The sequence below is a fragment of the Bacillus cereus group sp. Sample62 genome, assembly GCF_036851315.1.
Lineage (GTDB): Bacteria > Bacillota > Bacilli > Bacillales > Bacillaceae_G > Bacillus_A > Bacillus_A wiedmannii.
In genome coordinates, this window is the sequence record NZ_JAFLPK010000001.1 from 2,539,015 (window position 1) to 2,596,685 (window position 57,671).

The following is a 57,671-nucleotide window of genomic DNA, read 5'->3' on the forward strand; positions in this document are numbered from 1 at the left end:
TAATGCGTTAAACGAAGGTAAAACTGTCACTACATCACAGCCTAACATAGGGGAAATGGTAGAGTTATTTTCGAAATGCAAAGAAGAATATGAAGAGGGATTTGCAGTTGCTATTAGCGGAAAAGTAAGTGGAACTTATCAAAACATGAAGTTAGCTGCAGACATGGCAGGTTTCCCATTAACGGTATTGGATAGTGAAACAACAAGTTATCCAATGGATGAATTAATTAGAAAAGCGAAATCGTTATACAATGATGGTATGACGTTACAAGATATACACAAAACATTAGTAGATGAAAAAAGAAGACCTTATTATGTATTCCCGAAAAGTTTAAAAGGTCTTTACGCAAGTGGACGTGTAAAGGGAGTTCAATTTTTACTTGGAAGTTTATTAAGTGTCAACTTAATATTAGAAGTAAAAGGTGGAGAGCTTTTACTTGAAAAGAAAGTTCGCAAAATCCAAAAATGTCGAGAATACATTAAAAATGAACTTGAAAAAGAATTACCAAAAGTACTTCATATGTTCCATGCTAATGATAAAGATGGAGCTGAAGAATGGATTTCAGATATTAGACAAGCATTCCCTGAAATGGATTTCAAATTATATCCATTACCAATTTCATTTGCGGTTCATGCAGGTGAAGGTACAATAGCAATTAGTTATTAAGAGGAAAACCCGTGAATGATTCGCGGGTTTTTTTATTTAATTAAATTGAAAATGGAGGTATATTACGTCGCCATCAAGCAAAAAGTCTCATTTTATTGTTTTTAGGAGCAACCAATTCCTCAACTTGATTTCAAATTAAAAATATAAACCTTTGCCTACTGGCTGAACAGTTTCGAGTACAGTATCGACCATTTCTTCATTGATTAGGGTTCTTATAATCCAAGCTGAGAGATCTTGAGCAGCAAAACATCCTGCAGCAGTAGAGATATTTCCTTCGTTTACGAAACTTTGTTCAATAACATCTACATCGAATTCTTTAAGCTGTTCTACTACGGATGGATATGTAGTCGCTTTTTTACCTGTTAGCAATTTTTTAGCTCCTAGTAGTAATGAACCAGAACACATAGATCCTATTAATTGTCTTTGAGGATCTACATGAATGCTATTAATATATTCTTGATTTTTATATAAATCTTGTACCCCCTTACCGCTTGCAAATATTACTGCGTCAGCAGTAGGAATATCAGATATGCATCCTGTCATAGGAATACGTAATCCAGACATGGATATATGAGTTTTTTCCGTTCCTAATAGTTGAACGTTCCAATCAGAAACACCGCCAACTAGACGTACACGATTTAATAAATCCCATGGTAAAAAAACATCTATATCAGTAAAGTTATCGAAACAGACTATTGCAATTTTCATTTTCTAATCCCTCATTCCGTATGTATGTCCCCTTATTTAGAATATAAACTTCTCCTTTTTATGTTCTATATTAAGTTATAAATTCCTGTATATTTCATGCGTATGAAAGAGATGTTAGCGGTTTTTTAACTTCTCTAAACATAAAAAGCAATAAAAGTTTTTTCTCGTTTTCTATCAATTTGTTGTACACAACTAAGAACTGTAGCAATAACTCGCAAGGTATTTGGATATGAAAATCTTTTAAATTCTTGAGGGTTTACTTTTTCAGTAAGTGCCTTGAAAAGGATTATACACCTATAAAATAAGTGGCATTTAAATATCCCATACCTAACGTAAATAATGTTGTTTCGAAAGTTTAAAGGGTTTTTAAATATAAAAATAGAAATCTATATAAAAAAATATATAAATGGTAGTGATGCTATGAAAATAGGTAAATTTGTAGAATTAAATAACATTAGTATAGATACAATTAGACATTATATGGATCTCGGCCTCATTATTCCTGAAAGAAAGGGATCGCATTATTTTTTTGATGAGTATTGTCAAACAGATTTAGAACTTATATTACATTACAAAGATCTAGGGTTTAGCTTGAATGAAATTAAAAAACTATTTTTTTATAAAAATTTAGCGAAATCTATGAATTACGAAAAAGATACTTTTTACCAATCTTTATTTAAATTGAAATATGACCAGATGGAACAGGAAATAGAGATTTTGGAAAAGAAACGGGATAAATTAAAGGAAGCGTTACATGATTTATTGTTAACAAATGAAATTTCGAATTCAATTATAGGGATAGATTTAAGTGTACTTCATTTGCTTACATGTTCTAAGTGTAGCAAAAAACTAATTCTTCAAGATGGAATTATTAATAACAACCAAATTACTGAGGGGAAGTTAATTTGTAATTGTGGTGAAGAATACATTATTACTTCAGGAATTATAACTGCTAGTAAATCATTTAAAGCAAATGAGCAAACGTCACTTGAAGATACTATTTCGGATTATATTCATGAAACAGATAATGCGTATTTGGAAAATATGCATAGGGAAGGGGAATGGGCGAAAAAGAAACTAATACATTTAAATTTAAATAACAAATTAATACTGGATTTAGGATCGGGACTTGGATTCTTTTTGAGAAACATTTATGAAGAACTGCCCGAAAATTGCCTATACATTGCAGTGGATCGAGATTTAAATAAACTTTTATTTTTAAAAGATGTATTAGCGAGAAGAAATCCGAAAAGAAACATTCTCTTTATCTGTGCTGATTTTTTGAATATCCCTATTCAGGATAGGTCTGTTGATATTGTAATTGATCATTCTGGTACGAGCAATTATAGTTTTGACCATGAGAATTTTTTACTTCACGAATTAAATCCGCTTTTTAAAACGGATTGTTATTTATTAAGTTTATTTATTTTATTTAAAAATTTCAGCTCAAATAGCCAAATTACAAATAACTTTCGAGCAAATTTTACACTTTCAAAAGTAACGAAAGAAATCCAAAATTTACACTTTCAATCCATTGATGAAAGTACTTCAATTTATTTGAAACGAGGAGGAAAGTACGAGGATTTCTTTGTTCAAGGAGAAGAAATTTATACATATTCATTTTTCGGAAAAAGATGGGGTTAACCCCATCTTTTATTTGTTTTCCCTTAAAACTTTTCAAATAGTACATATTGCTATTGGGTTGACCCAAGAACTTACAATGTACGTAACACAAAGTTAGGCAGGGGGGAAAGTGATGGGAAGTTTACGATTATATATAGAAAATAAAAAAAGAAACCAAGAACTAAGAAATATTTGTTTATATTCAATTGCAAAAACAGTATCAATATTCGGTAGCTCTATGTATAGTTTCGCGCTAGGATTATATGTTTTACAAATAACTGGATCTGCGTTAAATTTCGCGATTACGCTCATATTAGGAACGATTCCAATGATTGTTATGAATCCATTTGCCGGTGTAATTGCTGATAAAGTTAATAAAAAGAAACTCGTCGTTTGTATGGATTTACTAAGTGGGTGCTTATTAATAACTGTTTATATATTAAGCAGCTATTATGGATTAAACTTATTCATCATTTATACTACAACCTTTCTTATGACCGTGTTTACAACCTTTTTTGGAATAGGATTAGAAGCTGCAAAACCAAATATCGTCTCTAAAGAGAGGCTTATGAGTATTAATTCTATAAGTAAAATTATCGATTCTGTATCTTTAATTCTCGGCCCTATGTTAGGTGGCATCGTTTTTTCAGTATTTAATATTAAGACTTTTATAATTATAAACGGTATTTCTTTTATTCTTTCAGGGATAGCATTACTATTTATTCATTTTAAACTGTTCGAGTACAACATAAATGAGGAAAATTCAAAAAGAGGAGTTAATTTTATTATAGATATAAAAGAGGGGTTTTCTTACTTACTTGAAAAGGAAAGCTTAAAGAATACGTTTCATATTTTAATTTCGTTTAATTTCTTCTTAGGCTTTGCTGTAACTGTTCCATTGCCATACATTATTAACACAGTACTCAATCTTGGTTCTAAGCAATTTGGTATCATTCAAGGGACTTTTCCAGTAGGGATGATAATTGGTGCAATTGTAGTAAAAAAGATAATTGATCGTTTTTCTTACTCTTATCTTTTGAAAAAGCTAAGTTCTATGTTGGCAGTTTGTATGATTATTTTAGGGATTCCAGTTTTATTCAAAAGTTTTGAAGTGAATGATTTAGTATTCGTTATTACATATTGTGTTGTTATGATCTTTTTAGGGTTTATTATAGCGCTAATTGATATTCCTTTAATTTATTTCATGCAAAATGAGATTCCCGATGAATACAGGGGAAGGGTTCTCAGCATTGGATTAAGTATAGGTAAAATGATGCTTCCTATAGCAATGGCACTATCCGGTCTATTATTAAATTATATCCCAGCCTACACCATTCCAATTGTAGGTGGATTCTTATATTTAATAGTAATTAAAGTTTCATCAAATCGTTTCATATTAGAGGTTCATTCAAAAGATTATAGTGCTTAGTAGATTCTTAGCTGATTTATAGAATGGATATTGCTACATCTTTCAAGGCAAGAAAAGCGAATACTATAAAACGAAAAATGGACTGATTTCCTATGGACAATGTTGAAGAGATTACACATTGGTTTTAGGGGGCTAAATACAATAAGAAAATTTAGCTTTATGGATTGACCTTCCACCTACAGGAAGCAGTATATTTAAAACATTAATAACAGGAGGTGAGTGGTATGCTTTCAATTGGGGAGTTCTCAAAAATATCTCATCTTACAATGAAGACGCTGCGCTACTATGATGAAATTGGGCTTTTAAAACCTGATTTCATAGATGATAAGAATGGCTATCGCTACTATAATATTTCCCAATTAGAAACAGCTTTATTGATTACACGATTAAAAACTTATTTATTTTCGCTGGAAGAAATTAAGGATATTTTAGCAAAGTGGGAGAATACTGAGTTGCTCAACTCTAAAATGAAAGCCAAACAAGAAAAACTAAAACAACAGATTACATTTTATTCTTCTTTATTAAATAAATTAAAGTTTGATATTCAACAATTAGATGAAGAGGAAAGTATCATGGATTACTTAAATCACATTGAGATTAATCTTGTAAATCACTTAACCTATCATATAGTATCTCAGCGAAAACGAATAAATATCGCTGATTTCCTAACACACTTTAATGGGTTGTTTAGTAAAATTTTATTTGAAAATTTATCGCCTATTGCAAAACCACTTGCTATATTCCATAGTTCAGAATATGTCCCTGAAAATTATGATGTAGAAATTGCGATTCCTCTTGCAAAAGCCACAAATAAAACAAAAGTGTTTCATCCCGGACTTTGCGCAATGGCTATGCTTAATGGATCTTACGATGAATTGCCTTCTATTCATACAAAGCTACATGTTTGGGTTAAAGAAAATAACTATAAACTGAATGGCGCTCCGTTTGAAGTTTATAAAACGAACCCTTATAGCACAGCGAAGGAGAATAATATTATAGAAGTATATTTTCCTATAAAATGAATAAAGGAAGGGATGTATCAAAATGTATGGTATAAACCGGCCAACGATAAAAGAAAAAATCTTGATTGTAGTTGCTGAGATTATTTATTTAATCATTGCATATTACTTACTTTTCATTACTTATTTTAACCCAGTCATTTCAATAGGGCTTTTTATAGCTTTAATTATTACCGCTTTACGATTAACAGCTATGATGTTTATATGGTTGCCTAGAGGGATTGCATGGCAAGAAGCCATTATGAACAGTATTGCTTTTGGAATATATTATGTAGGTTTTCCAATCTTAATGATTACTAGTAATCAGGATTCAAACTTAACAGTTCTTATTATAGGCTGGACATTGTTTTTAGGAGGAAGTATATTAAACACAGTTTCAGAGTTACTTAGAAAATCTTTTAAAGACAATCCTATAAATCAAGGTAAGCTATATACAGGCGGTTTATTTAAATATGCGATTCATATTAATTATCTTGGGGATTGCATTTGGGTACTTGGTTTAGCGTTAATCTCTAGTAACATGTATAGTTTATTTATCCCGCTAAGCCTATTCTTAGTATTTATTTTTGACTATATTCCAAAATCTGATGTTTACTTACAAAACAAGTACAGGGAACAATTTACAGTTTATAAACAGAAAACAAAAAAACTAATACCGTTTATTTGGTAAATCAGCTTCATAAATTATAATAAGCGCAGGATAATCATCCTGCGCTTATCTATCGTAGTTCAGCTGTCTTTCTAATAACAATCTTATCAATATCATCTTCTTCATCACCGATAAATAAACCGCGTTCTTTTAAATACGCCTCAAAATATAAATCTGCTTCTGCACGTTCATCGTATGGTTTTACAGATAGAACGAAACCTAATTTATTTTGTTCCTCTAAATGAGAAGTGGAGATGTAGGCCGGTACATTGTGGCGTAAAAAGAGTTCTTTAACCGGAATAATCATATCTTTCATTAATTTCGTTAACATACTCATTTCAAACTCGAAATTAAAGCGATCTATGCTACATAAATCAGCGAATACTACACCGATAAAACCTGTATTAAATACTTCTTGATATTCTACTTCTTCGTTACCGTAAAAATTCTTTTCGATTAAATAATTTATAAAGTAAGAAACACCGTCACTTTGTTCAAATGGTTTCGTTGAAAGAACAAAACCGATTTTCTTTTGTTTATGTAAATACACACATGACATGTATGCTGAAATGTTATGTTCTTTAAATAGAGAACTTGTTGCTCCAGAGAGGCCATCAAGTACGTGATGAACAATTTGAAGTTTTTTACGAGCGAAATAATAGGATTTCTTTTGTAACTCCAATGTATCAATAAAGACAGAGCCGATAAAGCCTGTATTTGAAATAATAGGTGTTTGCTTTTTTCTTCCTCTGCGCTTTGCTTGAGCCATTGTAAAAATCATCCCTTCATGTACAATTAAAATAAAAAGAACGTTTGTTCGTATATTTATATTTTACTATTAAAACGCTCTAAAGTAAAGGGTTTTTGATGAAAAAATAACAAAAAAGACACCTATAAAAGGTGCCTTAAACGCTGTAGGGAAGAGGGTTCATCCCAACTATTTATATTATGATACAGAAACGATCTCTTCTGTATCTTCTACATCTAAATGACAGTCCATAGTACGAACATCTTGATCTTCATGACTTCCGAAATAAATAGTAATTTTCATATGTATCGCTCCTTTATTCTAGGAATACCTAAAATAATTACTAGTAATGTTACTGTTTATTATATACCACTTTTTTCATTCCGACAACGTTATATCATTTTTAATTCTTTTAGGGAAAAAAAGAGTAATGTATAGAGATATTTTTATAGAAATAGATACATTTCTTATGTGTTATATTTAATACTGAAGAATTCGAAAATGAATTTTTATGAAAGGAGAAAAATGAATGAATTATAAACAGTTACTAATAGATAACTTCACATATAAAACCTCATATATTGCGCGGCAGTTACATGGAATGAATGTAAAAGAATCGAAGGATTACATTGCTGTGGACTGTGGTTTACCGGCAGATACATTTAATATCATTACTATACTAAACAATAATTTAACGGAAGGTATTGAGAAACTATATAAAGTGGTAAACAACTATAATCAAAAGAAACTTCCAATGAGTGTTTGGTTTTGGGATGATAGGCATGTACAGACTATAAAAAGCGAATTAATAAAACTTGGCTTAAAAGAAGCAGAACAAAATATCGCGATGGTAGCAGACTTACAAACAATTCATCCGACAATAAACATGCCAGAAGGTTTTACGATACAAAAATCATCTTCGTCAGGACAAATTAAAAAGTTTGGGGAAACATTAGCTAATCTATTTGGTACATCAGAGGAAGGTACACATGTACAAGCGTTCTACAATCAAACTGCTTCTTTCGATTTATGGAATAGTGAACAAATGAAGCTGTACTTAGGATTTTATAAAGAAGAAGTCGTATCGGTTGGTTCATTAGTATGTACAAAAGATAGTATTGGTATTTATGATATAGCAACTAAAGAAGAAATGAGAGGGCGAGGATTTGGCTCCACTATGTTTAATTACTTGCTACAAGAAGCGAAAGAATTGAAAGTTGCTCAATGCGTATTACAAGCTTCACCTGATGGCATTAATATTTATAAAAAGACTGGTTTTCAATCTGTAGGACAAATGACTGTTTTTGAAAATCGACATTTAATAGAATAAATCATCCAATTCAAATTGCTTTCATGTAGGAGTTAAAACATCATTATGAAGAAAATATATATCAGTACAATCATTTGCACCTTTATAGTAATAGGTACTTTTGTTTTTCATAAAGTAAATGAACTTAAGTACACGAAAGCTATTGATCAATCAAATCATATAAAAAACATTGCACATAGAGGCGCTTCTGCGTATGCGCCGGAACATACAATATCAGCGTATAAATTAGGACAACAATTAAAAGGAGATTATATAGAAATTGATCTCCAAATGACAAAAGACGGACATTTAGTAGCTATGCATGATGAAACAGTAAACCGCACTACAAATGGTACGGGGCTAGTTAAGGAACATACATTAGAAGAAATAAAGCAACTTAATGCAGGTTCTTTTTTTAATGAAAAGCATCCAAGTTTAGCGAAGAAAGAATTTGAAGATGCTAAAGTTCCAGCAATAGAAGAAATTATTGAAACGTTTGGGCATAATGCTAATTATTACATTGAAACAAAATCGCCAGATGAATATCCTGGTATGGAAGAAAAGCTATTAGAAATTATAAAGCACTACGAAATAAGTGATAAAGTTATTATTCAATCATTTAGTGAAGCAAGTCTGCAAAAGATTCATAGTTTAGATGTTAATATACCTCTAGTACAATTACTACCTTACAAAAAGACAGCTCAATTAACTGAATTAGAGATTAAAAATTATAAAACATACTGTATCGGTCTTGGGATGAACTATAAATATATTGATTCAGCTTATGTAAAGAGAATAAAGAGACACGGATTAGAAGTTCATCCATTTACTGTAGATAATCAAACAGATATGAAAAAGCTACTTTTATGGGGAGTTGACGGGATGTTTACGAATTACCCAGATCGTTTACATTCATTATTACAACCTTAAACTATAATGGTGTAATTCTCACTGAATCAATAATACAAATACCCACAAGTATACAAAGATAGTTTGTCATCCAAATGGTAACATCATTGAATACATAGAGCCGATATTGAAATGAAATGCGAAAAAGAATCCAATATTTTTATTGGATTCTTTTTATTTAGCTCTAAGTGACGAACTTAAAGCAATATGAATTTGAATTTGTTAATAAAATATTACATTGAGTATAATTTTTTGTAATTACCATCAGAAAGTAACGAAATTGTAATGAATTTTAACTACGCTTTTTATATTTTTTTGATACACTGGCTACGAGAGGAATACCAATTAATGTAGGTAAAAACCAAAACCATATAGGCGGCAATAAATTAATTATGGGAATATGAATACCGACGTTTACTAAAAGTGCGGTAACGGCACCTATATAAGAACCTAACATACCTCTAATATGGTGATGGAGCCAATTTTTCCAACGTTTTTTTCGTGCGAGGTATCCATATAACGCAAATGAATAAGATAAAATCGCTACATAAAATAAATATGCGATTTTATCCCAGTTTATAATGGATAATATAATTGCAGTAACGGTGATCACAACATAGGATGCATGGTATATTTCACCCCATTCCGTATGTTTTCCTTTCTTCTTTTGAGCAACCATCGCTACAATACCGGTTATTAAACATATCGTTCCAAATAATATGTGGATGGTTAAAAGAATATTGAAAATGCTCATAATAATTCCTCCTTTTTTATTTTTATAGTATTGCAGTATAGGAGAAAAGTTGAAACATATTGTTTATTCACCTTAATATACTGAAATGAAGGTACTCCTAGAACAAATTTAAACGGACAAATTTTTCTTGAATTTAGTGAGTCACGTATTACGTGAAATGAAGGAGAGACTTCCATGTTTACATCTATTACATATTTACAATCTGGGAATGACAAGCAACAAAAAGTGTATGATGTTTTGAATAAATTAAACATTATGGAGGATTTAACTTTGTATAGTCCGGTTCTTTGCGGGACAATTCCTATTAGAATTGATACTATTCAATCTGACTTAGATATTGTAATGGAAGTACATAACTTTGATGTTTTTGAACAGGAAATGAGATCTTTATACGGTTCTTATAAAGGATTCAAAATAAAAAAGAAAAAAATTAAAACTACAGAATCGATAAAGGTAAATTTTGAGTTTGAAGGTTTTGAATTTGAATTATTTGCTCAGCCTAAGCCAGTACGTAACCAAAATGCATATAGACATATGATAGTAGAGCACATGTTATTAATGCAGCATCCCTATATAAGGGAAGAAATTCTTCGCTTAAAAGAGAACGGTTTAAAAACAGAACCTGCTTTTGCTCAAGTATTAAATATTGACGGAGATCCTTATGACGAACTTATTTTATTGGGACAGGAAATGAGATTGTGGTAAATTGGATACAAAAAAACTCCTCTATAAATAAAAGAGGAGTTTTTTTATGCCATCAGTTTACGGATTAATTCACTCAACAATTTAACCCCATAATTAATTTGCTCCGTAGAAGCATATCCATATGATAAACGAATGTACCGATCTGATTCTTCTTCATATATACGTCCTGGATTTAAAAGAATTCCTTTTGACAGTGCCTCTGAAAATAATTTCTTCATCGGAATGCTAGGTACAACCTTTAGCCATATAAATAATCCACCACTAGGAATGTCCCACGATGCAACATCAGCGCAGTACTTATTTAAAGCTCGTATCATGATTTGTCTTCGTTCTTTTAATTGAATTCTTACGTTTGCAACATGTTCTTCATAAAAACCTTTATTTATCCATTCAGCAGCAACTCTTTGAGATAAAGAGCTCGATCCATAGTCTGTTTGCATTTTTATATCTGACAATCTATCAATTACAGGTTCTGGTCCAATAATCCATCCAATTCTAAGTCCTGGGCTAAGTGTTTTAGAAAGACTACCAACATATAATACATGTCCATATTTATCTATCGACTTTAAAGGAGCTGGAGGTGGTTCATCAATCCATAACTCTCGGTAAATATCATCTTCAATTATAGGTAACTGTTCCTTTTCACATATTTTTATTATTTCTTTTCTTCGTTCTTGAGACATTAATGCTCCTGTTGGGTTTTGAAAACTAGGGATAGAATATAAAATGTTTTTCTTTTGACTGTATCTAATGCGTTTTAATAATTCGTTAGGTAAAATACCGTGATGATCCATAGATATACCAGATAGATTTATATTTGCTGATTGAAATACATGAAGTGAATATAAGTAAGAAGGTTGTTCAAGTAAAACGGTTGATTCTCTATGTAAAAGACCAATTGATATTAATTGGAGTGCTTGTAATGCACCAGAGACGATTAATATAGAACTGGCTGATGTATGTATTCCGAATGATTTTACGTATTTACTAATTGCTTCACGTAACGGCAAAAAACCTTTTTGTTCTTCGTATCCAAAATAATCTATTTCGTCACTTACGCTTTTCATAATGGACTGCATAGTTTCTAGCGGGAAAAGTTGAGGCGCAAGTTCACCTTTACTAAGATGGATAAGTTCTTTATTTGCTTCTGCTTCATTGATTTCTCGAACCATTAACTTGCTAGGTTTGTGAATACCAGCTTTTACATATTCACTCCAATCAGGCGGGGGATTCGTCGCTAATAATGACCATGTATTATTTGTTACAATTGTTCCTGCTCCAATTTTCCCTTGAATCAATCCATCTGCCATAAGTTCATCTAGCGCAGTTATTACAGTACTTCGATTTACATGAAATAATTTGGCTAACTGCCGTTGACTAGGAATCTTACTTCCAATAGGCCATTCTCCGTTTTCAATTTTTTCTTTCATATAGTCTACTATCTGCCGATACTTAGGCAGTTTTTTATTAGTTGTCATAAAAAAACTCCCTCGTTCACTTTATAAATGCCAAGTGGTTGGTTTTTACGATAAATAACTGGTTGAAGACATTGTAACAACTATTAAATATGATGAAAAGAAATAATTGGTAATTATAAAGTGGTTGGTTTGAAGGGGGAGAAAAAACATGAATTATAAAAAATGGGACTTTCGGATTATTTGTGCTCATGCTTTTACGATTTTAATATGGGGGACTGCCTTTCCAGCAATTCGTATGGGGCTCGAATCTTATACACCTGAGCACCTTACTTTACTACGTTTATTAATCGCTTCATTTATTCTTCTGTTGTTTTCTTTTATATACAAGTTACGACTGCCGGATTTAAAGGATATCCCAGTGATTTTTATATTTGGTGCTTTAGGGTTTACTATTTATCACATTGCATTAAACTACGGTGAAAAAACAGTAAATGCTGGATCTGCAAGTTTAATTGTTTCAGTCACACCTATAGTAACGGCAATTTTTGCTTCTGTTTTTTTGAAAGAAAAAATGAAATTAAATAGTTGGATTGGTGGTGTAATTAGTTTTATAGGAATTGCTTTCATATCATTTAGTCAAGGAGATGCAATTCAATTGAATAGTGGGGGATTATTTATATTATTAGCAGCGATTTCAGAAAGCCTATTTTTTGTTTTCCAAACTTCTTACTTAAAAAAGTATGGCTTCTTGCCATTTACAATATATACAATTTTATCTAGCACTGTATGTATGCTTATTTTCTTACCGGGAATTTATACAGAAATACTAGCAGCTCCTCTTGTAGTGAATGTAAGTGTTATATATTTAGGCTTATTTCCAACAGTACTCCCATATATCGCATTAGCTTATATCATATCTCATGCTGGTGCTACGGAGGCAACAAGCTCTCTATATTTAACCCCAGTAACTGCATGTTTTATTGCTTGGATATGGTTAGGTGAAATACCGACTTTTGTTTCGATAATTGGCGGGGGAATTACTATACTTGGAGTTTTAATTGCACATGTATCATTCAAGAAAGAAATGCAAAGCAAAGAGTACTGTAATACAGCAAAGTAGCTTTTATTTTGTGATAACAATTTAGCACATATCGTAACCAATTAACTTTAGAAATCGAAACAGGGATTTATTTCAATACGTTGAATATATAAATACATTCTCTAAATAAAGGAGCTCAAAATATTGAATGTCCAGTTAAAGGTTGTTACGAGAGAGAATTGGGAAGATGCCTTGAAGCTACAAGTTAAAGAAAATCAGACGAAATTTGTTCCATCTGTACCAGTGTCACTTGCTAAAGTGTATATAAAACCAGATGGTGACAATGTGGAGTACATACCATTTGCGATATACGATGGCGATCTAATGGTTGGTTTTATTATGCATGCTGTTATAAGAGAAACAACTGATATGTATTGGATAAATGGATTTATTATCGATCAAAAGCAGCAAGGTAATGGTTATGGTAAAGCGGCATTACAAGAAAGTATTTCCTTAATAAAAAATACATGTAAGGCGTGTAAAGAAATTAGATTAACAGTACATAAAGATAATGTCTTTGCAAAGAAACTATATGAACGTTACGGTTTTCAACCATTGGGACATGAATATGATGGTGAGCAAGTATATCGTTTGTTCGTTTAAGTATTACGAAGTAAAGATGTGAAATGAAAGATGCAATTAAATGACTGGGAGGATTAACAATTGAAAAATAAATTTCATCATATTGTACGAGCTGTTATGTTAAAGGATAATAAATTATTATTGGCTGAATATATTGGTCATCATTATTTTTTACCAGGTGGTCATGTTGAAGTTGGCGAATCAGCTGAGAAAGCATTAATTAGAGAACTACGAGAAGAACTCGGAGTAAACTGTAGTATAAAACAATTTTTAGGAGTCATAGAAAACCAATGGGAAGACCGAGAAGTTCTTCATTATGAAATCAATCACATTTTTGAAGTAGATTCGCAAGAGTTACATATTGATTTCATACCAAAATCTAAAGAATCTCATTTAGCGTTTCACTGGATAGATTATAATCAAGAAGCTTTACATACGTATAAAATCATGCCAGCGCCTTCAGTTAAAGAGTTACTTGAAAGGAAATTAAGCGATGAACTACTAAACTGTTGGATTAGCAATTTTTAAACACCTCTATTAATAATAAATACGTCCACTGAAAGGAGATTAAGAAAATAGGCTAAAAAACAAGGTACATCACCTAGTGTAAGTTCATATTTTGTTGATGTACGCATTTAGTCTATATCCTTATTTCTACTTTGTTTGCAAAAATATATAAACTTTAACATTGGGACGGAATTTATTTTTATAAATGGAGGGTTTCGTAATGAATCAGTTTCAACAAGAACTACAATCATTGAACCTTAATGATTATCAAACTGGTAACGTTGTGTATTGGGATCAACTACAACAAAGTCAATATCCATACTACTATATTCAAGACGATGCACGTCGTTGCGGCGGATGCGGAGGTTGTGGTGGACGCTGTGGTGGATGTGGCGGCAGATGCGGTGGTTGTGCGGGACGTTGCGGCGGATGTGTAGGCTGTGCTGGATGTTTCAGTTGTTTTAACTGCTGGAACTGGTGGATCATTTAAGTATAGAAAACTAACAATAGTTTACATGAAAGAAAGGTGTAAAGACTATTTTATACTTTTCTTTCGTGCTGTAATTTTTTATTCGTGTTAAGGGGGATTTATTTGTATAAATATGATAAGTTAATTTCTTGGATAGAGAATATAAAAGAAAAAAATCATAGTTCTGCTACAGCACTGTGCATTATAAAAGATAATAAAATTGTACTAGAGCATTATAGTGGCTATCATTCAAATACATCTACAAGTAAAAAAGTAACAGCATCCTCACAATTCAACGTTGCTTCTGCGAGAAAAAGTTATTTAGGTTTAATGGTAGCATTTGCGCTTTACGAGGGGAAAATAAACTCTATTGATGATGAAGCGATACAGTATTTTAAAGACTTTGATTCTGTACTACTTGGTAAAACAACGATAAGACATTTAGTAACTCATTCGCACGGTTTAGGAGAAACGAATGACGGGACGATTTTTCGTGAATTTGAACCTGGACAAGCATGGGCGTATAGAGATATTAATGTAAGAATGATAACACTTCTTATTTATCAACTATATAATAAAAGTTTTCCTGAATTGTTAAAGGAGCGTATATTTGATCTAGCTACCTTCAAAGAAACAGGTTGGAGAATTCAGGAAGATGCAAACTTAGTTAAAGTTGTTAATAATCCAAATGAAGACGCGATTAGTGAAATTGGTACGGTAGATGATGGTACTGAAAAAAATCTATTTGTATCAGCTAGAGAATTTGCGCAGTGGGGCAATCTTCATTTAAACCAAGGTATGATAAATGGTAAACAAATTGTTCCAAAAGAAGTGATAAAGATTGCGACAAGCTTGCAGAGTCCAACATTTGTAAATAAAGAACTACCACAAAACGGGTTGTTTTGGTTCGTTCAAAATGAACCTGCGCTTTCAAGTGAACTTGGTGAACGAGTTCCAAAAGGATCGTATCAAATATTAGGAATTACAGGACCGACTATATTAGTAATGCCTGAATATAATGTAGTTGTTGCGAAAATGTATAATAAAAGATATAACTACGGCGGTGATAATTATTTATATTATTTACGTGAATTTAGTAATTTAGTCGCTGATACATTTCGTAACAGTAATAGGGCATAATTACTCCTATAATGAAAAGGAGTGAGAACATTGAAAGATAAAATGAATAAAAACAAAAAGCAAAACATTAAAGATGTAAATACAGAACAAAATGCAATTTATAGCGATCCAAAAGACGCAGCTAATATGCAAACGGTACCGCAGCCGAAGGATTTTGATGAAATCGAATATTAATTTTTATCCATCCGACTATATGATGAATGAAAAATACATCTTAAGTCCCATCACATGACAGAAGTCTTTTGATATCATATATACATAAGCATTTGAAAATGTCTTATCTTAACAAAGCTTTCTTTAAGTAAATCTAATATAACCTACAAAAAGACACTTCATTATGGAGTGTCTTTTTGTGCACATGAACTGAATTACCATTTTCCGTACAGTATTTTGCAATTTATGATGGTTATACTAACTGTGAAAATTCATGTCAAGATAAAAGAAGGGGACAGTTAGTATGAAACAAACTTCTATTAATCCGTTACTAATTGTTCTAGGTACAATCATTGTTCAAATTGGCCTTGGGACAATTTATACATGGAGTTTATTTAATCAACCCCTTGTCAGTAAGTTTGGATGGAACCTCAATGCCGTTGCGATAACTTTCTCCATAACAAGCTTTTCCTTATCGTTTTCAACCTTATTTGCAGGAAAGTTGCAGCAAAAGTTAGGACTTCGTAAACTCATCGCTACTGCAGGGATTGTTCTGGGACTCGGTTTAATACTTAGTTCACAAGTTTCTTCCTTACCATTACTATATTTATTAGCTGGTGTTGTTGTTGGTTATGCAGATGGGACTGCTTATATTACATCACTATCTAATTTAATTAAATGGTTTCCAAATCGAAAAGGGCTTATTTCTGGTATATCTGTTTCTGCATATGGAATGGGCAGCTTAATCTTTAGATATATAAACGGAAGTCTTATCGATAGTCTTGGTGTATCACAAGCATTTTTATATTGGGGGATTATCGTCCTACTTTTAGTATTAACCGGATCGTTCTTCTTACGTGAAGCAATCGTAAGTAACACCGCAACTGAGACTTTACACAATGACTATACACCTCGTGAAATGATGCGAACGAAACAAGTGTATCTCTTGTTTTTCATGTTATTTACATCGTGTATGGGGGGGCTATATTTAATCGGTATGGTAAAAGATATTGGGGTACAGCTCGTAGGACTTAGTGCTGCAACCGCCGCTAACGCCGTCGCAATGATTGCAATTTTTAATACAGTAGGTAGAATCGTTCTTGGAACATTATCAGATAAAATTGGCCGAATGAAAATTGTTTCTGCAACGTTTATAATAATTGGATTGTCAGTCTTTACTTTAAGTTTCATTCCACTTAATTACGGAATTTATTTCGCTTGTGTAGCAAGTGTCGCCTTTTGCTTTGGTGGTAATATCACAATCTTCCCAGCAATTGTTGGAGATTTCTTCGGATTAAAAAACCATAGTACAAATTATGGGATTGTATATCAAGGTTTTGGATTTGGTGCACTTGCAGGAGCATTCATCGGAGCACTACTTGGTGGATTTCAACCGACCTTTATTATAATTGGTGTTCTATCTGTTATCTCTTTCGTTATTTCAATATTAATTCGTCCACCAAAAGCAGAAAAGAAAAAAGAAACAAAACATTTATATCGGAAAGTAGCTTAATTCTGGAAAAGAGTCCTAATAAAGGGCTCTTTTTATATTACAAAATATTTGATTCCCCCTTTTTAATAAATGTGTAGGAAGAAAAGAGTTACTTAATTCAAAATGAAATGATTTGAAAAGTAATAAAGAGATTTATTGCTCAACGAACGAAGTAGCAGATTAGTAAAATATTCATATTGTTTTATAAAGGTACTGAAATCATGTTATAAAACTACATTAACCACCTTTGTTATTAGATATGTAATTCATTTGTATACCATTATTTTATTATAAAGGTAGTTGGCTTATATTGGTTACAACCATAATTTCTTCTTTTATCGCATTCACTTCAACAAATATTGATGACATTTTTATACTCCTTGTCTTATTTTCACAAGTAAAGACAAGAGTAATTAAGAAAGAAGGTAGAGCTGTCCGAGAAAAAACTAAGATGAAAGAACTTTATATTGTTATTGGACAATATTTAGGATTTAGTGTGATTACTTTTCTAAGTATCATCGGTTCTTTAAGCTCTTTTTCATTCCAGTTTCGTGGATCGGATTATTAGGATTCGTACCAATTTATATGGGAGTGAAAGGAATATTGTCACTTCGTTCTTATAAAAGGAATGAAGTCATTGATAACGTTTCTGGTTCAATATTTAAAGTAGCTTGGATAACGTTAGCTAATGGGGCTGACAATATTTCAATTTATATACCAATGTTCGCTAGTCAAAATCTTAAAACTAATATTGTTACATTAGTTATCTTTTTTTGTATGATAGCAATATGGTGTTTTATTAACTACACATTGTTAAGAGCTCCTATTTTAGCTAAAGTACTTGAGAGAAATTGTCATATTATCGTTCCAATAGTTCTAATTGGCTTAGGAATGTTCATTCTTTTTCGCAGTAATACAATTGAATTATTGTACTAATATGTTAAAACTAACGGAAGTTTTAATTAAAAAGAATCAAACGCTGTATAAAGCCGTACTACAGATAAAATGTAGTACGGCTTTTCTTTATTTTAGTGAAATGAAACAGTGCCCTACGACTATTAAGTTAGACAGGATATTACGATTATTAAATTGAATAGATACTTTAAAAGGAGTGTGATAATTAAAATGAAAATAGTAAAACAATGGGTCCAAGAAGATAGTGATTACATAAGAGAAAAAGTAATTGAATATAACCAAAAACATATTTCGGAAGAAGAGAAAAAGCCTTCAGAAAAAATTAGTTTTATCGTGAGAAATGAAAAGGAAAAAATTGTAGGTGGAATAACTGCAATTACATTTTGGCACCATGTTCATGTTGATTTCTTATGGGTTTCTGAAGAACAAAGACACGAAGGCTATGGAAGCAAGTTAATAAAACGTATTGAAGAATTCGCAATTGAAAAAGGGTGTAGGCTAATCAATTTAGATACTTTTAGCTTTCAGGCGCCTGATTTCTATAAAAAGCATGGATATAAAGTGATTGGAGTAAGTGAAGATCATCCGAAAGGACATAATCATTACTATTTAGAAAAACGTTTATAAAGTGTATATAGAATTAACGTTAGTATTTTGAATACAAATTTATCCTTTTGGAGTATGCATTTAAAGGAGAATCTTGAGTGAATTCATATTTAGAGTCACTTCTAAAGCAAGAAAAGGTCGAAGTGGAATATTAGTTACGGGAAACTAATTATTTATAGCGAATATATCTAAAATAGGCATCTAAATATTTGCATTCAGATGAAGGGGGAAATGTTATGAATTCATTTGTAAATGATAGGTTTCATGAAACGAGAAAACATCTATTCGAGGAAATTATGATATTGGATGAGGCTCAATTCAATAGTAAGCCAGACAAGAATAAATGGAGTATAGCACAAGTATGTCATCACTTAGTTTTATTGGATAAAGTGGTCATAAAGGTTATTTCATCTGGCTTAAAAAAGATTGATAGTACCCTAAAAGAGCGTCGAGAAATCCGTTCTATATTACAAGATAGATCGATAAAATTTACAGCTCCAGAAATGATTGAACCAAGTTTAGAACCATTTGAAGTGCAGAAAATGATCGATATGTTAAACGAATCAAGAAAAGAATTGATGAGTTTCCTTAGTACAATAGAAGATGAATCTATATTAACGATTAAATCAGTGATGCATCCAGCTCTTGGAGAATTACTTCTCGATCAGTGGATAGAACTGATCTATTTGCATGAACAACGTCATATAGAACAAATCAAAGAGATAAAATTACTTTGTGAAATTGGGAAGTAAAAATCTTTGGTTGTTAATAAAAAATACAGCTCTCATATGTATACATTCCAAATTAATCTAAAGAAAGATTAATTTGGAATCCGATTTGTTGTATAAGTTTAACCTCGTCTCAAAATAAGAGCGGGGTTTTTATTAATTTTGGAGGTATTCTGGCATTTTTATTTAGTATTAATGTAATCAATTTTTATTCCAATACTTAGAGAACTTACTATTAAACCGAGTTAATGATAGAATAATAAACAGACAGAAAATTCCTTTTATTGAAAACAGAGGAGGTATGTATGAAAAAAGTAAATGTTACATATGCACTTTTATACGATAAAACAAACGAAAAAATCTTAATGGTAAAAAACAAAGGGAAAAATGGTTCTTATTACACGTTACCAGGTGGCGCAGTTAAATTGGGAGAAACGTTAGAAGAGGCAGTAATTCGGGAAGTGAAAGAAGAAACTGGGCTCCATATAACTGTAAACGGTATTTGTTCCATTAGCGAAGCTTTTTTCGAAGAGAGAGGTCATCATGCAATTTTCTTTAATTTTTTAGGTGAAATAATTGACGGAGAGACAAATATAACAAGGCCAAAAGAAATTGAAGAGATTACTTGGATGAAATTACATAGAGCAGCACCGCATTTACGTATACCAGAACACTTATTAAAGATATTACAAAGGAAAGAAACAGTACCTTACTTTTTTAACGGAACAATCGTTCATCAATCTTCATAACATTATCATTTCATGTAGGGTGGGGAAAAAATGGAGTTTATCGTTAATCATAAACATTTCACTCAAGCACTTTCAGAAGTAAGTAAAGCTGTATCTACTAAAGCTATAATACCTATATTATCTGGTATAAAAATAACTGCAGATCAATCTGGAATTACTTTAATCGCAAGTAATTCAAATATTTTCATTGAAAAATTCATCCCTAGTTCCAACGAAGACGACCAAATTACAACTATATTAAAAGCAGGAACTATTGTAGTACCTGCAAAATATTTCATTGAAATTATAAAAAAAATGCCAAGCGATGTATCAATAAAAAGTACGAATGAGCAAATAATTACGATACAGTCAGAAGAAATTACATTAAACTTAAATGGACTTCCAGCATATGAGTTTCCGAATGTACCACTTATAGACGATCATGCAAACATACAAGTAGAAACCGAACAATTGATTGAAGCATTTAAACAAACTGTCTTTGCAGTAGCTAAAAATGAATCTAGACCCGTTCTTACCGGTGTTCATATAGAGTTAGATCATAATAAATTAATTTGTGTAGCAACTGATTCACATAGACTTGCTATACGCGAAACGATAATATCTACAGATGTGAAAGCAAGTTGTATCGTACCAAGTGCAACTATTAGTGAACTTCTTAAATTATTGAGTAGTAATTCCGAATTTGTATACATCTATCTTTCAGAAAGTCACATTATTTTTACATTCGGTACAACTACATTATATTCAAGACTAATTGAAGGGAAATATCCTAGTATATCTAGTTTAATTCCAAATGACTTTCAAACAGTCATTAACATAGATAGAAAAAAGATTTTACAAGGTGTAGATCGATCAAACTTATTAGCAAGTGAATGGGCAAATAACAATGTCAACTTAGAAATCATAAACGAATCAACAATTAAAATTTCTTCTAATGCTTCTCAGATTGGAAAAATATCCGAGACACAACAGATAGATACGATTCAAGGTGAAAAACAATTAAATATATCTTTCGATGGACGATTTATGATGGATGCTTTAAAGGCAATAAAAGAAGAAACGGTTACTTTAAGTTTCAGCGGTTCTATGAGACCGATATTAATTGAAGCAGGGACACAATCTGCAGCAGTACATCTTATATCTCCAGTAAGAGCTTATTAATAACAAAGGAAGGAATCACATTATGTACAAGCACACTTTATGTTTTATAAAGAGAAATGAAGAGATACTTATGTTAAATAGAGAATATGACCCTGTAAAAGGATTATGGAACGGGGTAGGTGGAAAGATAGAAAAGGGAGAAACACCTTTAGAAAATGCGATTCGTGAAATAAAGGAAGAGACTAATATAGTAGTAGAAGGAATTTTAGATTGGAAAGCGATTTCTTGGATTCTAAGTGACTATAATTACGGCGTAGGAGAGATAATACCTAAATTTTTATCTGAAATACTCCACAATGAATTAATATTAGAACACAACTTTGTTTTATCTAATCATAAATTAATAGATTATAGGAATGCGGAATTGATTAAGCAGGATAGTTCTATAGATAAGATAGTTCAATTATAAAAAGCAGGAATTGTAATCTGTAATACGCAGCACAATCATTATAACCTAAATATAAAAGCCATAGATTATTCGAAGAGTAGCTAAGGAGAAAACTTATATGAGGATGAGTGTAATGAAGAAAATAATTATTTTACTCATAGCTGTAGTTCTAATTACTTTTTCTTTTTATCAATACAACAAAAAAGATAGTTTAGCAAAAAATGATAAGTTGTATGTAGAAGACTTTAAAGGTAAAAATGATTCAAACAAAATACAATCTGCTATTAATAAAGCAGAATCAAGTAAAATTAAAACAGTATTGCTTGAGGATAAGAAGTATAAAATCACGTCACCAATTATAGTGAAAAAAGGTGTAAAATTATTATTCGGTTATGGAACACAGTTTGTTGTTGAAGGTAATTTTAGAGTTCTAGAATTAGAAAAAAATGCATCTATCGAAGGAGCCTATATAGCTATAGATGATCCTACATTTAATTCTGAAGTTATATATTTAGACGGCAAAAATAAGTATTATAACACTTGGCACAAAACACAAATAAAAGATATAAATATTATCAATTGGACAGAAACGAATAAAGGTACCGGAATTTCTTTGTATTCTGGTGGGAAAGAAAATGAAATTTCATTTATTAACTTTGAAAGTATAAAAGTTGTAGGAATGGAAACTGGGCTAAAATTAGTAGCAAAGAAACCGCAATCTGGTTATGCTTGGATAAATGCCAACCGTTTTATAAACTTCTCACTTGAAGATTGTGTAAATATGATTTATATGGATAGTAATGTAACTACACCAAATGAAATTAGCGGTAATCAATTTACAAATCTACAAATACAGCCATCAAGTAAAACGAAAAATATATTAAGAGTAAGTGGACAGTATAACGAGTTCAATGGAATGGTGTGGGATTTACAGAAAATCAATCACGAAAACGAACTCATTGAACTAACTGATAAAAGTATGAATACGGTTATTAATATTACCTCTGTACAAACAAATAGGGTTTTAGATAGCGGGAAAGCAAATATAGTGAAATAAGGTTAAATACAGAAAAAGAGCGAATTCCTTATAATAGGGTTCGCTCTTTTTTATTTATAGTTAAATTTCTCTCCACCAAGCTGATGAAGGATAGTCTGTAGATTTTAACGTAATAGATTCACCAATTTGTGGCGTTGCAATATTAACTCCTAAACGCTTTGCTTCTTTTGTCACACGTTCAATAGGATCACTCCATTCATGTAATGATAATGTAAAAGCACCCCAATGAATCGGAAGAAGTAATTCTCCTTTCACGTCAATATGAGCTTGCACTGTCTCTTCTGGTAACATATGAATAGCAGACCATCTTGCATCGTATTGCCCACATTCCATTAAAGTAAGATCGAACGGACCGTACTTATCACCAATTTCCTTAAAGTGAGGAGCATAACCGCTATCACCACTAAAGAAAACTTTAGTCTCTTGACCAAGAATAAGCCATGAACACCATAACGAACAATCTCTATCTGTCATACTCCGTCCAGAGAAATGCCTTGCAGGTGCACAAACCAACTTTATATTATCAAACGCAATTTCGTCCCACCAATTATGTTCACTAATTTTACTAGGTGAAACACCCCATTTAATTAAATATTGCGCAACTCCAGTTGGAACATAAAAGTGCTTTGCACGATCTTTTAACTGCATAATACTTTTGTAATTCAGATGGTCATAGTGATTATGAGAAATGATAATCGCATCAATTTCTTGAAGGTCTTCACGTTCTATAGAAAAAGAGCCACTATAACGTTTACTATTAAACAGAGGAAATGGGGAAGAGGCATCGCCAAACATTGGGTCTAATAAAAATGTTTTACCTTCTATTTTTAAAAGAGAAGCAGAGTGCCCAAACCATGTCACACTATCTAAAGACTCATTATTTTTATTCGATAAAACAATAGGTAAATTCTTTACAGGACGCAGCTTTGATTTCATTTTAAAGTAATCAGTTATTAAACCTATAATATCTTTCGGTTTAAAACTTACATCAGTATGAATTTGATTCATATATTTCTTTTTCATTCGTTCTCCTTTTTACGTTTAACAATATACGTATGTTGTTATTGTAGCTATTTGTAGTTTAAACGAAATTATATTACCTTTCATCTTAAATGCATTACATTTCATAAATTCGTCAAATTCATTATTCTTATATATAAAATGTAAATCAAACAGCAGCAGATAAAACGAATATGAAGTAAATGTAAATTATTTAAATTTAGTAAATTTCTTCTTATAAGCAACAAAGAACATACGTTTCGTTATATGTTATAGAAGAAGATAGGTCTCTAATTATTAAAAGGAAGGAGAGGACGTAAGTGCAAATAGAGAGAAAAAAGAAATCAAAATGTAAACTATCAAAATCTGAAATAACGCAGCTTTATGCAGATGGGAGGAGTACCTCAGAAATCGCTAAACTCGCTAATGTGTCTGCTAGGTATATTCGTATGGTTTTAACAGACAATAACGTTCCAAGGCGCGCTATAGGGAGTTGGAAGAGAAAGTATGACATAACAGAAGATTATTTTAAAATGTGGTCAAATAATATGGCTTATATATTAGGATTTATAGCAGCAGATGGTGTCATACAAAAAGAAAATCAATGCGTCAGTATATCACAAAAAGAAAGTTACATTTTAGAAGACATAAAAAAAGAACTAAAAACAAACCAGCCACTTTACCAAAACAAAAAAACAGACGTATATATGCTAAATATTAATAGCAAAACAATAAAAGACGACCTTATGAACATACACGGAATCATGCCATGTAAATCATTTAACATCGAATTCCCATTCGTGCCAGAAGAATATTTACACCATTTTGTTCGTGGGTATTTTGATGGGGATAGTTACGCCAATTATGAAACTTATACAGTTAGTTTTGTAGGTGGATCATATAACTTTATGAATTCTTTACATCAAATACTACAAAATCACAATTTACCAACCGATTTACTAAATCAAAATAAACATTATCGCGTCATTTTAACCGGGAGAAAATCAATACAACTATTTTCAAATTGGATTTATAAAGACAAAGATATTTATTTGCATAGAAAATATGAAGTATTTCAGAAAGAAGGTCTAAGTATAGATCAATTGCAAGATCGAAAACTAAAACAAACTCAAAATGCCGTTAAACAAAGAAAACAAAATTTCCTTAAAGAATATATGAAAAATAAATGTAATGCTGCAGCTTGTTCTAATTTAGAAATAAGCGAATCAACTTTTAAACGTTGGTTAAAAAATGATAATCAATTTAAAACAGAGTATGAACGGATTAATTTTATAAATCCAACTACCAATAACTAAATATAAAATTCTAGATGACCTTAGTATAGGTATTAACATAGCCATACTAAGGTTTTTAAGTTGAAATTATTAAAGGATTCTTATTTTTATATATAGAACATAGCAAATACATAGATTTCACAATTATTTTACTAAAGAAGGAGGGACTTTATAATGTTTGCCAATTATACTTCAGAGAAAATACTTCAAACATCTTATGAGGCAAAAATGATTTCGTCAGGTGATAATTATCCAACTTTAAAAATAAGTGTAACAAACCTTCAATACTTACTTGTAATGCTTCATCTTGGTAAAAATCCACCAGCAAGTTCAGCTGTAGAAGTTAAAAAGTTAATTAACGATAACTTTTTAATTGAAATTGAAGCAATTGCTGTAGCAAACTAATTTTTAAAACTTATTATTAATCTATCCATGCAATTCGTTTAATGCGTTCATTTAAAACGAATTGCGTTTTTTATTGTCTTAAATATAATTTATATCTGGAGACATTATCATCAACAACTTATAAAATAACAAAAAAACAAATAACTAAACAATGCATCACACAGAATGATTTAAAAGAAAAAGGGGAGGATAATCAATAGTACTAACCTATAATAAGTTTATTACTTTTTACTAGTTAACATAATATATATTATAGGCAGTTAAAGAAACAAAGCAATCTCAGGTATCAAAAACCAAGTAAACTATACTTAATGAGACGAAACAGAGATTTTTAGTGAGATTTACATAAAATCGTATCTAAACGAATTTCTACAGTTTTTATCAATCTTTTTGTTATAAATCTATCACAGCAAATTCTAATCAATAATCCATTAAGATTTAACGAATCATAAACATTTTTGATCGACAAGAAATTTTTATACAGAAAAATTATTTCTATACAAAATATAAATTAGTAATTTTATTTTATGTTTTACTTAATGAATTTATTGCTATTTGCACACGTTTTACAACTTTACATTATTTGCTGTTATTTTTGTTATTTACACTTGACTTTCATTACACTTATTGTTCGTCATTCTAGTTAACATAACGTTTTATTTTTAACATAAAAAAATCTCCCTCACCTTTAGGAAGATTTTTTAGCTTGCTAGTATTTCATTTATATATTTTTAATAACAATCCCAATTGTAAATAACATTGGAAAAATCTAGATTTAATAAATCGTCTTTCTTTATAAAGAAATTAGCAACACCAGAATCTCCCCACATAATATTTAATGAATCATCTGTATCAATTTGCAACAATAACATGTCATGTTGCTCGTATTTTTCTTCCCATTCCCTTGGATCTGTCTGTGTGAAAAATGGATAACCACCAATTTTATGCCCTTGATCTTTACATAAATCATCATACAGTTCGCCTAATTCTGTATTATTTTCTTCATCAACAATTTCTTCCCAATCAATGTTATCGCTAAAAATCTTTTCAAATCGATAATCTCTTGATGTTATGGGTTGATAACCTAATTCAAACTTTAGTTTCGCTGCTTCGGGTATGATAAAGTCCTCTAATTCTAAAGTATTTAAATAACTAAAATCAGTAATAACCTTATTTAAATCTTCTAAAATTGTAGAATGATAAATAATACGAAAGTCTTTTTGGCTTGTTGGATGATCAAAATCTGCTCCGAAAAGCTCATCATCAGCACTTACGAAAAACTGTAACATTCCCTTTTGAGGCATATATTCAACATGCGGCATTTCTTCAAAGTTTAACTGCGCAAGTAACATCATAGGTTGTCCATTTGAATCTTTAGGATGCTCTTGATTTATAGGTAAATACGGATAACCACCAAATTTACTCTCAAAAAGAGTTGTCTCTGCTTTCACTCCAGACACTTTAATATACGGTTTCACACTTTCTTCTAAAATACTACGATACTGCTCTAGTTCTTTCGGAATTTGAAGTTGATACGTATTCTTCATTACATTTGCCTCCCTTTCATAATGAATTGAAAATGCCTTACTTAATTATATAGCAAGAGATAGCTTCATTGAAAATTGTTAAAAGTCCGTTTTCATCCTCGTTTTTTGCGCACTTGGTGGACAAAGTAGATTATGTTCTAATACCTTTTTATTAATAGTTTGAATTAAATCAGCTGCTTCTGCAGTATTTGTATTTTCTTTTAGTCTCTCTTTTAAATCATCAATTTCTTTTGAAAGCTCAATCCACCTAGGTAAAACATTATTATTCTTTAGCGTTCTATACAGTTGCTTTTCAGGATTGTAAGAAAGATCATTATCAAGATTAAGAGGCTTCCCTTTACCGGGTAAATTATCAAAAGACCCTTTCTTTTCTGCTTCTTTAACGATAGAACTAATATGATCCTCATACGTAAAGGACCATACCTTCTCATCTTTTACTAATATCTCTTGCTTTTTTAGTTTTTTATCTAGCTCATCTTGATTCATAGATTCTCTCTCCTTTTTATTTTATAGTGTGGTTTTTGTATGTTTTAATGCTTTCAACCCATCAAATAACTTTTCTCGCCACCAAATACCGTCATGACCGCCTTGAAACTCTTCATAAGTATTTGGGTATCCTTTTTCTTTTAAAGCTTTATACAGGCGTCTATTAGCCGTTAAAAGAGGTTTGTTTTCAAGTTCTCCTACAGCCATGTAAAAATGAGGTTGAGTCGCATTAGAATCTATAGATGAAATTTGATTTTCAGTCCAAGGAATTTTATTTTCATAACCATCCTTTTTCCAATGTACGGATCCAGACATTGACAACACGTTCCCGAAAATGTGTGGATTTTGAAGAGCTGCATAAAAAGCTGCTAGGCCACCAAGGCTGAAACCAGCGATTGTTGTATGTTTTGCTTCTTGATATACGTGATATTTAGTCTGAATCCACGGAAGTAATTCATCTGTTAAAAATGTATTCATTTTATCGTTATAAGTTAGTTCTTCTAGCCGATCAACTGGTTCTATAGCAACAGCAATACAAGATGGGATTTCTTTTTCGTAAATTAAATAATTAAGTGTTTTTGCGATTGAAAGGTCATTAATGAATGAATTTCCATCAAATACAATGAGAAGTTCTTGAAGATGTGAAGTGTGAGAATAATCATGAGGCGTATAAATATGAATGTTACGTGTGTTATTTAAAACCGAACTATGAAAAGAATATGTTTCAATTCTCCCAGATGGATAATGATTTGAAGGAAAACGACTGCTATACTGTACTTCCATATCTATTTTTAACACAGATGCTTTATTGGCACCTTCTCCAAATGTATTTTCATTAAATGGGTCTAGTCGATACTGTTCACTACGCTTTATCCAATCATTTTCGAAAAAATCATTTTCTGTAAAATAATAAGTTGAAATAAAACTCTGATTCGTCCTAAACGTAACATGCCAAATATCTGTCTGTAACAATCGTTTTAATTGATTTACAGACAGATCCCAACCAGGAAAACTACCGAATACATAAACATTTTCAGTTTTTTGGTCTTCTAACCATATATACGTTATAAGCTTATACTGATTATCTACAGGACATTGTTCTATTAGTGGCGTATGATTTGACTTTATTTCATGCAAAAAAGTATAAAAAGCTTTCTCGTTTCCATTTTTTAATTGATTATTCAGTTCCTCTAACTTAGGACTAATTATTGAAGTCACCCATCTGCCTCCTTTGTATTTCTTTTCACTAGATTGCTTTTATAAAATTTAGGATTAGTATGTTATGTATTTAGATGAGTTATTTATTAGAAGGTTTATCAATTGCCTGAATAGAAAGTTCCAACGCTTTTATCCGTCTTGTTAAAAGTGTTCTTTGGGGACTTCCAGCTTTAGCCTTATCATAGGCCCTCTCTATTGATGGAAGCAAACCAGCAAGGACATTACGAGCTGCTGCTAACTCTTCTTGACTATACTGGTGACTTTCTTGATTCCAAACGTTTTCTAGTACTGCTAACCCTACACAAACTGCTTTAAGTCGTTTTTTTACTAATGTAGTATTTGCACCTTTTTGAGTCATTTGTGATAGTGCATTTTCAAGGTCGATTGTAAAGATTTTATTGATTCCAATTTATCTATATTTGATACGTTTTCCATGTTAATGTTGTCCCTTCTCACTTATTTTGTTTAATAAAATAAGTACTTGATTTCACTCGAAATATTTTAACATAAATAACTATATTCGAGTTAGACAATGAATTAAAGGAAAACGCCCACTAAACATCTCTCTCTCCCTTACATCATTCTATATGTACTTCTTTCTGCACATTAAAATCCCTATATAAACAAGTTATAAACATTGTCTTTTTTATGAACAAAAAACGCACAAGCAACATAACTTGTACGTTTTTATTTTTATTCAGTAATATAATTTAGTACAGAATTTAAAGTTGCTGCTGTATGCATCCAATAATAATTTAAATCAGCATTTATACAATCATCATATGTAAATTTACTTTTTAAGTCTCGTTGCAATTTTCCTGTAGCACGATACGGAAACGGTTTATGCAGCGGACTATGCATTTTCTGCAATTCATTAAAAATAACCTTTTTACCTTATAGCAACTTCCCACCTCTTTATTTCTCTATCCAATTTAATAATTTTTCATAATGATATTGAGCATCTGTATAGCCGAGATTATATAGATTGACGAGTTTTTCTTTATTTCTTTCTATTCCGCTTATAGGAAGCTGTACGCTAGGCTGAATCACATAAAAATTGTCTTTTTGTTCTATATGATTCATATAAGATATCGTCTCATTATAAAAACGATAATGTTCTACTAAAGACGCTGCGATATTCGGATATTTTCTATATAAAATTTTAGCCAATCCTGAAAATTTATTTCGCTGCTTCTCATATCCTTCTGGCTTTGTCATAATGACAACGTTCTTTTGATAACCATCAGTTTGTGCTTTTAGAACCGGTATAGGATCTATAATCCCTCCATCTAACAATTTTCGATTATCATATTCTACAGCAGGCGCTATGAATGGGACAGAGCTTGATGCACGAATAATTTTTAGAATATCATTTCCATGTTCTATTTTATTGTAATAAACTGCTTTTCCCGAATCGCAATCAGTCGTTCCTATGACAAACTGTTCACTTGAGTTTAAGAAAGTTTGAAAATCAAATGGAACAACTTTATTAGGGACTTCATCAAATAAAAAGTCCATTCCAAATAATTCACGTTTTCGAATCAAATTTCGATAAGATATATATCGGTGATCTGACACTAGCTCTGTATTTACTTTTTTATTCCTTCCTTTTTGACGTGATAAATAAGTTGCGCCCATACATGCACCAGCGGATACGCCAACTACATACGGAAAGAATAAGTTCTTTTCCATAAAATATTCGAGTACTCCTGCAGTATATAGACCTTTCATTCCTCCGCCCTCTAATACTAAACCTATATTTTTCATGCTATATCCCTCTGCTTCTTTTTTCTTACTTACATATTAGCACAAGATTTTAAGACGAGGTTATATAAATGAATTGCAATAATAACCAGAAACTACTAAAGTAATGTCATAATTTCTTAGTAAATAGCATGGTACAATATAAGTAACACAATCCACAAATAACGGAGGAGGAATTTCCTATGGGTTTATTTAGCGGTATTTTAGGAAATGCATCAAATGCGAGTACAGAAAGTGTAGAACGTGATTTAGAGAAGATTATGTTAGACGATGAGAAAGTTGAACATGCTTATAAATTAATTCGTGATTTAATCGTATTTACAAATCGTCGTCTTATTTTAGTAGATAAACAAGGAATATCAGGTAAAAAAACAGAGTATCATTCTATTCCTTATAAAAGTATTACACAATTTAGCATTGAAACAGCTGGGCATTTTGATTTAGATGCTGAGCTTAAAATTTGGGTATCTAGTTTGAGTACGCCAATTACGAAGGAATTTAAAGGTGACGATAGTGTTTTAAGCATTCAAAAAGCGTTAGTAACATATACGACGAAATAACGCCTTTCCGTATGTTTATTCATTATAGAAATTACTAACCCGAATATTTTGGAAGAATATGCATTGTTTTTGTATATTTAATCTAAAATAACATAAAAAGGTAAAGCGTATTTCAAATGCTTTACCTTTCTTTTTTGTAATAAATAAGTGTAGTTTTATCATTTAATTTCTTTATTACTTCTGTTCTTTTATACCCCATCTTTTCGTATAGAAAACAATTTCTTTCTTCTTCTAAAATCGTAGCAAGTTCAAAGCTCCGTGTTTCTGGAAACATCTCTTCAATTAAAATAAGTACCTTCTGAGCGATTCCTTTCCCTTGATAGTTTGGATGAATAAACATTGGACTGATCCAAAATTTATAAGGTATTTCTTTTTGGGATATACAAATCGCTCCAACAAGTTTCGAATCTATTATCATTTTATAAAAATTACTGCCAGGATTATTTATTCTTAAAATAGTTTTTTCAATAGATTCATTTGCTGGATTTGTTTCATAGTCTTTATATTTATTTAATAAAGGGCTAAATGAGTCTATTTGCATTTGAAATAAAACTTTCGCATCATTTTCTGTCGCTTTCTCTAATGTAATCTCCATGTTACCAATTTAGTCGCTTTCTTAATGAAGTTATATGAGCTGTATGATGGCGCCCGTGCCATGCATATAGTCCTATTGCAGCAGCAAGTTTTGTTTCACCAGTATCTGGATGATTAAATGTCTTTTCTAAATCTTCAAGTTCTAGAGAATATAAAAGGTTAACCCATCTTTTATGTAATGACTCTAACATTACTAGTGAAACATCTACTGGTAATTTAGAATCAGGTAGTTCGGCCCACTTCTCTTCTTTATATGGTTTAATAGTTGGATTCTTTTCTGTTAATGCTAATTTAAAGCGTATGTAGCTATTCATATGGCTATCAACAACGTGATGAACTACTTGACGAACCGTCCATCCACCAACTCGATACGGCGTGTCTAACTGCTTCTGATCTAAATCTTTAATTGCTTTTGCTAGTTCATTAGGTAAATCTTCAATTTCTTGAATCCATGTATCAATCATTTCTTCAGTTATAGGACGTTTGTATGTAAATTGCCCAATTGGATAACGTAAATCATTCATGTATAAGTCCCCCTTATTATAAGCGCGAAATATTTCTCCATATATAATGTACAAACTTCACATGCTCCCCGTTTAATTCTATAGAATTTGTATCTGCTTCGTTTTGATAAGAAGAAAATCCGCTTTTTTCTAGTACAATTTGTGATGCGAGATTATTAGTAGTTGTTTTAGCAAGAACTTCATTAATTTCATTATTTTTCGCTACGTCTAACACTAATTTTACAGCTGCTGTTGCAACTCCTTTTTTAGTAAACTTTTCTCCGACTCGATACCCTAACGAACTGCTTCGGTTTTCCGTATCTATATCTACTAAATTTATTCGTCCTACAATTTCTTTTTCTTCATTACGAATTAAATAAAAATAAGAATCTCCATCCGCTTGTTCTATTAATAAATCGCCTAGTAGTTTTTGAAAATATTCAAAATCGAAATATTGCGAGCCACGATTTGGTACCATTGTTTCAAAAAAAGATTTATTCGTAAGTTCAAACGTAAATAAATCTTTAGCATCGTGTTTCTTTAATGGTTCTATGTATATTTTCATCTCGTTTACTCCTTCTATATCTACTAACTGTTATATATTCTTTTTTAATCAACTATTTTCCTTCTAGTTCTTTCGCTTCAGTAACACAGCAAGTAGTACTTTCGGATGAAATAGGTGTAATGGACTGCGAATTAAATTCATCACTCTTACTAATCGAATATAAACGTCAGAATCAGTTGCAGATAGTTGATATATTTGTTTCGTATACCATAGCTGGAATTTTTGCTTTATCGATAATTCTCTTTTTAGCTGAGGATGACGCGATATTTCCGTTGTAGTCATTTCCCAAGGAGTTTGTATGATATGAGCAGTCCTTTTATAAAACTGCTGAGTAAATGCTTTATCAAGTTTTTGTCTTCTTTGTAAAAGTAACTGTAATTGGTGAGCTTCCATAGCAGCAACTGAAACACCTTGACCGAAAACAGGATCGAAACGACAATGTGCATCCCCAACTACTAACAATCTTTCGGGTAGATCCTTCACTAAATCAAATCGCCGACGTACTTGATAAGGAATTTTGTACGTTTTGATATCTGAAATTGCCTCAGCTTTGTTTAGAAAGTCTGTAACATTGGAGATTGATAGGTTTTCAGCAAAGTTATAAAATTCATCATCTGTTTGTGGTGCTTTCTCATTTGCATATCCGCTGAAAGTAACAAAATAACGATTATCCTCAATTGATTGAATAAGAACACCGTACGGATTTTCAGGAAAACTAGGGGACATTAGCATATCACAGCAGTCTAATTTCTCATTTTCTTTAAGTTTAAACATTCTAGTTGCGTAAAATAAATCAATACGCACTTTCTCTTCTTGCACTTCGATATTGTATTCACGTAACCACCCTATACTTTTTGAACCAAATCCACTTGCATCAACTACGATATCTGCTTGAATTTCTTCTTGCGTGCCAGTCTCTAAACATTTAGCTTTTACTCCATATACTTTGTTAAACTTCCCATCTACTAATAACCCTTCAACTAATGTTCCGAATTTAGTGGCGATATTTGAAATTTGATGTATTCGTTTTTGAATATGCCATTCAAGCAAAAGCCTACTTTGTTGAATCATATGTACTTCTCCTATGAATTGTTGTTTCCATAAACCAAATTGATGCCATTTTAAATCACGAGTAAAGTTATTTACGATACTACCCGCTTCAATTAATTCATTAGTGATAGTAGGAAACAATTCCTCAATCGCTTTTTCTCCACCTTTTAATAACACATGAGGATGATTACTTTGTGGAACTCTTTTTCTCGAAGCTTTTCCATCCCATCTTTCACCAGCTTCTATAATGAGTACTTCTTTAAAAGTAGATGATAATGCTTTTGCTGCGAGTTTTCCTGCTATACTTCCGCCGATAACGATAGCCTTATTAAACATATTTTCCCCCTTAATGAAAAAAGACCCTGCCTTGTATGAATGAAACAAGATCTAAACGAATAGTTACTACATTAAAACACATTCGTAAATTGCAACGTTAAAATTAAAATGCCTAATCCCCATACGTAATAAGCGAATACTTTTAAGGAGTGACGTTTTAAATATTGAATCATCCATGAAACGGCTATGTAACCAAAAAACGCTGCTGATAATGTGCCGACGATTAAAGATGTACTAGAAATAGATTCTGATTTTCCTTGATAAACATCTGCTAATTGCAAAATGATAGCTCCGACAATAGCTGGAGTTGATAACAAGAAAGAAAAGTAAGCAGCAGTTTCGCGGTCTAACTTCCTCCATAATGCAGCGACGATTGTCATACCAGAACGAGAAATTGCTGGGAAAATAGCAGTCGCTTGAAATGAACCGATAATTAATGCATCTTTATATGTAATGTCATCCATTTTTTTACGACCATTCTTTTGTTTATCGGCCATGTAGAGAAAGAATCCTGTCACTAAAAACTCCCAACCAATCGTAATACCTGTTTTCGAAATATCTTCAAAGAAGTCTTTAAATAACAATCCGATTACAACTGCTGGTATCGTCCCAACAATAAGCAATAACATGAGCTTTGAAAATGGATTTTTAATTAAGTATATAAATTCTTTTTTGTAATAAATAAACACTGCAAGCAAAGTCCCGATATGCAGCATCGTATCTAAAAACAATCCTGCTTCATCTAATTGAAACAAATGCCTCCCTAAATAAAGATGCCCTGTACTACTTATCGGCAAAAACTCTGTTAAACCTTGTATGATCCCTAATATAAAAGCTTCTAACCAATTCATGATGGTCCCCTTTCTCATTTGCTTGTACCAATATATGAAGGTTAAATTTTCGATATGAAAAAAACTATATTTCTCTATGAATTTACTTTCATTCCATGGATATATATGTAAAAAGGGGTCAGGAGGGTTACTATGTGGCAACATACGAAATTCGGCAATGTATTACTGTGGGTAGGACCTATCCTTGTGTTTTTAGGATTGTGTATGACAAATGTTATTTCAGATATTCCTTTCTTTGAAGGAAAACATAAAACGCTTGGAATTATTATTTTATTTATAGGGGTTTTCTGTTTAATTGCAGCTAACTTTTTTAAAAAAGGAGAAAGAAATGAGGAATGAAATACAAAAAAACAATCCTAGTATATGTGCTAGGATTGTTTTTTTTGTTACTTATTTATAGAACACTTTATCAACGTTATATTTTGCTTTATATTCATTAATAATGTAAGTTTCGTAAATTTCTCTTTCTGTTGGATCTTCTACGATACATGCATCAATACGGTATACTTCATCACGGTGATTTTTAATTGGTGAAACATTGTCTTCAAAATGCTTCTTAATACGTTGTCTAATTTTACGAGCTTTACCTACGAAAAGAAGTTCGTCATTAATATTGTAAAACATAAAAATGCCGCCTTTATCTCTAGGGAACAAGTGGAAATCGATAAAACCATTAATTGGAGTAATGATTGGCTCGTCTCCTTTAATAACTTGTTTACGTTCAGTAATTGAAACATCAGCTTCAGGAATATTAATTTTAATCAAGTTCATTCACGTCCTCTTTTATTATAAAGATAAATAATAGCATACATATGTAAGAAAAGCTACGTTCAGAGGCATATTTCATTTTATAATTCAAATATTATAGGAGTATCATGTAAACTCTTCTTCCAAATCATATGATCACTTGATTCTCCCCAATAATCCTTCAATACATAACTAGGCTCTCCAAACTTCTTCGTCCATATACTTTGTGCTTTTTTGTATCCACTATCTAAACAGTATTCTGTTATTCCTCTGCTAAGTAACGTAATATACATTGCATTAAGTAATAACTTACTTATGCCATTTCGTTGATATTCAGGTAGAACAAATACTGTTCCTATTTCATATAAATCTTTAAGTACACCACCTGTACAACTATGAATCAATGTACTCGCTGGACCGATTTCAATTGTTCCAATGATTTTATCGTAACTTGTATCAATTGCTAATAAAAAGTAACGATTTTCTCCATTACTCTCTAAATCATTTTTCAAATACTGTTTTTTCGTATGTATTTCATTTTCTATATCATCTAATAATTGTGATAACCCTTCATTTTTAAATGTATGAGTAATAACAAGACGAAAAAACAAATTGAGTTCATCTAAATCATCCGAATTTGGCCTTCTTATTTTAACGTTATACACGACTTAAATCTCCAATCTTTGAAAATATATAATAAATTGTTAAGACCATACTTTATATACTCTATTCAACATTATTCTACAAAGGCCTGCATAGATCCAACAATATAGAAAGCTCAGTATAAATATCGATAAAATAACTTTTATATCTAAAGTTGTAAGAACAGTAGGACCTAATACAGGGAATCGAAAGACATCAAGTACAATCATAATACCTATAATTAGACATATTGCTGAAAAGGAAACAATCCAAATCCTCCTCTTGAATTGCATAAAAGATACTCCTAGCGCTATACCTAATAAACCTGTAGTAAAAGGATTTACTTTGTCCACTTTAAGCTTAAAGTTTTCGGGTCACATGGATTCGGTTTAAATTGTTCTGACAGTGCACCTGATCCTTGAGTCCCGGCCATTGAATAATGAAGATAAAATAAGCCATTATGATTAAATTGCGGATGAAACGCTAATCCGAGCAATCCGCGTTCATCATACCCGCTACTAGAAACACCTTCTTCAAATGTGCCTAATTTAATAATTCGGTGACGAATATTTAAAAATGTCTTTACAGCTCCGTCTCCTATGTAAAAAACCTCTCCTAATTGAGTTACGATAAATAGCCTTTCGGTCGATTCACCTGGAAGTATAGCTGTTTTTATTACAGTTGGTAAATTTAAGTTATGAACGATGGGCCATAAACGAACCTTAACGTTTGTCAATGAACTATACACTCCTTTTTAGTCTTTTTAATAGAAGAATATGATTAGAGTAGTTCAATTAGTATCAAAACTATAGACCTAAAAGCGTAATATCCCTATTCGTACAAGTCTGTTTTCTATTTAGCATCAATTAACTTACATTCCTTTTTATTACATTTTTCGATATGATATAAGTATAAAATATAAATTAGGGGAACAATCCATGGCAATCTTACTACAAATCATCGTACCACTTATATGTGCAATATACTTATTTACCCTCTATCGTAATGGAACATATGGATCAGCTGCATTTCTTTTGGCGGTCATTATAGGGATTTTCGGTTTAGAGAATATCTTTCAATATGCTAGTTTAACAAATCTTACTGTTTATCCGTATTGGGGTAGTTTGAAGGCTGTAATCTTTATTTTATCAGTTGTGTTTTTATTCAAAAGAACACCCACTCCATATAATAATTAATAATTATTCATGTTTATTTAAAGCTTTTTTTCGGAAAGAGGTTATACAATGAGAGCACCATATCAAGTATTGATATTTCCTTATATAATAACTGATGATTCTATTCAATATGCTATTTTTAACCGAAGTGATTATGGTTATTGGCAAGGAATAGCTGGTGGTGGAGAAGATGGTGAGTCTCCTATTGAATCAGCAAAACGAGAAGCGTTTGAAGAGGCTGGTATTTTAAGAGAATTTCCCTATATAAAATTAGATTCTGTGTCTTCACTACCTGTAGAGGATGTAGTTGGGAAATTTCTTTGGGGAGAAGATGTTTATGTAATAAAAGAATTTTCTTTTGGAGTTAAAGTCCCTACAAAAGACATTTTATTATCCAAAGAACACTGCAATTATAAATGGTTATGCTTTGAGGAAGCAGTAATGCTGTTGAAATGGGATAGTAACAAAACAGCGTTGTGGGAATTAAACAAAAGGTTATCAAAGCAGTTAAAGAATTAGCTATAAATAAAAAAGATTAGGAGCGAATCCTAATCTTTTTTATTATTCAATTGCGCCCGCAACGTCATAATCGTTTAAACCTAATTCTATTGTTTGGCCAAGTGCTAGTTTAGCTAATTCTGATCCTAAATATGGGCCGGCAGTTAAACCCGAAGCGCCTAATCCGTTCGCAACGAGAATACCTTCGAAGTTAGGTAGTGGCCCAATAACAGGTAAGAACCCTGGAGTAAATGGTCTAAATCCAACTCTCGTTTCAAGCATAGTACTATCTTCTAAACTAGGTGCAACTGTTAATGCTTTATGGAATACTTCATGTAAACCACCTGCTGTTACACGGTGATCGAAACCAGTATCATTCTCATGTGTTGCACCAATTACGACGTGACCATTGTCAAATGTTAAAATGTATTGATCGTTTGGTGGCATAACAACTGGCATATTTTCTGTTGCTGTATTTTCAATTTGCAAATGAACAATTTGTCCTTTTTGGAATGTAACTAAGAAATTAATTCCTAACGGATTCAAGATTTCATTCGCCCATGCGCCTGCAGTTACAATGACCTTTTCTGCTAAAATTGTTTCGTCGTTTACTGTAACTCCAGTAATACGATTACCTTCACGAACTAATACAGCATCTCCTTTTATAAAAGTAGCACCATGTTTTTTCGCAGCACTTATTAATGCGTTACGTAATGATCTTCCATTTACTCGTGCAGCGCCACTAATATGAACAGAACTGTATTCTTCTGATAATGCTGGGAATAATTTTTTCGTTTCTTCAGCTGATAAACGCGTAATTTCTCCAATCTCTGGTGCATCTTCACGTCGTTTATAAGCTCGCTCTTCCATTTGATCTAGTTTTTTCTCGTCAGTATGTAAACTAATTGCACCTACACGGTTGTAACCTGTATCTGTTTCACCGTCTTCTTCTAATTGTTGAATTAACGAAGAATAGTAACGTGCACCGCCTTTAACGATTTTATACCACGCTTTATTACGACGCTGTGAAAGCCAAGGACAGACAATACCTGCTGCTGCATCAGTTGCTTGACCTAATTGTTGGCGATCCACGATAGTAACGTTCGCACCTGCTTTAGCAAGATGATAAGCAGTAGACGCTCCTAAAATTCCAGCTCCAACTACAATATACGATTTCATTTCAAACACCTTTTCTCTTTTGCTGATTATTTAAATATAAGAACATACTTTAGTATACTGAAAGGAATCCTTTTTTCAATGTACTAAGCGTAATTAATTGTTGCATCATTGTGACTTTCCTAACCATTATTTTTTCTTCTTACGGAATAATTCAATTGTTTTATATCCTTGTGAAAGAATTTCAATCATTTTCTCAAGACGTTTTTCACGTGTTTTTTCTTGTTTTACAGAAAACAGATTACGTGCCCAATCTTTTTTATATCCAGGTGTTAAACTTTGATAAAACTTAAGTTCATTTGGATGATTAGCTAATAAAGCTTCAACATCTTGAATTCGATCTGCATAATCAGCTACACATTGGCTCATCGTAGGCGTTTTCGTCGCTTTTTTCTTCTCACGCTTTAAACCCACTACAGTAAAGACATCATCCATACTTACCATTCGCGCAAATTTAATATCGCTTTCTCCCACATATCCATCTTCTCCAACGTTTAATGCTGGGAACATCTCATCACGATGAATAAACGTACTATAGCGAGAATTTCCTTTTTTCGGATATGCGAAATATATATAACCTTTTTCAATTAGTAATTCTTCATTACTAATAATATAATTCGTATGTTTCACCATTTCATCAAGTGTTTCTACAAAAATAAAAATGGCATCGTGTTCTTTTGAAAATACAGTTTCTTTTCCTGTAAAAACTTCGTAATCACTTGGTTCATTAATAACAGCCATATTCGTATACTTATTAAGTTTCAATTTATCGATAACTGACATATAAATCTTCCTTTACATTCAAAATTCATTGTTTATACTTTTTCATACTGTTCTAGTGTATTATATCTATTAAGAAAATCAAACTTTAATAGTTGTTTTAAAATAAAAATGTCATTTCATTAGCTTCTAGTATTTCTTTATTATTTTTCTATACATAAAAAAGAGACTAGACTCAATTTTAAGCCCAGTCAATATATCACTGTGTTTTCCTCTATTTAAAACCGTATCTCTATTTATTAATCTTCTACATTTACTCCGACCCGAATTGCTGTATCTATTTGTTGATTGTATACGGTTACTTTTTGAAAAGGATTATGTATTAAAATAGGCGTTAGATCATACACTCCTTTGTCTTTGTTTATAGCAATTTGAGACTTTACAGTATAAACTGTATTTGGTTCTAAATCATAAAATAATACATCTTTATTATCTATAAATTTCATTTGCTCCCAATCAAAGAATTGTATTAATGCATATTGTTTTCTTGAATTACTATTATTGCCGACCTTCGTATAGAAAATCAAATTTTTATTGTTAGTTACTTCTTGAGTTAACCATCTCTTGTAATTATTCTCTTTAGCAATAAAAACACCATCTAAAATATCCTCTGTCTTCTTTTCTCCGTAACTATTAAATTTAACTTGATTATTTACAGTTTCATCCCCACCTACTACTGTACTAAATCTTGCAAACAGAAGATTTGAGGCATCAGTTTGTTTCCTGAACTCTTCATCCAATATCTTTTTATCTGGGAATTTAGCAATAACAAAAGTTATATCGTGCAACCCTTTTGGTAATGGTGGAATTTCTATCGGGATTTCCACTGCTTCTCCCGCACCTACTTGAAAGGTGAAGTCTTTTGCTAACTCTCTATCATCAACTTTAAATTTACTTTGTTTATAATCAACAAGTAGAAACAACTTATAAACTCTTTCAGTTTTAATTAGGTTTCCTAAAGAAATAAATTTTTTAAGACTTTGATGTTCTTCTATATTAAAGTTAAAATCTTTCTCAATTTCTCCGTTTAGATTATATATTCCTAAATTAATTCCTCCAGTTTTGGCAAAAGGTAATTTATCTCGATTTAATGTATTTTCTATAGTAGATTTGAAGTTAGTGCTATCTAATAAAATCTCGGAAGAATGATTAGTTTGTTTTTTATCTTTTGTGCAGCCACTAAACAATAAAAATATTGCTATTACTAGCATATATACTAACCTGTTGTGACTCATTGCAGCACCTCCAACTTAAATTTTATACATACGAAAAGCATATTTGAAAAAAGCTTTTAAATCACAAATGAATAAAATAGCCGATTCTACATAAGAACCGGCTAGCTATTCATCTCAACTCAATAGCAAATAAAGTATTTAATAGCTCTCTATATTGATCTTCTGTAATTACTCGTTTCATTTTTTCCCCGTGAATTATTTCAGTTAAACTCTTATTTGTCAAAGAGACATGGCCAGAGTCCGTCAATTTAACTGCAATTGGTCCTTTATTGAAAATAGATTTCTCATCTTCTATTACTCTTTTTTGAACATCGCTCACAACTGCCTCATCAATGATGCGATTATAAAAAGCATGACAAACTTTCCACTCTCCATTCGTATCTTTTCTTTCTAGAACGTAATTTCCTTTACTCGTATCTTTTCGTCTCACTCGATACGAACCATTTTTAGAGGAAACAGATTCTCCAGTAAAAGATACAGGGATTAATGGTACTAATGAAGCGATACCTACATCAATTAAGTATCGTTCGTTAGCATAATTTAAAATAATCGTTATATGCCCATCCTCAAGTGCCCATGCGTTTATATCATTTTTATATACGGTTCCAAGGGCAAGTTGTACATCATAACCACAATCTTTTAAAAAGTAGTAAAAAAGAGTATTTAATTCATAACAAAGTCCGCCGCGGGATGTAGTTAAAATTTTATTCTGTAAATTTTCCATAGTAATTGTATTCGCATTACGTGCTATAACATCTAAATTCTCAAATGGTATAGTGTGTGCAAATGCAAAGAGAATTGTATTTAATTCTTCAAACTTCACTTCAGTACGTTTTTCAAGGTTCAATCTTGTAAAAAGCTGATCTTGTAATCTTGTCATATTCAGCACCCCTAAATAAGTTATAAGTTAAAATAGTATATGCTGATTGTAATTTTGATGGGGTACTGAAACAATGTACATTTCGTTTAACTGTACCGGTACAAAAAAATAATTCATAAGATAACTGAATATGAGAATTCAAATAAAAGACATCATACTTTGGGATACGGCAACAAATTCACATAAAAAACTAAAAGCTACGAATACAAAGTTAATAGTTTGTCTATAGGTAAATTATTAGGATCGCTTAAATCAACAAAATATTGAAGTTGCCACATTTGGCTCTTTTTAGCTTGGTTGCTAACAGGAGTATCCCAAAGCGGATAAATCCTCATAGCCATCTTTCCTTTTTGACTTTGCGTTTTCAATATTTTTTCTTCAAGTAGAGTTTCTTTAGAGAAAATAAATTGTCCTAATTTATTTTCATCTATACAAGTGATAACTAATAAGTCGGGAGCAGCGTCATAAGAAAATGCTTGATTTTGCATATTGTCATCTTTCTCCCAAAAAGAAACAAATTGACCAATTTTATTAGGCGTAATTTTTGATACTCTAAAACGGATTGTCTTGTTATTTAAGTGAAATAAACATCCTACATATTCTGCATTTTGCTTTTCTTCTTTTAAATTCGTAATCATTAAATTGTTAGGTTTGTAAACTAAATTGTTTAAATTTCGGATTGTATCATTTAAATTGTTCAAGAAAATTCCCCCTTTATTCACCACTTAGTTTATCACAAACATCAGTTCTTATATGCTGTAGATAACATGTGACGTGAAAAAGAGGGATATTTTACTGAGGTATTATTGCTTTAATGTACTTAGTTTTTCAATTGCTTGTTGTTCAGTTGCTAAGTAAAAAATGTCTTTACCTTTATTACATTCATAAATAAAATCCTTTAAGCTTTTACTCGTATACATAGAGAAATCTCCAATGATAGCAATCTTTACCTTGTAGTTTATAAACTTTTGAAGAATATCACCTGCAAGCCGTGTTTTTAAGTCAAAGAAGCTTTCGCTTATACATGATTTGTCGATAATAATATGTTTCGCATCTACTTCATATTGAACTGTTGCCATAAAATCCAATGCCGTTTGAACATCGGATATTAGTACTTTATCATTTTTTATGACCGCAATATTTATTCCATCGATAACTAATTTCTTTATTTCCATAGTCCCACCCCTTTATTACTTACACAGTGTGAGTAAATTTGTATTGCAGCTCTTCATATTAATCGTAGTTCAAATTAGATACAGCGAACAAAGTAGCCTCTTGTTATTTTAAATATAAATTATTTAATAGTCCTAATACGGTCAATGAAATTATTAAATATCGAGATTGGTTTTACTTGTTAAAAAAATATTGTGGTGTAACATAACTTAACAAACTATCCAAAGTATGAATCTCGGCATACGGTTGTATTTCTGTTGTGTTCTTGATTTTCTGAGGGTTAAACCACACACCTTTTATATTTGCATTTTGAGGACCAGCAATATCCTTTTCTAAGTCATCCCCAACAAATAAGGTATTTTCCGGCTGTGCATTTAGCTTATTTAATGCTAGTTCGAATATACGTTTATCAGGTTTACTAAGTCCTACTTCTTCAGAAATAATGATTGTATCAAAGTAATTGTTTAAATTCGTATTAATTATTTTAGCCTTTTGCCTCTGCGTTAAGCCATTTGTAATAATTCCAACTTTAAAGTGCCTCTTTATATGGTTTAAGAAATGAATAGTATTTCGGTCTATTGAAAAACATTTAGGGAAATTTTCATTCCAAAAATCTTGGATATAATTGTGTGGGAATCTATATTTCGGCGCGAATTCATTAAATAATGATTCTAAAACTATCGTTTTATCACTAATGCCATATTCTCTTTTATCATATTCTTTGAATTTCTGTAACATATTGTTTTTGACTGTATCACTAACACCCTCATAACACTTTTCTAAAACTAATAAAAACAATTTATCTACTGCCTTATCCCTATCAAGTAACGTATCATCTAAATCAAACAGCATCGCTTTATAACCCATCAAATAATTTCACAACCTTTCTCACGTGATTTAAATAATCCCTTTTTCGCACCTTAGGCCTTTACTAAATTAGCAAAAAAACTAAAAAGTTTGTGGTGTACGCTCTAGAATTTCGCTGGCTTCTTTTATATTTAAATTCATCTCCCTTTCCCCTTCTAGTAAAGTATCGAAAGTATATTTTCAAACAGTTAAAAAAACTACATACAATTTACATTATTATACATTATTTTTTGTGAATATTAATCGTTCAGCTTTTTATATAATAAGTTTTTTCAAGCACACAAATATTCCTCCATAAAAAGGAATATGGGTAATAATACTTTTTTATGGAGAATACACAATCTTGAAAATGGAGTTAAACGTCCTATGAAGTTTCCTACTATATCTCCACATAAACTACAGATAGTACGGCTATAATGACTACCAGAGGTGATATTATGAAAAACTATCATATCCTCGTGGTTGAGGACGATCAAGAAATTCAGGAATTAATTAAACAATTTTTAATGACACAACAGTATACAGTGGTAGTTGCTTCAGATGGACTAGAGGGTATGACACAATTTAATAAGCAATCCTTTGATTTAGTTCTTCTAGATGTAATGATGCCCAATCTTAATGGATTTGAAGTTGCTAAAATGATTCGAAGTCAGTCAAACATACCAATTATTATGCTAACTGCGTTAGAAGAAGAGGAAGATCAAATGAAAGGATTCGATCTTGGGATTGATGATTATATTACAAAACCCTTTTCGTTTCATGTTTTGATTAGACGAGTCGAAGCTGTACTTAGAAGAAGTTATGATAAAAATGTAAATAATCATTTGGTATTTAAAGAAGTGCGCATTGATGTTGATGCATATAGAGTATATGTAAATGATGTTGAAATTTTGTTAACGACAAAAGAGTTCGAAATTCTACAACTACTATTTCAAAATGAGAGAAAAGTACTTACAAGAGAAAATATCGTAGAAAAAGTTTGGGGATACGATTATTTTGGAGAAACACGAATAATAGATACACATATTAAAAACCTACGAAAAAAACTAGCTATCCCCTATATTAAAACAATAAAGGGTATTGGTTATAAAATTGATGAATAGAATTGTAAAAATCATGAAGATGAAGCAAATTACTTATAAACTCTTTATGAGTACATCTCTCATTTTGTTATCCTTTGCAGTATTGATTTATTTAACTTTATATTTCTTTCTCCCTACGTTTTATGAGCAATACAAAACGGATCAACTTCAAACAGGGATAAAAGAAATAATTGATAAGTCCAAAGATCTTACGTTTCAAGATGCGATACCACTTTTTGATGAATACGCAAAAAAAAATAACGCGATGCTTTCGCTTCAAAATAAAGAAGGAATAATTATTTACTCGCCTTCATTTTCTTTTATTCAAAGTGGTACACAAACAACAGTAGTTACTAAAGCAGCACGATTTGAGAATGCAGGTACCATTAGCAATTCATATAATGTTACGGAACCAATTCAATTCCAAGATGGTAGTTTAACGCTTGTAGTGTTCGCAACATTTCAACCGATTGATGAAGCTTCGCAAGTATTAGTGCGCTTTCTCCCCTATATTAGTATCATTGTGATCGTAATTGGTATAGGGAGTGCTTATTTCTATTCCAGGTTTATTACAAAGCCACTTATTTATATTAATGAGGGTGCACAAAAGATGGCAAATTTAGATTTCTCCGAAAAAATTGAGGTTCGCTCTACAGATGAGTTAGGAGAATTATCTAATAGTTTGAATGACATGTCTATTAACTTACAACAAGCTATGTTTGATTTAAAAAAAGCAAATGAACAATTAAAAAATGATATTGAAAAAGAAAGAGAAATAGAAACAAAACGCAGAGAGTTTTTTGCGATTGTAGCACATGAATTAAAGTCCCCTCTTACTGTAATGAAAGGATACTTAGAAGGGATGATATACAATATTGGCCCTTATCAAAATCGTGATCAATATTTAAAGAAAAATCATCAAATTATTGAAAGTATGGAACAATTAGTTCGTGAAATTTTAAGTATGTCAAAGTTAGAACAACACACTTTTAAACTAAGAATAGAAGAAGTTAATTTTTCAAAGTTAATAGGTACAATCACAAAAGATCTCGAATTTTTCGCTTCTCAAAAAAGCATCCAAATAATAAAAGAAATTGACTCTGACCTTTCTGTTTATACAGATCATTTACTTTTTGAAAAAGCATGTAAAAATATTATCCATAATGCAGTAATGTATTCACCACATAATGAAAAAGTCTATATAAAGTTAAGTAAGGATTCTAAACAAGATCAAATTAAAATGCAAATTACAAATACAGGTATCAATATTAAAGATGAAGATATACAACAAATTTTCAAACCATTTTATCGAATTGAAAAATCAAGGAATCGAAATACTGGCGGAAGTGGTTTGGGGCTATATATTGTTAAACAAATTCTTGAAACGCTAAATATAAAGTATTCTATAAAAAATATGGAACATAGTGTGCAATTTAGCATGAGTATTCCATTATCTAAACACAAAAACAAACAAACTCTCCTTTAAATAGGACGAGTTTGTTTGTTTTTGTATTAAGTATAAACTTATTAACAGGCTTTTCATTTAATGATATATGCTACTTCTTAAATTGCGATTGTCATAAGTAGTGACAAACTGTATCCAACTTAAATATTCACCTTCTACTATAACAGCAAAAAAAAGAAATTCCGCTTAGCAGCAAATTAGATTCTCTTATTTGAGATGCATTTCATCTATGCAACTGAAAAAGAGGATGAAAAATGCATATTTGCCTCCATTTTTCAGATTAATTTGGAATTTTTTTATGATAAGCTATATGTAAAGATTAAACATAAAACATAAAGGATGATTGATTCGTATGCAAATAAGACCAAAGGTAAGTGAATATAACTCCTATTATGCAACGTATACCAAATTGGTATCAGATGGAAATATCATACATATTCTAGAACAACAAATGAAGGACACAAATCTTTTATTAAAGAGAATTTCTGATAGTGAGGGACTTTTCCGGTATGCTCCTACTAAATGGAGTATAAAAGAAGTAATCGGTCATATAGCAGATACAGAACGTATTATGGCGTATCGATTGCTATCTATCGCTCGAGGCGAGACAGCAGAACTTCCAGGCTATAATGATGATATGTATGTTCTTAGAGCTGCTTTTGATAAGCAATCTATGCAAGATCTTCTTGAGAATTTAATAGTTGTTCGCCAATCTACCGTGTATTTACTTAGAAGCTTAGATAAAGAAGCTTGGTCACAAAGAGGAAATGCGAATAATTCTGAAGTTACAGTTCGTGCATTAGCATACATCATTGCTGGTCATGAGCTTCATCATCTTCAAATAATAAAAGAACGTTATCTTGGTTCTGATGTATATCCAGCAAGTTAATATTTAAAGAAAAAGAATCCTATTTATGTAGGGCTCTTTTTCAGTATTTATCAAGGATTGGTGCTTAGAGTCATGACCAATTAAACGTCTTTATTTATAAAATTCACTACATAAGATGTAACCTATCCCCTTTTATTCTGTACATAATTTTCTTCAGGCTGATATACTATAAACAATATAGTCCTGGAAAGGTGATGATGTTATGTATGAACAACAAAATAATAGGGATAGAGATCAAAAAATGATGTTTTCTATGCAAGGAGTTCCCACAAATAAAGTTAACATGAATCAATTACCTAAATGGATTAGAATCTTCGGCTATTGTGCATTTGGCTGGATGATAGTATTTAGTTTAATTATGATAGTAGGTTTAATTCTTCAATAACTATGCAGATAAACAATTAAACGGGACAGTATTTAGATTCTACATCTAATTAATGTCCCGATTTTTATATGTAATTCCTCAATAATATAGGTAACTGATCATAACAAAAAGAACCTGTAGAATATCCTACAAGTTCTTTTTCAAATATTGTCAAAAAGGAAACAACAAACTATCTTCACATTCAATACAGGGAGACCATTTTGATTATGGCTTGATTTTATTATATATCAAATATAAACTTTCGAAATGGATGGTTTTTGAAAATTATGTGAATTAAAAAACTAAGATTTTTGTATTAGATTTCATTTACGACCAACTTCTTCTTACTTAAATACACTGCACGATCGGATTTTTTAGCAACTTCCTGTGAATGCGTTACAACAATAATACATTTATTCTCTTTATGTGCAAGTTCTTGAAAAAGTTCTATAATATCCATTGCCGTTTCTTCGTCGAGGTTTCCTGTCGGTTCATCTGCAATAAGTAAATCAACATTACAAGATAACGCTCGAGCAATTGCTACACGTTGTTGTTGCCCACCACTTAGTTGCAAGACGTTTCGTTTCGCTTCTACTTCTGTGAGTCCTACTTTTTCTAATAATTCTAATGCCCTTACCGTCTTATTTTTCACTTTGACACCTGTAATTTCCATCGCTGTTAGGACATTTTGAAGAGCTGTCATATAAGTAATCAAATTATAAGATTGGAAAATTACAGATACGTTTTGATTACGGTATCGATCTAAACCAATTTTCCGAATATCTTTACCATTATACAGTACATAACCATTTTTAGGGACATCCAGTCCACAACCTAAGCTTAGAGTTGTAGTTTTACCAGATCCAGATGGTCCTAAAATCGTGTAGAAATGCCCTTTTTGAAAAGAAAAATTGACATTGTCTAGTATTGCTACATTTTTCCCATTACTTTCATAATAATAATCCAAATTTTTAAATTGTAAAATCGTTTCCATATTATTCCTCCCTATTCATCTTTTAAAAGAATTTGTTTTGGATTTAAACGTAGAATTGATAATGCTGGAAGAAGTGTTGCTATTATAGCAATAGCTAGTCCAATCCCCCCCATTTTTCCTACATCTTCTCCTGTTACACTTACATCAATTTTATCAATTGGATCTTCTTTTTGATTTTGTAGCGTACTACTACCAGATCCAGACATCATTACAGTACTATTTCGCGTAGTGTCCGTTTCTTCGTTTGCTGTAGCAATTTCACTCGAAAGTAAATTATCCCCGATATATTGAGAAACCTTAGCTCCTGTTGTTATGGATAATCCAAATGCTAAAATAGCGACACATACTACTTCTACTACGAACTGTGCCATCAGTTTCCACTTTTTCTCTCCAATAGATAACAGAATCCCCATTTCCTTACGACGTCCTTTAATTGATAGCATAATGATTAACCCTAATATAATCGCACCTGCAACTGATACAATATAAATAATCATTTGAGAAGTTGAAGAGATATTTTCGATAGGACCAATCATTTGCTTGTACAATGAATCATGCGCATCTAATTTATAATAATTAAAATCAATATTAGATTTTTTTGCTTCTTTTTTAAATGCATCAATATATTGTGGATCATTCAAGAAATACACGACTTGAACACTACTTATACCTTGGTCTACTTCTAATTTTTTCATAGTTGAATGCGGCATATATAGTTTATTAGCTGGATCCATAATAGGAAGAGCCTGTTGACCCATTGCTTGCTCATTTGTTTCGTAAATACCGATAATTTCAATCTCAAGGGTTTCCTTCTTATCCCCTGATTGCACTTTGACTTTGTCTCCTACTTTCAAATTATTTAATTCCGCTAATCGTTTTTCCATTAAAGCTACACTCTGATCCTTCATTTGCTCTGTAATTGGTTTTCCATCAATGATTTTACTTTTTCCGTTTTTAAAGCTTTCTTGTAATGCAGTCTTGCGGACCCCCTCAATCATAAAAGAAGCATTCATATCTATTTCTGTACCAGAGCTTGAACCGCCTCGCACAGCCGCCATTCCCGCTTTACCTTTTCCTTCTTCTTCTCCTTCTGAAGCTCCTACTAGTTTAAGTCCATCAGAAATTCCAAAAGTGCTGCCTATGTAATTATAGTCTTTTACATATTTTGACTCCGCTAATTGATCCGCTTCTTTTGTGTTAAGCTTCGGTGGATTAGGCATCTCTCCAGTTTCCTGAGCTTGTTGACCTAATTTGTCAAAATCAAGACTTAAAGTAACATCTGCACCTAGTTTTTTTCTTGCTGCATCCGCAGCTTTTTTTGATGCATTTTGGATTGTGAACCCTGAAAGAACCAAATTTGTAACAATCAGAAATACTGCCATCAAAATTAATGATGTTCCTATCCTTTTTTTCATACTGAGAATTGCACGTTTCATAAAATTCATTTTCTCTTACCTCCTTGATAACTTGTATTCTATATATGTTATCTAGAGTCTATATGGAGCTAATCGGTAGTTTATCTAGAGATATAAGGAGTTTATGTGTAGTTATTCATTGGCCGGGTCAAGAAAACCGAAAAAACAATCCAAAAGCGAATTGGTTTTGAATATTGGTAAGAAGTTTGTCCATTTAAGGGGATTATAGGAAATGAGAGAGGTTAGGCTTAATTTCATGTATGTAACATAAATATAGAGAACCTATTTAAATATCTAAATAGGGATAATGGTTACTCTTATATGGGGTAGTGCCACATGCCTATCAACCTAATATTTTGCACTATCCATAAAACAAAAAAGACGTTATCCTTTCTGTAGAATTATAGGAAAGGATAACGTCTTTTTTATACTTCTATACTCAAAATTCCTTTGAATTGTTTTTGGATGGTAAAACATGTTTCTCTACTCTTTCATATAGAGTAAGCAATTGCTTGATAAAAGAAAATTTAGATACTAACCAATAAGAAAACAATGCTGAAACACATCCTATTAAAGCCCCTATTGCAACATCAAAAGGATAATGAACTCCTACCCAAATACGAGAAATCGCTACACAAAATGCAAGTATAAGCCATAACCATCCAGTTTTTTTACGAACAAACCAAAACGAAAAACAAATTGAAAAAAAGAGAATCGTATGGTCACTAGGAAATGAATTATCTACAGCATGATCGACAAGTTTATTAACATTAGGCAATACTGCAAACGGTTGATAATTTAGATGGAATTTCCCTGCTACTTTTCCAATCACCCCAGCAATTACAAAAGCAACCATCGCTTGAATAACTATCATTCTACTTTTTCTAGACCCAGTAAACCAATAAGCTAAAATAATTAAAGCAAAAATATATACCATATATTCTGCCAAAAATACCATGGTTGAGTTTAGGAATGAATATTGTTTACCTAAATCATTAATTGCTCGAAAAATATCAATATTGAATTGAGAAAAAGACATTTCAAGTCCCTCCTTTTTAGTAAGGTGTTTTACTGATTGCCATATACCTTCATTACATGAATCGTTTTGGTTATTGTACTCTTCTAAAAATATCAACCCCTCATAACAACGCTTTCTTTTTCACTTTAATAAAAAAAGAAAAAGGAAAACATCGAACTTTCTTACAAACATTCATGCATTCTTACAGTTTTGTCATTTTCTCGTCACTTTGTATATAGGTTCATCGTCTTGTCTTTTGCTATTTTTAAAAACTCTTATATCCACAATTATGGAAACTCTAATTACACATAAAAAAAGAGAAGAACTTTTGTAAGTTCTTCTCTTTTTGTTTATTAAATTGTAATATAATTACAGTGCGTGAAATTATATTATTTTAACTTTAAAAGCGAAGTGAAAACAACCCTCACTTCGCTTTTGGTATTTATTTAATCGGTTTCTCTGTTTTTAAAACGAATGAACTTAACGCAGGAACTTTAATTTTATTATCATGGACAACATAAAGTGTTTTACTACCTGCCTGCTTCCCGTCTACTAGTACCTTCCAAGGACCTTTCGATGGAAGCGTTATGTCAACGGATTCCCTATTTGCATTATGAGCCACCATAAAATATTCGTTTTTATTTCCATTTCCCTTTCCATCTATTGAATAAGCCACAACATTTTTTGGAACATCAATAAATGATACTTGATTATTAATTTGTTCTGCAGATGTCATTCTAAAGGCTGGGTACTTTTTGCGTAATTCTATTAAGCCCTTCATATATTCTACCTCATTATTAAATGCTGCACGGCGTAACCAGTCCATTTGGTTAATTGAATCAGGAGATTTGTAACTGTTATGATCACCATATTTCGTGCGCATAAACTCTTGTCCTGCATGTAAGAATGGAATACCTTGCGATGTTAATAAAATTGAAGAAGACAATTTGTGCATTTGTTTTCGCACTTCTTCACTGTCACTCGGATTAGTCAACTCAAGTTTGTCCCATAATGTATGATTATCATGTGCTTCCACATAAGTTAGCACTTGCTCCGGATCTTGATAAGTAGACGAATTTATATCGTAGTCAATGCCTGCTGTAATCCCTTTTTTAATACGGTCTTCCATGTTTTCCTTCCCATTTACAAAGCCATTTTCTTTCTCCTCAAATACACTACCTTTCAATCCATCTCGTATATTATCGTTAAAATGAGCAATCCCTTTCATTTTCTCTGCATTTTTTTGATTTGCTTTCAATTCAGCAGCAAGAGGTGTATTTAAATCCCAACCTTCTCCATGCAGTATAATAGAAGGATCAATTTGATTAACAGCTTTACGTATTTCATTCATCGTTTCATAATCATGGATACCCATTAAATCAAAACGGAATCCGTCTAAATTATATTCTTTTGCCCAATATGTGACCGAATCCACCATAAATTTTCTCATCATTTTTCGTTCTGAAGCTGTATCATTGCCTACTCCGGTTCCATTTGCAAATGTTCCGTCTTCATTGTAACGATAATAATAACCTGGAACTAACTTATGAAAATTAGATTCAGCAGCATTATACATATGGTTATATACTACATCCATCACAACACGAAGATTATTATCATGCAGTGTTTGAATCATTTGCTTTAATTCAGTTATTCGTACAGTAGGCTCATATGGATTTGTAGAATAGGATCCCTCTGGAACGTTGAAGTTTTTCGGGTCATATCCCCAGTTATATTGTGGTTCGTTTAAATTCTCTTCATTTACTGATGCATAATCAAATATCGGTAAAAGCTGAACGTGCGTAACACCAAGATCTTTTATATGATCAAGTCCTGTTTTCACACCTTCAGGCCCTTTTGTTCCTTTTTCTGTTACCCCTAAATATTTCCCCTTCTGCTTAATGCCACTTTCGGGCTGAATAGAAAGATCACGTACATGCAATTCATAAATAATTGCGTCTTCCGGATTTTTAAATTTTGGACTTTTGTTTGCTTTCCATTTTTTCGGATTTGTTTCTACTAAATCAACAACTGCACCTTTATCTCCATTTACAGAAGCAGCACGTGCATACGGATCAACTGCTTCAGTCCACTTATCACCAATTTTCACCTTATACGTATAATAGAGACCTTTTTGGTTCCCTTTTAGTTCTGCTTTCCAAGTGCCCTTTTCCCCTTGTTGCATGTTTATTTCAGTGCCTATTTTATCGTTCCATTTTTTATATGTAACTAACTTCGCTTCACTCGCGGTAGGAGCCCATACACGGAACTTCGTATGTTGTGGCGTATATATATTACCTAAATCGTTACCACCATAATAAAATGAATGATCAAATTCCTCACTACGAATGACTTTACCGATTTCCGTATACGTATCAGCTACGTTTTCGATTTTAACTTTGTATGATTGTTTTAAATCAATTTTCTGCTCCGTAATTATTTTCACCTTATTAGTAATATTTCCACTGTTTATATCATAAGGACTAATATTCTTAATTTTAATGCCTTCAATTTCAATTTTCCGTTCCTTAATATGAAACGGGACATTAGTCGTTACAGTAATTTCATTGAAACTATCAATAGTTGCTTGTTGAATTGATAGATCCGAAGAAGGCTTAGAGTTATATACTTTTTCATCACCAGAAAGAATCCATACTTCAGCACGACCGTCCTTTATATTTTCAATCCAACGATCGCCACCATCTTTTTCCCACTCATTTGTACGAATGATAAATCCTACACGATTATAGTCATCATCTATATTAATCTTAGCGTACTTTCCAAATTCATCTTCACCAGTAAATTCATATGATTTACCATTCGCATTTTCTCCCCATAACCAAAGGTTCCAATCCTTTGTATTTCCAGACCGTTCTTTGTAATGAATGATAACTTCAGTTGTTTTCGAATTTGAAACTGCCTTTACACTTTGAAAAGAAAAAACAGAGGATAACATAACGATTATAGTAAGTAATAGAACTGATTTGTTAATTAATCTTTTTATCATTTGCACCACATACACCCTTTCTTTAAATAGTACGTACAATTTATTATGCTCGTACTAAATTACACTATTTAAATTAATCTAGAAATCTCTTTTACTTCACCCCCATATTGGCAATTTTCACATATGGATTTCAATGATCTTCTTATTACGAAAACGTTTGCATTAATGTTCAAAAAAATAGATTTGTTTATGTCTGCGTATATGTATAAATACTAAAAGATCAAAGAAATCATTTTAAAGCAATCGTTTGTTATCGCTTTCATTTTATAGTACTTTCTATTAAGAGGTCAATATATTATTAATTTTCTGTTTTTATATACTTTAAACCTTTTATATGTGTCGTAACTTCATAAAGATAGACAACCTAATTATTGTTTAGTAAGTGTATTTTCAATCATACATTGCTGTATAAAAAACAGCTACTATCTTTAAAATGACAGTAGCTGTTTTTCATAATGTAATAATATATGAATGAAAACTATATTTCTAACTTACTTAATTTTTGCTGCATCAAATGCCTTTTGAACTGCTTGAACCTCAGCAGTATTTGCTCCATATGTATTCGTTGCCACTCGAATACATGCTGATTTCAATTCTTTGAAATTAGAAGTCATGTTTAACTCATCTGTATTTGCATAATAGAAGATATCAAACATTTTATCTTCACCAATCCCTTTAACAGTTACACCGTTATGAGTTCCACCTTTTGCAATGAGATACGCAACTTTATTAATAATACTTGAATTAAAATGAACGCCACCTTGATCCCATCCATTAAAATCGTTAAATTCACTGTAATCATCTGGATAAGGTACACCAAGTGAAGATGGAACAGAAGCTGGGTTTTCCATATCACGGAAAACAGATCCAGTTTGTTCTCCCATCGTCCAGTTAAAGCTTCCATTATTTACGTATTTCTCAATAGATGTTCCCATAATATCAGATAGCGACTCATTAATAGCACCAGATTCACCGTAATATTCAAGATTAGATTCGCTAGAAGTAACTGCATGTGTAAATTCATGGCCAGCTACGTCGTATGCTTTGACAATAGGATCTCCGTATACAAGCATACTTCCATTATTCGCACTTAATGCATTCTGCCAATTTTTCGGATCATTCGTATCTCCAGAATCCCAAGCATGTACAACTGAAACTACCTTTTGTCCCTTATTATCAAAACTATTACGCTTGTATTTATCTTTATAAAAATCAAATACTTTTGTTGCTAAGTAATGAGCACTTACTGCTTTTGGATCGTTAAATGTTGTCGAAGTACTAGTTGCTAATGTACCAGGATAATAGCTTTCTTCTTTAGTAATGTCTCTATAATTCACATCATATGTTTCAATTCCTTGCCCTCTTGTATAATCAGCAAGAGCGTATTTGCCATTACTTTGTTGAGAGATTCCAAATGTACGTGATATACCTAAATCATCTTTTCCTGTTCCAGTTAATGATGTAAGATTGCTTTTTTTACTTTTCTTTAATGCTCCAACTAGTTTTTCACTTGCTTTTAAGTTAGATTCTTGTACCATATTTTTTAACATATCACCATTTTGTGCATTTACTAAATAAGTTCCGGAAACATATTTTGGTGTTGCAGCTTCAAATGTAACTTGATATGCATTGCTAGCTTGTCCATTATTTTCATCAACAAAAATAACTTCTTTAACTTCTGGTTCAGAAATAAAATTGATATCGTTCCCGTACTTCGTATAAATATATTGTGTTGCTTCATCTTTTGAAAGATTAATAGGTTTTTTCAATTCTTCTTGTTTTAAATTTTGCGCGCTATCGCCTGAAACACTTTTAATAACACCGTTATTATCTACGTGTGCAGTTAATTGATGGCCATATACTTCTTTTCCTTCGTAAGTTTGCTGTATACGTACAAGTGTAGTCCCATCATATGAACCACGTTTTTGAAGAACTTTATAATCTACTCCTGTTTCTCCATTTACTTGCTTTGGAGAAAGAGCTTGTTCTGTTTTCTCCTTAAGAGCATCTTTTACTACATTCTCTGGTGCCTTTTGTGACGGTTGTGTAAGTTCACCTGAACGGAACGATTCCTCCTGAATTTGAACTTGTAGTTGATCTGTTTCCTCAGCATGACCTACTCCGTATGGTGCTACAGCTGTTAAAGCTAAGCCTGTTGTTAATGCTACCTTAGTTAATGTCTTTTTGTTTTTCATTTTTTCACCTCTTATAATTTTTGAAATAGAAAGCTTGTACAAAGTATACTGTCTATTTCTGTCGAAAAAAAGAGAAAATACAAAATTTATGTAACATTATGCAAAATTACATATATATGGTCGATGATATAAATAAAGAACGACACATATATGTATATTAATTTCAATAAAAAAGAGCTCTTTTAGGCGATCATCCAATTGGTTAGTTGTTAATTACCTATATTCATTCTAATCAAAGTACTCTTACATCTAAATAACAACATAAAAACCCACTCTTTTCTATTTTAAGAGTAGGTTTAATGCTATTAAAATAACAATTATTATAGGACATCTTATAATTTATATTACTTATTTAAACTTATATTTCGGACATGAAGTTGTTTTATAATAAAGATGGACCAAATGAATACTAATGACCTTGATAAACAAGAAAAAGAAAGTGCGTGTTTTGTTTTATGATGTATATAGTATATAAATACTTTAGTGTGGCAGCGCATCTACAATTTAGCTTTTTTAATATAATGTTATTATGTATGTCTATAGCTGCATGGATTGTAACATTATGAGATAGCTGAAGTCTCATATGAGTTTCAGGCTTTTTTATTTTGTCAAAAATATCTTTAATTTGCCTCCCATTTAAATATAGTAAAGGACACATCTATTGCATGTTATTAGCTCAAGGTATGTTCTTTTAAAGCATATTATAAATATGCTTTAAAAGAAATAAAACCATAATTATTCAAATAAAAAACCCCCAGATTTGTTTAATGATCCGGGGGGTTTTTTATCGTTGATTCTTTATATTTCCATACCGATCACAGACTTTTTAGGATAATGGTATGTCCAAGTTTAATAGTTTTTTGCACGAGAGCCATCTATTTTATATTTATTTAATTATCCTACTAAGTTTTT

The 57,671-nt window shown here is 31.5% G+C and carries 58 protein-coding genes and 7 pseudogenes (2 of these 65 only partly in view); 32 read left to right on the top strand and 33 right to left on the bottom strand.

Annotation, left to right across the window (positions count from 1 at the left end; genetic code table 11):
• Positions 1-667 carry the 3' portion of a DegV family protein gene (locus tag J0835_RS12775; protein WP_076537974.1) on the top strand. It extends 140 nt beyond the left edge of the window, so 667 of the gene's 807 nt are visible here — the last part of the coding sequence; its start codon lies beyond the left edge, outside the window; the stop codon is at positions 665-667.
• A 135-nt stretch (positions 668-802) separates the two neighbouring features.
• Here J0835_RS12775 and J0835_RS12780 read toward each other — a convergent pair whose 3' ends face one another.
• Positions 803-1,375, bottom strand: a complete 573-nt coding sequence (locus J0835_RS12780) for a DJ-1/PfpI family protein (protein WP_087980556.1) — start codon at positions 1,373-1,375, stop codon at positions 803-805.
• A 420-nt stretch (positions 1,376-1,795) separates the two neighbouring features.
• Here J0835_RS12780 and J0835_RS12785 point away from each other — a divergent pair, with 420 nt between their 5' ends.
• The 4 genes from J0835_RS12785 (at position 1,796) to J0835_RS12800 (ending at position 6,116) form a co-directional block, all read left to right on the top strand.
• Positions 1,796-3,019 (top strand): methyltransferase domain-containing protein, encoded by a 1,224-nt coding sequence (locus tag J0835_RS12785; RefSeq protein ID WP_087980836.1) that lies wholly within the window; start codon positions 1,796-1,798, stop codon positions 3,017-3,019.
• Positions 3,020-3,131: 112 nt separating this feature from the next.
• Entirely contained in the window at positions 3,132-4,427 is a 1,296-nt protein-coding gene (locus J0835_RS12790) for an MFS transporter (protein WP_087980557.1), read from the top strand.
• A 224-nt stretch (positions 4,428-4,651) separates the two neighbouring features.
• Positions 4,652-5,449: a MerR family transcriptional regulator gene (locus tag J0835_RS12795; protein WP_087980558.1), complete on the top strand. Its 798-nt coding sequence runs from the start codon at positions 4,652-4,654 to the stop codon at positions 5,447-5,449.
• 22 nt (positions 5,450-5,471) lie between these two features.
• Entirely contained in the window at positions 5,472-6,116 is a 645-nt protein-coding gene (locus J0835_RS12800) for a DUF1295 domain-containing protein (RefSeq protein WP_087980559.1), read from the top strand.
• A gap of 49 nt (positions 6,117-6,165) precedes the next feature.
• Here J0835_RS12800 and J0835_RS12805 read toward each other — a convergent pair whose 3' ends face one another.
• Complete coding sequence (locus J0835_RS12805; RefSeq protein WP_087980560.1) at positions 6,166-6,864, bottom strand: hypothetical protein; 699 nt, start codon at positions 6,862-6,864, stop codon at positions 6,166-6,168.
• Between the two features lie 508 nt (positions 6,865-7,372).
• On the opposite strand from J0835_RS12805, the gene J0835_RS12810 reads away from it, so the two are divergent.
• A complete protein-coding gene (locus J0835_RS12810) occupies positions 7,373-8,173 on the top strand; it encodes a GNAT family N-acetyltransferase (protein WP_087980561.1) in 801 nt (266 codons plus the stop codon).
• Positions 8,174-8,218: 45 nt separating this feature from the next.
• On the top strand, positions 8,219-9,082 hold the full coding sequence (locus J0835_RS12815; RefSeq protein ID WP_087980562.1) for a glycerophosphodiester phosphodiesterase: 864 nt from the start codon (positions 8,219-8,221) through the stop codon (positions 9,080-9,082).
• 271 nt (positions 9,083-9,353) lie between these two features.
• Here the strand turns inward: J0835_RS12815 and J0835_RS12820 are convergent, their stop codons facing one another.
• Complete coding sequence (locus tag J0835_RS12820; RefSeq protein WP_087980563.1) at positions 9,354-9,815, bottom strand: DUF2306 domain-containing protein; 462 nt, start codon at positions 9,813-9,815, stop codon at positions 9,354-9,356.
• A 174-nt stretch (positions 9,816-9,989) separates the two neighbouring features.
• Between J0835_RS12820 and J0835_RS12825 the strand changes: the two genes are divergently transcribed.
• Entirely contained in the window at positions 9,990-10,520 is a 531-nt protein-coding gene (locus J0835_RS12825; RefSeq protein ID WP_087980564.1) for a DUF4269 domain-containing protein, read from the top strand.
• Positions 10,521-10,564: 44 nt separating this feature from the next.
• Here the strand turns inward: J0835_RS12825 and norG are convergent, their stop codons facing one another.
• On the bottom strand, positions 10,565-11,998 hold the full coding sequence (gene norG / locus J0835_RS12830; protein WP_087980565.1) for an efflux pump transcription regulator NorG: 1,434 nt from the start codon (positions 11,996-11,998) through the stop codon (positions 10,565-10,567).
• A gap of 148 nt (positions 11,999-12,146) precedes the next feature.
• Between norG and J0835_RS12835 the strand changes: the two genes are divergently transcribed.
• From J0835_RS12835 to J0835_RS12900, 14 genes and pseudogenes are all read left to right on the top strand, one after another.
• Entirely contained in the window at positions 12,147-13,058 is a 912-nt protein-coding gene (locus J0835_RS12835; RefSeq protein WP_087980566.1) for a DMT family transporter, read from the top strand.
• A 123-nt stretch (positions 13,059-13,181) separates the two neighbouring features.
• A complete protein-coding gene (locus J0835_RS12840; protein WP_087980567.1) occupies positions 13,182-13,640 on the top strand; it encodes a GNAT family N-acetyltransferase in 459 nt (152 codons plus the stop codon).
• Between the two features lie 60 nt (positions 13,641-13,700).
• A complete protein-coding gene (locus tag J0835_RS12845) occupies positions 13,701-14,147 on the top strand; it encodes an NUDIX domain-containing protein (RefSeq protein ID WP_087980568.1) in 447 nt (148 codons plus the stop codon).
• Positions 14,148-14,346: 199 nt separating this feature from the next.
• Entirely contained in the window at positions 14,347-14,616 is a 270-nt protein-coding gene (locus J0835_RS12850; RefSeq protein ID WP_140386770.1) for a heterocycloanthracin/sonorensin family bacteriocin, read from the top strand.
• Between the two features lie 102 nt (positions 14,617-14,718).
• Positions 14,719-15,735 carry a serine hydrolase domain-containing protein gene (locus tag J0835_RS12855; protein WP_087980570.1) on the top strand — a complete coding sequence of 339 codons (1,017 nt, stop codon included), beginning with the start codon at positions 14,719-14,721 and terminating at the stop codon, positions 15,733-15,735.
• Between the two features lie 30 nt (positions 15,736-15,765).
• Positions 15,766-15,909: a hypothetical protein gene (locus tag J0835_RS12860; protein ID WP_000653369.1), complete on the top strand. Its 144-nt coding sequence runs from the start codon at positions 15,766-15,768 to the stop codon at positions 15,907-15,909.
• 283 nt (positions 15,910-16,192) lie between these two features.
• A complete protein-coding gene (locus tag J0835_RS12865; RefSeq protein ID WP_087980571.1) occupies positions 16,193-17,401 on the top strand; it encodes an L-lactate MFS transporter in 1,209 nt (402 codons plus the stop codon).
• 289 nt (positions 17,402-17,690) lie between these two features.
• Positions 17,691-18,316: pseudogene (locus J0835_RS12870) on the top strand (cadmium resistance transporter).
• A 189-nt stretch (positions 18,317-18,505) separates the two neighbouring features.
• On the top strand, positions 18,506-18,922 hold the full coding sequence (locus J0835_RS12875) for a GNAT family N-acetyltransferase (RefSeq protein WP_087980572.1): 417 nt from the start codon (positions 18,506-18,508) through the stop codon (positions 18,920-18,922).
• Between the two features lie 215 nt (positions 18,923-19,137).
• Entirely contained in the window at positions 19,138-19,653 is a 516-nt protein-coding gene (locus J0835_RS12880; RefSeq protein WP_087980573.1) for a DinB family protein, read from the top strand.
• 281 nt (positions 19,654-19,934) lie between these two features.
• Positions 19,935-20,378 carry an NUDIX hydrolase gene (locus tag J0835_RS12885; RefSeq protein ID WP_087980574.1) on the top strand — a complete coding sequence of 148 codons (444 nt, stop codon included), beginning with the start codon at positions 19,935-19,937 and terminating at the stop codon, positions 20,376-20,378.
• A 30-nt stretch (positions 20,379-20,408) separates the two neighbouring features.
• On the top strand, positions 20,409-21,539 hold the full coding sequence (gene dnaN / locus J0835_RS12890) for a DNA polymerase III subunit beta (RefSeq protein WP_087980575.1): 1,131 nt from the start codon (positions 20,409-20,411) through the stop codon (positions 21,537-21,539).
• Between the two features lie 22 nt (positions 21,540-21,561).
• Positions 21,562-21,948: an NUDIX hydrolase gene (locus J0835_RS12895; RefSeq protein WP_087980576.1), complete on the top strand. Its 387-nt coding sequence runs from the start codon at positions 21,562-21,564 to the stop codon at positions 21,946-21,948.
• 97 nt (positions 21,949-22,045) lie between these two features.
• Entirely contained in the window at positions 22,046-22,984 is a 939-nt protein-coding gene (locus J0835_RS12900; RefSeq protein WP_087980577.1) for a hypothetical protein, read from the top strand.
• A gap of 60 nt (positions 22,985-23,044) precedes the next feature.
• Here the strand turns inward: J0835_RS12900 and J0835_RS12905 are convergent, their stop codons facing one another.
• Positions 23,045-24,007 (bottom strand): MBL fold metallo-hydrolase, encoded by a 963-nt coding sequence (locus J0835_RS12905; protein ID WP_087980578.1) that lies wholly within the window; start codon positions 24,005-24,007, stop codon positions 23,045-23,047.
• Positions 24,008-24,303: 296 nt separating this feature from the next.
• Between J0835_RS12905 and J0835_RS12910 the strand changes: the two genes are divergently transcribed.
• A complete protein-coding gene (locus tag J0835_RS12910) occupies positions 24,304-25,299 on the top strand; it encodes an LAGLIDADG family homing endonuclease (RefSeq protein WP_087980579.1) in 996 nt (331 codons plus the stop codon).
• Between the two features lie 291 nt (positions 25,300-25,590).
• A pseudogene (locus J0835_RS12915) lies at positions 25,591-25,683 on the top strand (RidA family protein); the annotation flags it as partial.
• A 731-nt stretch (positions 25,684-26,414) separates the two neighbouring features.
• On the opposite strand, the gene J0835_RS12920 reads toward J0835_RS12915, so the two are convergent.
• The 6 genes and pseudogenes from J0835_RS12920 to J0835_RS12945 all read right to left on the bottom strand — a co-directional run bounded on the left by J0835_RS12920 (position 26,415) and on the right by J0835_RS12945 (position 30,701).
• Positions 26,415-27,230, bottom strand: a complete 816-nt coding sequence (locus tag J0835_RS12920; protein WP_087980581.1) for a YwqG family protein — start codon at positions 27,228-27,230, stop codon at positions 26,415-26,417.
• A gap of 78 nt (positions 27,231-27,308) precedes the next feature.
• Positions 27,309-27,716: a J-domain-containing protein gene (locus J0835_RS12925; protein ID WP_140386771.1), complete on the bottom strand. Its 408-nt coding sequence runs from the start codon at positions 27,714-27,716 to the stop codon at positions 27,309-27,311.
• Positions 27,717-27,737: 21 nt separating this feature from the next.
• Positions 27,738-28,934 carry an alpha/beta hydrolase-fold protein gene (locus tag J0835_RS12930; RefSeq protein ID WP_140386772.1) on the bottom strand — a complete coding sequence of 399 codons (1,197 nt, stop codon included), beginning with the start codon at positions 28,932-28,934 and terminating at the stop codon, positions 27,738-27,740.
• A gap of 79 nt (positions 28,935-29,013) precedes the next feature.
• Positions 29,014-29,369, bottom strand: a pseudogene (locus J0835_RS12935) (hypothetical protein).
• Positions 29,370-29,642: 273 nt separating this feature from the next.
• Positions 29,643-29,795, bottom strand: a pseudogene (locus J0835_RS29205) (YxiJ family protein); the annotation flags it as partial.
• A 54-nt stretch (positions 29,796-29,849) separates the two neighbouring features.
• A complete protein-coding gene (locus J0835_RS12945) occupies positions 29,850-30,701 on the bottom strand; it encodes a patatin-like phospholipase family protein (RefSeq protein ID WP_087980582.1) in 852 nt (283 codons plus the stop codon).
• A gap of 179 nt (positions 30,702-30,880) precedes the next feature.
• Here J0835_RS12945 and J0835_RS12950 point away from each other — a divergent pair, with 179 nt between their 5' ends.
• Positions 30,881-31,258 (top strand): PH domain-containing protein, encoded by a 378-nt coding sequence (locus J0835_RS12950; protein ID WP_000522465.1) that lies wholly within the window; start codon positions 30,881-30,883, stop codon positions 31,256-31,258.
• 121 nt (positions 31,259-31,379) lie between these two features.
• Here J0835_RS12950 and J0835_RS12955 read toward each other — a convergent pair.
• The 5 genes and pseudogenes from J0835_RS12955 to J0835_RS12975 form a co-directional block, all read right to left on the bottom strand.
• Positions 31,380-31,853 (bottom strand): annotated as a pseudogene (locus J0835_RS12955) (GNAT family N-acetyltransferase); the annotation flags it as partial.
• Position 31,854: 1 nt separating this feature from the next.
• Positions 31,855-32,376 carry a YfiT family bacillithiol transferase gene (locus J0835_RS12960; RefSeq protein ID WP_087980584.1) on the bottom strand — a complete coding sequence of 174 codons (522 nt, stop codon included), beginning with the start codon at positions 32,374-32,376 and terminating at the stop codon, positions 31,855-31,857.
• Between the two features lie 16 nt (positions 32,377-32,392).
• Complete coding sequence (locus J0835_RS12965) at positions 32,393-32,920, bottom strand: GNAT family N-acetyltransferase (RefSeq protein ID WP_087980585.1); 528 nt, start codon at positions 32,918-32,920, stop codon at positions 32,393-32,395.
• Positions 32,921-32,983: 63 nt separating this feature from the next.
• A complete protein-coding gene (locus J0835_RS12970; RefSeq protein ID WP_087980586.1) occupies positions 32,984-34,306 on the bottom strand; it encodes an FAD-dependent oxidoreductase in 1,323 nt (440 codons plus the stop codon).
• 71 nt (positions 34,307-34,377) lie between these two features.
• The gene (locus tag J0835_RS12975) at positions 34,378-35,157 is read right to left on the bottom strand and encodes an undecaprenyl-diphosphate phosphatase (protein ID WP_087980587.1); all 780 of its coding nucleotides are present in this window, start codon (positions 35,155-35,157) and stop codon (positions 34,378-34,380) included.
• A gap of 132 nt (positions 35,158-35,289) precedes the next feature.
• On the opposite strand from J0835_RS12975, the gene J0835_RS12980 reads away from it, so the two are divergent.
• On the top strand, positions 35,290-35,496 hold the full coding sequence (locus J0835_RS12980; RefSeq protein WP_087980588.1) for a hypothetical protein: 207 nt from the start codon (positions 35,290-35,292) through the stop codon (positions 35,494-35,496).
• Positions 35,497-35,547: 51 nt separating this feature from the next.
• Here J0835_RS12980 and J0835_RS12985 read toward each other — a convergent pair whose 3' ends face one another.
• The 4 genes and pseudogenes from J0835_RS12985 to J0835_RS13000 form a co-directional block, all read right to left on the bottom strand.
• Complete coding sequence (locus J0835_RS12985; RefSeq protein WP_001048941.1) at positions 35,548-35,928, bottom strand: nucleotide excision repair endonuclease; 381 nt, start codon at positions 35,926-35,928, stop codon at positions 35,548-35,550.
• 77 nt (positions 35,929-36,005) lie between these two features.
• Positions 36,006-36,569, bottom strand: a complete 564-nt coding sequence (locus J0835_RS12990) for a GNAT family N-acetyltransferase (RefSeq protein ID WP_087980589.1) — start codon at positions 36,567-36,569, stop codon at positions 36,006-36,008.
• A gap of 39 nt (positions 36,570-36,608) precedes the next feature.
• A pseudogene (locus tag J0835_RS12995) lies at positions 36,609-36,890 on the bottom strand (hypothetical protein); the annotation flags it as partial.
• Positions 36,891-36,895: 5 nt separating this feature from the next.
• Positions 36,896-37,282, bottom strand: a pseudogene (locus J0835_RS13000) (PQQ-dependent sugar dehydrogenase); the annotation flags it as partial.
• A gap of 202 nt (positions 37,283-37,484) precedes the next feature.
• Here J0835_RS13000 and J0835_RS13005 point away from each other — a divergent pair.
• Together J0835_RS13005 and J0835_RS13010 are read left to right on the top strand one after the other, a co-directional pair.
• Positions 37,485-37,742: a hypothetical protein gene (locus tag J0835_RS13005; RefSeq protein WP_087980590.1), complete on the top strand. Its 258-nt coding sequence runs from the start codon at positions 37,485-37,487 to the stop codon at positions 37,740-37,742.
• Between the two features lie 48 nt (positions 37,743-37,790).
• On the top strand, positions 37,791-38,240 hold the full coding sequence (locus J0835_RS13010; protein ID WP_087980591.1) for an NUDIX hydrolase: 450 nt from the start codon (positions 37,791-37,793) through the stop codon (positions 38,238-38,240).
• Positions 38,241-38,282: 42 nt separating this feature from the next.
• Here J0835_RS13010 and J0835_RS13015 read toward each other — a convergent pair whose 3' ends face one another.
• The 7 genes from J0835_RS13015 to J0835_RS13045 form a co-directional block, all read right to left on the bottom strand.
• Positions 38,283-39,398, bottom strand: a complete 1,116-nt coding sequence (locus J0835_RS13015; RefSeq protein ID WP_087980592.1) for an NAD(P)/FAD-dependent oxidoreductase — start codon at positions 39,396-39,398, stop codon at positions 38,283-38,285.
• A 126-nt stretch (positions 39,399-39,524) separates the two neighbouring features.
• Positions 39,525-40,178, bottom strand: coding sequence for a YdeI/OmpD-associated family protein (locus tag J0835_RS13020; protein WP_087980593.1), 654 nt, complete (start codon positions 40,176-40,178; stop codon positions 39,525-39,527).
• Positions 40,179-40,414: 236 nt separating this feature from the next.
• Positions 40,415-41,410, bottom strand: a complete 996-nt coding sequence (locus J0835_RS13025) for a hypothetical protein (RefSeq protein ID WP_087980594.1) — start codon at positions 41,408-41,410, stop codon at positions 40,415-40,417.
• Positions 41,411-41,519: 109 nt separating this feature from the next.
• Complete coding sequence (locus tag J0835_RS13030) at positions 41,520-42,290, bottom strand: arylamine N-acetyltransferase family protein (RefSeq protein ID WP_087980595.1); 771 nt, start codon at positions 42,288-42,290, stop codon at positions 41,520-41,522.
• A 197-nt stretch (positions 42,291-42,487) separates the two neighbouring features.
• The gene (locus tag J0835_RS13035; RefSeq protein WP_140386773.1) at positions 42,488-42,991 is read right to left on the bottom strand and encodes a MepB family protein; all 504 of its coding nucleotides are present in this window, start codon (positions 42,989-42,991) and stop codon (positions 42,488-42,490) included.
• Between the two features lie 102 nt (positions 42,992-43,093).
• Positions 43,094-43,465 carry a DUF4180 domain-containing protein gene (locus J0835_RS13040; RefSeq protein ID WP_087980596.1) on the bottom strand — a complete coding sequence of 124 codons (372 nt, stop codon included), beginning with the start codon at positions 43,463-43,465 and terminating at the stop codon, positions 43,094-43,096.
• A gap of 172 nt (positions 43,466-43,637) precedes the next feature.
• On the bottom strand, positions 43,638-44,330 hold the full coding sequence (locus tag J0835_RS13045; protein ID WP_140386796.1) for an HAD-IA family hydrolase: 693 nt from the start codon (positions 44,328-44,330) through the stop codon (positions 43,638-43,640).
• 437 nt (positions 44,331-44,767) lie between these two features.
• On the opposite strand from J0835_RS13045, the gene J0835_RS13050 reads away from it, so the two are divergent.
• From J0835_RS13050 to J0835_RS13065, 4 genes are all read left to right on the top strand, one after another.
• Positions 44,768-45,433, top strand: a complete 666-nt coding sequence (locus J0835_RS13050; RefSeq protein ID WP_060486774.1) for a response regulator transcription factor — start codon at positions 44,768-44,770, stop codon at positions 45,431-45,433.
• Complete coding sequence (locus tag J0835_RS13055; protein ID WP_087980598.1) at positions 45,426-46,898, top strand: sensor histidine kinase; 1,473 nt, start codon at positions 45,426-45,428, stop codon at positions 46,896-46,898. The genes J0835_RS13050 and J0835_RS13055 overlap by 8 nt, the downstream gene beginning before the upstream one ends.
• A 331-nt stretch (positions 46,899-47,229) precedes the next feature.
• Positions 47,230-47,766: a DinB family protein gene (locus J0835_RS13060; RefSeq protein WP_087980599.1), complete on the top strand. Its 537-nt coding sequence runs from the start codon at positions 47,230-47,232 to the stop codon at positions 47,764-47,766.
• 202 nt (positions 47,767-47,968) lie between these two features.
• The gene (locus J0835_RS13065) at positions 47,969-48,151 is read left to right on the top strand and encodes a hypothetical protein (RefSeq protein ID WP_002172101.1); all 183 of its coding nucleotides are present in this window, start codon (positions 47,969-47,971) and stop codon (positions 48,149-48,151) included.
• Positions 48,152-48,446: 295 nt separating this feature from the next.
• On the opposite strand, the gene J0835_RS13070 is transcribed toward J0835_RS13065, so the two are convergent.
• The 6 genes from J0835_RS13070 to J0835_RS13095 all read right to left on the bottom strand — a co-directional run.
• Positions 48,447-49,124 (bottom strand): ABC transporter ATP-binding protein, encoded by a 678-nt coding sequence (locus tag J0835_RS13070; protein WP_087980600.1) that lies wholly within the window; start codon positions 49,122-49,124, stop codon positions 48,447-48,449.
• A gap of 11 nt (positions 49,125-49,135) precedes the next feature.
• Positions 49,136-50,569 (bottom strand): ABC transporter permease, encoded by a 1,434-nt coding sequence (locus tag J0835_RS13075; protein ID WP_087980601.1) that lies wholly within the window; start codon positions 50,567-50,569, stop codon positions 49,136-49,138.
• A 409-nt stretch (positions 50,570-50,978) separates the two neighbouring features.
• Positions 50,979-51,578, bottom strand: coding sequence for an undecaprenyl-diphosphatase (locus J0835_RS13080; RefSeq protein ID WP_087980602.1), 600 nt, complete (start codon positions 51,576-51,578; stop codon positions 50,979-50,981).
• Between the two features lie 421 nt (positions 51,579-51,999).
• Positions 52,000-54,570, bottom strand: coding sequence for a type I pullulanase (pulA, locus tag J0835_RS13085; RefSeq protein WP_087980603.1), 2,571 nt, complete (start codon positions 54,568-54,570; stop codon positions 52,000-52,002).
• Between the two features lie 485 nt (positions 54,571-55,055).
• Positions 55,056-56,759, bottom strand: coding sequence for a M4 family metallopeptidase (locus J0835_RS13090; RefSeq protein WP_087980604.1), 1,704 nt, complete (start codon positions 56,757-56,759; stop codon positions 55,056-55,058).
• A gap of 886 nt (positions 56,760-57,645) precedes the next feature.
• Positions 57,646-57,671, bottom strand: partial view of a bifunctional metallophosphatase/5'-nucleotidase gene (locus tag J0835_RS13095; protein WP_087980605.1) — the final stretch only. It continues 1,921 nt past the right edge of the window; 26 of the gene's 1,947 nt are visible here — the last part of the coding sequence; its start codon lies beyond the right edge, outside the window; it ends in the stop codon at positions 57,646-57,648.

Coding starts and splice junctions, on each gene's coding strand:
- J0835_RS12785 (WP_087980836.1), top strand. CDS start 1,796: ATGAAAATAGGTAAATTTGTAGAATTAAATAACATTAGTATAGATACA.
- J0835_RS12920 (WP_087980581.1), bottom strand. CDS start 27,230: ATGAAGAATACGTATCAACTTCAAATTCCGAAAGAACTAGAGCAGTAT.
- J0835_RS12880 (WP_087980573.1), top strand. CDS start 19,138: ATGAATTCATTTGTAAATGATAGGTTTCATGAAACGAGAAAACATCTA.
- J0835_RS12965 (WP_087980585.1), bottom strand. CDS start 32,920: ATGAAAATATACATAGAACCATTAAAGAAACACGATGCTAAAGATTTA.
- dnaN (WP_087980575.1), top strand. CDS start 20,409: ATGGAGTTTATCGTTAATCATAAACATTTCACTCAAGCACTTTCAGAA.
- J0835_RS12805 (WP_087980560.1), bottom strand. CDS start 6,864: ATGGCTCAAGCAAAGCGCAGAGGAAGAAAAAAGCAAACACCTATTATT.
- J0835_RS12885 (WP_087980574.1), top strand. CDS start 19,935: ATGAAAAAAGTAAATGTTACATATGCACTTTTATACGATAAAACAAAC.
- J0835_RS12820 (WP_087980563.1), bottom strand. CDS start 9,815: ATGAGCATTTTCAATATTCTTTTAACCATCCACATATTATTTGGAACG.
- J0835_RS13020 (WP_087980593.1), bottom strand. CDS start 40,178: ATGTCAGTTATCGATAAATTGAAACTTAATAAGTATACGAATATGGCT.
- J0835_RS12985 (WP_001048941.1), bottom strand. CDS start 35,928: ATGAACTTGATTAAAATTAATATTCCTGAAGCTGATGTTTCAATTACT.
- J0835_RS12865 (WP_087980571.1), top strand. CDS start 16,193: ATGAAACAAACTTCTATTAATCCGTTACTAATTGTTCTAGGTACAATC.
- J0835_RS13060 (WP_087980599.1), top strand. CDS start 47,230: ATGCAAATAAGACCAAAGGTAAGTGAATATAACTCCTATTATGCAACG.
- J0835_RS12980 (WP_087980588.1), top strand. CDS start 35,290: ATGTGGCAACATACGAAATTCGGCAATGTATTACTGTGGGTAGGACCT.
- J0835_RS13075 (WP_087980601.1), bottom strand. CDS start 50,569: ATGAATTTTATGAAACGTGCAATTCTCAGTATGAAAAAAAGGATAGGA.
- J0835_RS13090 (WP_087980604.1), bottom strand. CDS start 56,759: ATGAAAAACAAAAAGACATTAACTAAGGTAGCATTAACAACAGGCTTA.
- J0835_RS13045 (WP_140386796.1), bottom strand. CDS start 44,330: ATGGGTTATAAAGCGATGCTGTTTGATTTAGATGATACGTTACTTGAT.
- J0835_RS12815 (WP_087980562.1), top strand. CDS start 8,219: ATGAAGAAAATATATATCAGTACAATCATTTGCACCTTTATAGTAATA.
- J0835_RS13055 (WP_087980598.1), top strand. CDS start 45,426: ATGAATAGAATTGTAAAAATCATGAAGATGAAGCAAATTACTTATAAA.
- J0835_RS12900 (WP_087980577.1), top strand. CDS start 22,046: ATGAGGATGAGTGTAATGAAGAAAATAATTATTTTACTCATAGCTGTA.
- J0835_RS13065 (WP_002172101.1), top strand. CDS start 47,969: ATGTATGAACAACAAAATAATAGGGATAGAGATCAAAAAATGATGTTT.
- norG (WP_087980565.1), bottom strand. CDS start 11,998: ATGACAACTAATAAAAAACTGCCTAAGTATCGGCAGATAGTAGACTAT.
- J0835_RS12895 (WP_087980576.1), top strand. CDS start 21,562: ATGTACAAGCACACTTTATGTTTTATAAAGAGAAATGAAGAGATACTT.
- J0835_RS12835 (WP_087980566.1), top strand. CDS start 12,147: ATGAATTATAAAAAATGGGACTTTCGGATTATTTGTGCTCATGCTTTT.
- J0835_RS12975 (WP_087980587.1), bottom strand. CDS start 35,157: ATGAATTGGTTAGAAGCTTTTATATTAGGGATCATACAAGGTTTAACA.
- J0835_RS12790 (WP_087980557.1), top strand. CDS start 3,132: ATGGGAAGTTTACGATTATATATAGAAAATAAAAAAAGAAACCAAGAA.
- J0835_RS13040 (WP_087980596.1), bottom strand. CDS start 43,465: ATGGAAATAAAGAAATTAGTTATCGATGGAATAAATATTGCGGTCATA.
- J0835_RS12925 (WP_140386771.1), bottom strand. CDS start 27,716: ATGAATCAAGATGAGCTAGATAAAAAACTAAAAAAGCAAGAGATATTA.
- J0835_RS12850 (WP_140386770.1), top strand. CDS start 14,347: ATGAATCAGTTTCAACAAGAACTACAATCATTGAACCTTAATGATTAT.
- J0835_RS12800 (WP_087980559.1), top strand. CDS start 5,472: ATGTATGGTATAAACCGGCCAACGATAAAAGAAAAAATCTTGATTGTA.
- J0835_RS13030 (WP_087980595.1), bottom strand. CDS start 42,290: ATGACAAGATTACAAGATCAGCTTTTTACAAGATTGAACCTTGAAAAA.
- J0835_RS13025 (WP_087980594.1), bottom strand. CDS start 41,410: ATGAGTCACAACAGGTTAGTATATATGCTAGTAATAGCAATATTTTTA.
- J0835_RS12780 (WP_087980556.1), bottom strand. CDS start 1,375: ATGAAAATTGCAATAGTCTGTTTCGATAACTTTACTGATATAGATGTT.
- J0835_RS13070 (WP_087980600.1), bottom strand. CDS start 49,124: ATGGAAACGATTTTACAATTTAAAAATTTGGATTATTATTATGAAAGT.
- J0835_RS13015 (WP_087980592.1), bottom strand. CDS start 39,398: ATGAAATCGTATATTGTAGTTGGAGCTGGAATTTTAGGAGCGTCTACT.
- J0835_RS12875 (WP_087980572.1), top strand. CDS start 18,506: ATGAAAATAGTAAAACAATGGGTCCAAGAAGATAGTGATTACATAAGA.
- J0835_RS13080 (WP_087980602.1), bottom strand. CDS start 51,578: ATGTCTTTTTCTCAATTCAATATTGATATTTTTCGAGCAATTAATGAT.
- J0835_RS12960 (WP_087980584.1), bottom strand. CDS start 32,376: ATGAATGATTTACGTTATCCAATTGGGCAATTTACATACAAACGTCCT.
- J0835_RS13010 (WP_087980591.1), top strand. CDS start 37,791: ATGAGAGCACCATATCAAGTATTGATATTTCCTTATATAATAACTGAT.
- J0835_RS13050 (WP_060486774.1), top strand. CDS start 44,768: ATGAAAAACTATCATATCCTCGTGGTTGAGGACGATCAAGAAATTCAG.
- J0835_RS13005 (WP_087980590.1), top strand. CDS start 37,485: ATGGCAATCTTACTACAAATCATCGTACCACTTATATGTGCAATATAC.
- J0835_RS12970 (WP_087980586.1), bottom strand. CDS start 34,306: ATGTTTAATAAGGCTATCGTTATCGGCGGAAGTATAGCAGGAAAACTC.
- J0835_RS12945 (WP_087980582.1), bottom strand. CDS start 30,701: ATGAAAAATATAGGTTTAGTATTAGAGGGCGGAGGAATGAAAGGTCTA.
- J0835_RS12905 (WP_087980578.1), bottom strand. CDS start 24,007: ATGAAAAAGAAATATATGAATCAAATTCATACTGATGTAAGTTTTAAA.
- J0835_RS12950 (WP_000522465.1), top strand. CDS start 30,881: ATGGGTTTATTTAGCGGTATTTTAGGAAATGCATCAAATGCGAGTACA.
- J0835_RS12795 (WP_087980558.1), top strand. CDS start 4,652: ATGCTTTCAATTGGGGAGTTCTCAAAAATATCTCATCTTACAATGAAG.
- J0835_RS12825 (WP_087980564.1), top strand. CDS start 9,990: ATGTTTACATCTATTACATATTTACAATCTGGGAATGACAAGCAACAA.
- J0835_RS12810 (WP_087980561.1), top strand. CDS start 7,373: ATGAATTATAAACAGTTACTAATAGATAACTTCACATATAAAACCTCA.